The organism is Rhizorhapis suberifaciens (assembly GCF_014200045.1).
GTDB lineage: Bacteria > Pseudomonadota > Alphaproteobacteria > Sphingomonadales > Sphingomonadaceae > Rhizorhapis > Rhizorhapis suberifaciens.
The window spans coordinates 167,265-211,933 of sequence record NZ_JACHOV010000007.1 but is presented as its reverse complement, the minus strand read 5'-3'; the positions used below and the strand labels follow the sequence as shown (position 1 = coordinate 211,933).

Annotated in this window: 38 protein-coding genes, 2 tRNA genes and 3 pseudogenes (1 of these 43 only partly in view); 28 read left to right on the top strand and 15 right to left on the bottom strand. The window is 59.5% G+C overall.

The window, feature by feature from the left end; genetic code table 11:
• Nucleotides 1-310 precede the first annotated feature (310 nt).
• Nucleotides 311-802 carry an outer membrane protein assembly factor BamE gene (locus HNQ99_RS10740; RefSeq protein WP_246414898.1) on the bottom strand — a complete coding sequence of 164 codons (492 nt, stop codon included), beginning with the start codon at nucleotides 800-802 and terminating at the stop codon, nucleotides 311-313.
• Nucleotides 803-927: 125 nt separating this feature from the next.
• Between HNQ99_RS10740 and HNQ99_RS10735 the strand changes: the two genes are divergently transcribed.
• A complete protein-coding gene (locus HNQ99_RS10735; protein ID WP_184475640.1) occupies nucleotides 928-1,443 on the top strand; it encodes a ubiquinol-cytochrome C chaperone family protein in 516 nt (171 codons plus the stop codon).
• Entirely contained in the window at nucleotides 1,440-1,964 is a 525-nt protein-coding gene (locus tag HNQ99_RS10730; RefSeq protein ID WP_184475639.1) for a DUF177 domain-containing protein, read from the top strand. Before HNQ99_RS10735 ends, HNQ99_RS10730 begins: the two co-directional genes overlap by 4 nt.
• A 27-nt stretch (nucleotides 1,965-1,991) precedes the next feature.
• On the opposite strand, the pseudogene HNQ99_RS16660 reads toward HNQ99_RS10730, so the two are convergent.
• Nucleotides 1,992-2,138, bottom strand: a pseudogene (locus tag HNQ99_RS16660) (3'(2'),5'-bisphosphate nucleotidase CysQ); the annotation flags it as partial.
• Between the two features lie 6 nt (nucleotides 2,139-2,144).
• The gene (locus HNQ99_RS10725; protein ID WP_184475638.1) at nucleotides 2,145-3,035 is read right to left on the bottom strand and encodes an SMP-30/gluconolactonase/LRE family protein; all 891 of its coding nucleotides are present in this window, start codon (nucleotides 3,033-3,035) and stop codon (nucleotides 2,145-2,147) included.
• A gap of 91 nt (nucleotides 3,036-3,126) precedes the next feature.
• On the opposite strand from HNQ99_RS10725, the gene HNQ99_RS10720 reads away from it, so the two are divergent.
• Nucleotides 3,127-3,597, top strand: coding sequence for an acyl-CoA thioesterase (locus HNQ99_RS10720; protein ID WP_184475637.1), 471 nt, complete (start codon nucleotides 3,127-3,129; stop codon nucleotides 3,595-3,597).
• On the opposite strand, the gene HNQ99_RS10715 is transcribed toward HNQ99_RS10720, so the two are convergent.
• The 5 genes from HNQ99_RS10715 to pabB form a co-directional block, all read right to left on the bottom strand.
• Nucleotides 3,589-4,389, bottom strand: coding sequence for a DUF72 domain-containing protein (locus tag HNQ99_RS10715; protein ID WP_184475636.1), 801 nt, complete (start codon nucleotides 4,387-4,389; stop codon nucleotides 3,589-3,591). The genes HNQ99_RS10720 and HNQ99_RS10715 overlap by 9 nt on opposite strands.
• 1 nt (nucleotide 4,390) lies before the next feature.
• Nucleotides 4,391-4,738: a GFA family protein gene (locus HNQ99_RS10710; RefSeq protein WP_184475635.1), complete on the bottom strand. Its 348-nt coding sequence runs from the start codon at nucleotides 4,736-4,738 to the stop codon at nucleotides 4,391-4,393.
• Nucleotides 4,739-4,832: 94 nt separating this feature from the next.
• Nucleotides 4,833-6,035 carry a pyridoxal phosphate-dependent aminotransferase gene (locus HNQ99_RS10705; RefSeq protein WP_184475634.1) on the bottom strand — a complete coding sequence of 401 codons (1,203 nt, stop codon included), beginning with the start codon at nucleotides 6,033-6,035 and terminating at the stop codon, nucleotides 4,833-4,835.
• Nucleotides 6,036-6,096: 61 nt separating this feature from the next.
• Nucleotides 6,097-6,729, bottom strand: a complete 633-nt coding sequence (locus HNQ99_RS10700; protein ID WP_184475633.1) for an aminotransferase class IV — start codon at nucleotides 6,727-6,729, stop codon at nucleotides 6,097-6,099.
• A gap of 32 nt (nucleotides 6,730-6,761) precedes the next feature.
• Nucleotides 6,762-7,919 carry an aminodeoxychorismate synthase component I gene (pabB, locus tag HNQ99_RS10695; RefSeq protein WP_184475632.1) on the bottom strand — a complete coding sequence of 386 codons (1,158 nt, stop codon included), beginning with the start codon at nucleotides 7,917-7,919 and terminating at the stop codon, nucleotides 6,762-6,764.
• A gap of 294 nt (nucleotides 7,920-8,213) precedes the next feature.
• Between pabB and rpsM the strand changes: the two genes are divergently transcribed.
• From rpsM to HNQ99_RS10670, 5 genes are all read left to right on the top strand, one after another.
• Nucleotides 8,214-8,582 carry a 30S ribosomal protein S13 gene (gene rpsM, locus HNQ99_RS10690; protein WP_184475631.1) on the top strand — a complete coding sequence of 123 codons (369 nt, stop codon included), beginning with the start codon at nucleotides 8,214-8,216 and terminating at the stop codon, nucleotides 8,580-8,582.
• Nucleotides 8,583-8,689: 107 nt separating this feature from the next.
• On the top strand, nucleotides 8,690-9,079 hold the full coding sequence (gene rpsK, locus HNQ99_RS10685) for a 30S ribosomal protein S11 (protein WP_184475630.1): 390 nt from the start codon (nucleotides 8,690-8,692) through the stop codon (nucleotides 9,077-9,079).
• Between the two features lie 100 nt (nucleotides 9,080-9,179).
• Nucleotides 9,180-10,241, top strand: coding sequence for a DNA-directed RNA polymerase subunit alpha (locus HNQ99_RS10680; protein WP_184475629.1), 1,062 nt, complete (start codon nucleotides 9,180-9,182; stop codon nucleotides 10,239-10,241).
• A gap of 202 nt (nucleotides 10,242-10,443) precedes the next feature.
• A complete protein-coding gene (rplQ, locus tag HNQ99_RS10675) occupies nucleotides 10,444-10,869 on the top strand; it encodes a 50S ribosomal protein L17 (protein ID WP_184475628.1) in 426 nt (141 codons plus the stop codon).
• A 107-nt stretch (nucleotides 10,870-10,976) separates the two neighbouring features.
• Entirely contained in the window at nucleotides 10,977-13,151 is a 2,175-nt protein-coding gene (locus HNQ99_RS10670; protein ID WP_184475627.1) for a prolyl oligopeptidase family serine peptidase, read from the top strand.
• A gap of 3 nt (nucleotides 13,152-13,154) precedes the next feature.
• On the opposite strand, the gene HNQ99_RS10665 is transcribed toward HNQ99_RS10670, so the two are convergent.
• Nucleotides 13,155-14,150, bottom strand: coding sequence for a glycosyltransferase family 2 protein (locus HNQ99_RS10665; protein WP_184475626.1), 996 nt, complete (start codon nucleotides 14,148-14,150; stop codon nucleotides 13,155-13,157).
• Nucleotides 14,151-14,345: 195 nt separating this feature from the next.
• On the opposite strand from HNQ99_RS10665, the gene HNQ99_RS10660 reads away from it, so the two are divergent.
• The 10 genes from HNQ99_RS10660 to HNQ99_RS10615 all read left to right on the top strand — a co-directional run bounded on the left by HNQ99_RS10660 (nucleotide 14,346) and on the right by HNQ99_RS10615 (nucleotide 22,168).
• Nucleotides 14,346-15,461 carry an NAD(P)/FAD-dependent oxidoreductase gene (locus HNQ99_RS10660; RefSeq protein WP_184475625.1) on the top strand — a complete coding sequence of 372 codons (1,116 nt, stop codon included), beginning with the start codon at nucleotides 14,346-14,348 and terminating at the stop codon, nucleotides 15,459-15,461.
• A 4-nt stretch (nucleotides 15,462-15,465) separates the two neighbouring features.
• Nucleotides 15,466-16,956, top strand: a complete 1,491-nt coding sequence (locus HNQ99_RS10655) for a lipopolysaccharide biosynthesis protein (protein WP_184475624.1) — start codon at nucleotides 15,466-15,468, stop codon at nucleotides 16,954-16,956.
• Between the two features lie 21 nt (nucleotides 16,957-16,977).
• Nucleotides 16,978-17,053: transfer RNA gene (locus tag HNQ99_RS10650), tRNA-Trp, on the top strand.
• Between the two features lie 135 nt (nucleotides 17,054-17,188).
• Nucleotides 17,189-17,386 carry a preprotein translocase subunit SecE gene (gene secE / locus HNQ99_RS10645; protein ID WP_184475623.1) on the top strand — a complete coding sequence of 66 codons (198 nt, stop codon included), beginning with the start codon at nucleotides 17,189-17,191 and terminating at the stop codon, nucleotides 17,384-17,386.
• 30 nt (nucleotides 17,387-17,416) lie between these two features.
• A complete protein-coding gene (nusG, locus tag HNQ99_RS10640; RefSeq protein WP_184475622.1) occupies nucleotides 17,417-17,953 on the top strand; it encodes a transcription termination/antitermination protein NusG in 537 nt (178 codons plus the stop codon).
• A gap of 273 nt (nucleotides 17,954-18,226) precedes the next feature.
• On the top strand, nucleotides 18,227-18,658 hold the full coding sequence (rplK, locus tag HNQ99_RS10635; protein ID WP_184475621.1) for a 50S ribosomal protein L11: 432 nt from the start codon (nucleotides 18,227-18,229) through the stop codon (nucleotides 18,656-18,658).
• 4 nt (nucleotides 18,659-18,662) lie between these two features.
• Nucleotides 18,663-19,361, top strand: a complete 699-nt coding sequence (gene rplA / locus HNQ99_RS10630; RefSeq protein ID WP_184475620.1) for a 50S ribosomal protein L1 — start codon at nucleotides 18,663-18,665, stop codon at nucleotides 19,359-19,361.
• Nucleotides 19,362-19,780: 419 nt separating this feature from the next.
• A complete protein-coding gene (gene rplJ / locus HNQ99_RS10625) occupies nucleotides 19,781-20,296 on the top strand; it encodes a 50S ribosomal protein L10 (protein ID WP_184475619.1) in 516 nt (171 codons plus the stop codon).
• Nucleotides 20,297-20,355: 59 nt separating this feature from the next.
• Nucleotides 20,356-20,730 carry a 50S ribosomal protein L7/L12 gene (gene rplL, locus HNQ99_RS10620; RefSeq protein WP_184475618.1) on the top strand — a complete coding sequence of 125 codons (375 nt, stop codon included), beginning with the start codon at nucleotides 20,356-20,358 and terminating at the stop codon, nucleotides 20,728-20,730.
• Between the two features lie 358 nt (nucleotides 20,731-21,088).
• Nucleotides 21,089-22,168 carry a YeiH family protein gene (locus HNQ99_RS10615; protein WP_322790359.1) on the top strand — a complete coding sequence of 360 codons (1,080 nt, stop codon included), beginning with the start codon at nucleotides 21,089-21,091 and terminating at the stop codon, nucleotides 22,166-22,168.
• Between the two features lie 77 nt (nucleotides 22,169-22,245).
• On the opposite strand, the gene HNQ99_RS10610 is transcribed toward HNQ99_RS10615, so the two are convergent.
• The 4 genes and pseudogenes from HNQ99_RS10610 to HNQ99_RS10600 form a co-directional block, all read right to left on the bottom strand.
• Nucleotides 22,246-22,539 (bottom strand): type 2 periplasmic-binding domain-containing protein, encoded by a 294-nt coding sequence (locus HNQ99_RS10610; RefSeq protein ID WP_184475617.1) that lies wholly within the window; start codon nucleotides 22,537-22,539, stop codon nucleotides 22,246-22,248.
• Nucleotides 22,540-22,549: 10 nt separating this feature from the next.
• Nucleotides 22,550-22,648: pseudogene (locus HNQ99_RS17005) on the bottom strand (LysR family transcriptional regulator); the annotation flags it as partial.
• Between the two features lie 192 nt (nucleotides 22,649-22,840).
• Entirely contained in the window at nucleotides 22,841-23,209 is a 369-nt protein-coding gene (locus HNQ99_RS10605; RefSeq protein WP_184475616.1) for a hypothetical protein, read from the bottom strand.
• Between the two features lie 3 nt (nucleotides 23,210-23,212).
• Nucleotides 23,213-23,962, bottom strand: coding sequence for a queuosine precursor transporter (locus tag HNQ99_RS10600; protein ID WP_184475615.1), 750 nt, complete (start codon nucleotides 23,960-23,962; stop codon nucleotides 23,213-23,215).
• Between the two features lie 60 nt (nucleotides 23,963-24,022).
• Here HNQ99_RS10600 and HNQ99_RS10595 point away from each other — a divergent pair.
• Nucleotides 24,023-24,099 (top strand) — tRNA-Arg (locus HNQ99_RS10595).
• A gap of 202 nt (nucleotides 24,100-24,301) precedes the next feature.
• On the top strand, nucleotides 24,302-25,090 hold the full coding sequence (locus HNQ99_RS10590) for a glycosyltransferase family 25 protein (protein WP_184475614.1): 789 nt from the start codon (nucleotides 24,302-24,304) through the stop codon (nucleotides 25,088-25,090).
• Between the two features lie 12 nt (nucleotides 25,091-25,102).
• Here the strand turns inward: HNQ99_RS10590 and HNQ99_RS10585 are convergent, their stop codons facing one another.
• Complete coding sequence (locus HNQ99_RS10585; RefSeq protein ID WP_184475613.1) at nucleotides 25,103-26,269, bottom strand: M20 aminoacylase family protein; 1,167 nt, start codon at nucleotides 26,267-26,269, stop codon at nucleotides 25,103-25,105.
• Between the two features lie 86 nt (nucleotides 26,270-26,355).
• Nucleotides 26,356-27,830 (bottom strand): annotated as a pseudogene (locus HNQ99_RS10580) (NAD-dependent succinate-semialdehyde dehydrogenase).
• Between the two features lie 292 nt (nucleotides 27,831-28,122).
• On the opposite strand from HNQ99_RS10580, the gene HNQ99_RS10575 reads away from it, so the two are divergent.
• The 8 genes from HNQ99_RS10575 to HNQ99_RS10540 all read left to right on the top strand — a co-directional run.
• The gene (locus HNQ99_RS10575; protein WP_184475612.1) at nucleotides 28,123-31,179 is read left to right on the top strand and encodes a CHAT domain-containing protein; all 3,057 of its coding nucleotides are present in this window, start codon (nucleotides 28,123-28,125) and stop codon (nucleotides 31,177-31,179) included.
• 26 nt (nucleotides 31,180-31,205) lie between these two features.
• Complete coding sequence (locus tag HNQ99_RS10570; protein WP_184475611.1) at nucleotides 31,206-33,155, top strand: adenylate/guanylate cyclase domain-containing protein; 1,950 nt, start codon at nucleotides 31,206-31,208, stop codon at nucleotides 33,153-33,155.
• Complete coding sequence (locus HNQ99_RS10565; RefSeq protein WP_246414897.1) at nucleotides 33,142-33,918, top strand: hypothetical protein; 777 nt, start codon at nucleotides 33,142-33,144, stop codon at nucleotides 33,916-33,918. The genes HNQ99_RS10570 and HNQ99_RS10565 overlap by 14 nt, the downstream gene beginning before the upstream one ends.
• A gap of 207 nt (nucleotides 33,919-34,125) precedes the next feature.
• The gene (locus HNQ99_RS10560; protein ID WP_184475610.1) at nucleotides 34,126-35,859 is read left to right on the top strand and encodes a ShlB/FhaC/HecB family hemolysin secretion/activation protein; all 1,734 of its coding nucleotides are present in this window, start codon (nucleotides 34,126-34,128) and stop codon (nucleotides 35,857-35,859) included.
• Nucleotides 35,859-40,064: a beta strand repeat-containing protein gene (locus HNQ99_RS10555; RefSeq protein WP_184475609.1), complete on the top strand. Its 4,206-nt coding sequence runs from the start codon at nucleotides 35,859-35,861 to the stop codon at nucleotides 40,062-40,064. The genes HNQ99_RS10560 and HNQ99_RS10555 overlap by 1 nt, the downstream gene beginning before the upstream one ends.
• A 106-nt stretch (nucleotides 40,065-40,170) precedes the next feature.
• A complete protein-coding gene (locus HNQ99_RS10550; RefSeq protein ID WP_246414895.1) occupies nucleotides 40,171-41,577 on the top strand; it encodes a cytochrome c family protein in 1,407 nt (468 codons plus the stop codon).
• Between the two features lie 5 nt (nucleotides 41,578-41,582).
• Complete coding sequence (locus tag HNQ99_RS10545; RefSeq protein WP_184475657.1) at nucleotides 41,583-43,535, top strand: heme-binding protein; 1,953 nt, start codon at nucleotides 41,583-41,585, stop codon at nucleotides 43,533-43,535.
• A gap of 113 nt (nucleotides 43,536-43,648) precedes the next feature.
• Nucleotides 43,649-44,669 carry the 5' portion of a hypothetical protein gene (locus HNQ99_RS10540; RefSeq protein ID WP_246414905.1) on the top strand. 758 nt of this gene lie beyond the right edge of the window, so only the first 1,021 of its 1,779 coding nucleotides appear in the window; it begins with the start codon at nucleotides 43,649-43,651; its stop codon lies off the right edge, out of view.

Genomic DNA, 44,669 nt, shown 5'->3' with positions numbered 1-44,669 from the left:
ATAGCCACCCGATACGACCGAATCCCGCAAAACTATCTCGCTAGCCTATGCCTCGCCGCTCTCAGCTTCTGGTGCTGAATGTCGATTCAGCCTAGAGCAGCCGAACCGACGCAGTCGGAACGGAAGCTGCTCTATGATCGAACCGAGAAATTGAGCGGACGAATCCCTCTTTCGTCGAGGGAAATCGTTCCGCACGAGCCAAATTGTCCTGAAAATCAGCCTTTCACGGCAATAACGGCCGCAATGCCAGCCAGATCTGATCGGCGTTACCGTTCCTGTGCAAGTAAGGCCGCTGAAGGCCAACCTAGGATCAGGAACCGTTAGGTCCTGGCCCCGTCGCGTCACCCGCGCCTCCGCCAGCCGCACCCACTGCGCCGATATTGCCGAAAATTTCCTGGAACAGGCCCCGATGGCGACCGAGCGTTGGGGTCTTGTCGCCTTCAGGATCAATCTTCGCTACCAGGTCGAGGCCGGTTTTATCGACCCCAACGACATTGCCTGCTTGATCGAAGCGGACCCGCAAGACTGTCTGGTTTGTCGGTTTCGGCTTGGAAAAAGCCAATTGCCGCGAATCGCGGGCGACATAGAACCATTCGCTGCTGTCGAATTGCCCCGCGAAGGTAGGCCGTCCCAGCGTCCGTTCCACAGATGCCTTATTGTCGATGCCAGGCTGGATCGAATCGACCAGCAGGTTGTCGACGATATAACCCTGATGCGAGCGTACTCGCGTGCAGCCGGACATTACCGGCAATAGGGCAATCGCGCCTGCGACCATGGCAAATCGCGCGATGTTGAGGCGCATCAAATTCTCCCGAAACACGAACATGTCCGCCCTTAGCCATTGCATTGGCGGCGCGGCCAATCAATATGGAATATCGCACGGGCACACAAGCCCACCATTACCATCTATACGAACCGCGAGTTTTGATGTCGATCCTGAGCCGCCTCTTCGCCAAAGCCGATCCCCGCGAAGCCATGCGGCCTTTGTACAATGCCATCGTAATGAGAGGCCGGGAGCCGCATTGGTACGCGCAGGGCGGCGTACCTGACACGCTCGACGGGCGCTTCGACATGATAGCAGCCATTCTGTCCTTTCTCCTGCTTCGGTTGGAGGGAAAGGCGGACCACAAGCAGGAAAGCGTCTGGCTGACCGAAATCTTCGTGGAGGATATGGATGGCCAGCTCCGCGAGATCGGCATAGGCGACGTTATTGTGGGCAAGCACATCGGCAAGATGATGAGTGCGCTGGGCGGTCGCTTGACTGCCTATCGGTCTGCGGTCCGGGGAGGCGAAGGGCTTGAGGACGTTCTTGCCCGAAACCTGTACCGCGGTAATCCCCCTCGTGCTGAAGCGATGAGCCATGTGGTAGAGGGGCTGACGGCATTTTGGGAAGCCCTGGGGTTCGCCCCGGCCGAAGCCTTGCTGGAAGGAAGGCTGCCATGATAGCCGCGCCTGAATTTTCGCGGCTGGAATCCCTCGATAAAATCGGCCGCAGCGACAAGCCGGTCCGCATTGAAGCCACGGCGGAGGAACGCGCGGCGCTTGCCCGGCGCTTTGGCCTGGTTACGCTTGACCGCCTTGCCGCCAGCTATTTCCTGGCAAAGGAAGGCGCTGCCGTCATTGCAAATGGCCGGATCGAGGCCGAACTCGTTCAGTCCTGCGTCGCGACCGGCGTTCCCGTGCCCGAGCGGCTGGACGAGCCCTTCGTCATTCGCTTTGAGCGGGAAGCTGCCGAGCCCGATCCGGACGAGGAGATCGAGCTCAGTTCGAACGAGTGCGACATCATCTTCTTCAAAGGCGATCGCATCGACATGGGCGAAGCGGTAGCGGAAACGCTTTCGCTCAGCATGAACCCTTATCCGCGATCTTCCGACGCCGAAAAGGTGCTTCGTGAAGCGGGCGTTCTTAGCGAAGAAGAAGCCAGTCCGTTCGCCAAGCTGCGCGACCTGACCAAAAAGGGCTGAAGGTCGCTGCATGGCGGCCTTTGTGGTCGCCATCGCCCGCATCACCAGTTCCACATGCTCTGGCCGACAAACCAGCAAATCGGGCATATACGTATCAGGCTGGTTATAGATCAGCGGAGAACCGTCCACGCGTGAGCAGTGTAGGCCGTACGCCCTCGCCACCGCGACCGGAGCTGCGTTCTAAGGCCGTTCGCCAAGCCTGAAAGTTGTTTCGGCAATACCCGGCACGTCCACATCGAAACTGAAGATGCTGCCCGAAAGCGGGTCCATTTCCAGGGCCTCCTTCGAAAGGCCGGTACGGGCGGTGGTTACAAAGGCGGTACGGTAATCCGGTCCGCCAAAACAAATCATGGTTGGTCTGGGGGCCGGCAGCGCTATTTCTGTCAGCACCTCGCCATCAGGGGACAAACGGACCACCCGGCCGCCATCGAAAAGGGCCGTCCAATAGCATCCTTCGGCATCCACGGATGCGCCGTCAGGCCGCCCCTCGCCCAGGGGGAACTGATGGAAGATGCGACCATTGGCAATTGTCCCACCCTCTCCGTCGAAATCATAGAGGCGCACGGCATGGCTTGGAGTATCTGCGTGGAAAAAGCGTCTGCCGTCTGGGGAAAAGGCGGCGCCGTTGCATGTGAGCATACCGCCTTCCACCTGCAGGATCGACCCGTCGCCCTCCAGCCTGTACAAAGCAGCGTTCCGGGCTGATTTGGCAGTGTTGACGCTGCCGACCCAAAAACGCCCCTGGGGATCGGTGCGGCCATCGTTGAAGCGCAGTTCAGGCTGTCCCGCGAGGATTTGGTCCCCGAACTGCTCTGGCTTCAGATGGAACTCGCGAAGCAGCGCAAAGCCGTTCTTCATTGCCAGCATCAGGCCGCCGCCATCGACAAAGGCGAAGCAGCCTACCGGATCATCGAATGGGCGGCATTCATCGCGGCCGCTCACAGGATCCAGGCGGTGCAGCTCATTGCAGGCGATATCCACCCAGTAAAGCCGCTGCTCATCCGGGTGCCAGCGCGGTCCTTCCCCGAGTTCGGCCCGCGCTTGCAGCACACATCGCAGTTTCTGTGTCATAACTGCCTCAGTTCCGGATTATTAGCCTGTGTCATTTCCATTTTGCCTTTCGCTGGTTATGCCCACAATAGGGTGGAAAGAAAGGACTAGCATGGCAAAGCCGGAAAGCTGGCGTCTCGCGATCGAAAACTATCCCTTCCAGGTTGCCGTGGGGACGCGATATCAGGACCTGGACGTGATGGGGCATATCAACAATGTCGCCATGGCGGCGATGTTCGAAACCGGTCGCATCCATTTCCACCATACCATCGGACGCCATCCCAAGGACAAGGGGGTCCGCTGGCTGGTTGCTTCAGTAAACCTCGCCTATGTTCATGAAGCGCATTTCCCCGAAGAGATGCTGATCGCCAGCGGCATCGGCCATATCGGCACCACCAGTTGGCATGTCTATTCGGCAGCCTTTCAAGACGGCGAATGCGTGGCCGTGTGCGACACGGTGATGGTGGCCCATGGGACCGAAGGCCGACGGATCATCGATGATGAAGTTCGCGAAACCATGCAGGTGCATTTTGCCAAACCGGGGCGCGGGGCTGATCAGCTGAAATCAAAAAAATCATCCTAAACGCTGCAAAAAGTCTTGGGCCGCTGCGGGCGCGCGGACTTTGGCGCCGTTGATCATGAATATAAAGACATCGCGCGATTTGGGTCCGCTCTGCGCTGGCGAAATATATTGAAGGTCCGCCGGGCTTTCCCCTGCCGCCCAGGACCGGGCAATGCCGGCCCAGCGATCAAGCGCATCGGGTGAATAGCCGGTGGTTTCCTCCTCTCGCGCATCCTGCAAGCGGGCGTAGACGAAGTCCGCCGTCATGTCCGCGATCTGCGGATATTTGGGGCTGTCGGCAAAGACAATCGCGACGTCCGCCGCGCGGCACATTTCGACAAAATTCGGGTGGAGGAAAGTTTCGTGCCGGACCTCCACCGCATGGCGCAGGAACATGCCGTCCTGCTTGTTCGGCAGCAGCTTCAGGAAAGCCCCGAAATCTTCGGCGTCAAACGCCTTGGTCGGCATGAACTGCCACAATATCGGACCCAGCTTGTCGCCAAGTTCAGTAATGCCCTGTCCCAGGAACTTGGCGATTGCCTCTCCAGCTTCCGCAAGCACGCGGCGGTTGGTGCAGACCCGCGACGCCTTTACGGTGAAAATAAAATCTTCCGGCGCGGCCTTTGCCCAGTTGGCGAAGCTTTCCGGCTTTTGCAGCCGGTAATAGGTGCCGTTAATCTCGATAGCGGTTAGTTGCGAGGCGGCATATTCCAGTTCCTTCGCCTGCGGAAGGCTTTTGGGATAGAAGGTTCCGCGCCATGGCTCGAAGGTCCAGCCGCCAATGCCCGCGCGGATTGTGCCTGCCCGACCCATGTCAGAAGCTCCGACCGTCGATGTCGATTATGGTCAATGCCGACAGGTCCTGATCCTCGGCACAGCGCAAATTGACTGCGATCATTGCGGAACCATCCCGGTTCTTGCCCTCTGCATAGACCTGCACACCGCAGGTCGGGCAGAATCGGTGCTGGATCACATGCTTGTAGAATGTGTAGGTCGACACCTTGTCGGCACCGGACTCGATCTTGACCCGATCGGCAGGAAAAAAGGCGAGAAGGAAACCTTTTCTGGAACAATGCGAGCAGTTGCAGGAGTTCGCCTGTTTAGGCATTTCGGCCATCGACAGGCGCACGTCTCCACAATGGCAACTGGCTGTAACGGACATGATCATCTTCTCCCGAGACACCTTGGTCGCTCAGGAGAAACTATCATCGTGCAACTTTGGGGGCGAGATCAAAACAACCCCGCCCTCGCTATAGTCACTTCAAAGCGGCGCAGGCTTCCTGAATGCGGGTGCATGCCTTTTTCAGCACCTCTTCCGAAGTCGCATAACTGATCCTGAATGCAGGGCTTAGGCCGAAGGCTTCGCCATGGACAGCGGCGACGCGATAGTCGTCGAGGAAATAGTTGATGAGATCTTCGTCGGTCGCGATCTTCACGCCCTTGGGCGTCGTCTTGCCCATGACACCGCTTGCGTCCGGATATACGTAGAAAGCACCTTCCGGAACAGGGCAGGCAAGACCGGGCGCGTCGTTCAGCATGGCGACCACCATGTCCCGCCGCCGCTTGAAGGCGACATTACGCTCCTCCAGGAAGTCCTGCGGGCCATTAAGCGCAGCAACGGCCGCCGCTTGGCTGATCGAGCAGGGGTTGGAGGTCGATTGCGATTGAAGCGCGCTCATCGCCTTGATCAACCAGGTGGGACCGCCCGCATAACCGATGCGCCAGCCGGTCATTGCATAGGCCTTTGAGCAGCCGTTGACGGTCAGCGTGCGGTCATAGAGGTCCGGGCAGACCTGCGCGATAGTGGCGAACGGCGTGTCGGCGTACCAGACATGCTCATACATATCGTCGGTCAGAATGTAGACATGGCTGTGCCTGCGCAGCACTTCACCCAGCGCCTTCAACTCTTGTGCGCTATAGGCAGCGCCCGACGGGTTGGACGGCGAGTTCAAAAGCACCCACTTGGTCTTGGGCGTGATTGCCGCGTCCAGCTGCTGGGGCGTAATCTTGTAATTTTGTGCCGCGCCGGCCGCTACGAACACGGGGGTGCCGCCCGCGAAGTTGACGATGTCCGGATAGCTCACCCAATAAGGCGCGGGGATCACCACCTCATCGCCAACATCGATGGTCGCCACCAGGGCGTTGAATAGCGTGTGCTTACCGCCGCTGTTAACGCTGACCTGCGCGCTGGAATAGTCCAGGCCATTGTCGCGGCTGAACTTGGCGGAAATGGCTTCTTTCAGCTCGGCGGTGCCATCGACGGTCGTGTACTTGGTCTGCCCAGCGCGAATTGCGGCGATGGCGGCGTCTTTCACGAAATCCGGGGTGTCGAAGTCGGGTTCGCCGGCGGAAAGGCCAATGACGTCAATGCCGGCGCGTTTCAGCTCATTCACCCGGCCGGTCATGGCGAGGGTGGCGCTAGGCTGGATGCGGCCAAGGGCGGCGGACGTCTGTGGCATTGAAGCTTTCCCCATTTCGATTGGCATCCGCGAGTCTGCGGACGGCCGCTCAATAGACAGGTCAGGCGGCAGGTTCAACCAAAGTTGCGGCCACAAGACCGCGCGCTGCGTTCCCGATGAAAAAGCCGTTTTCCAGATCCGCCATCCGGATGTCCGATTCCACCGCTTCGTCCATATCGATAAGGCTTTGCCGCAGCACGCCGGGGAGAAGCCCGCGCGCAAGCGGTGGCGTCAACAGCTTGTCCCCCCGCTCGACAAAAAGGGAGGAAAAGCATCCTTCCGTCAAAAAACCTTCATGATCGATCAGCAGCACCTCGAAAGTGCCGCCCCGTTGCAGGGCGTCTGCGTAAAGCGCCCTGTCGGTCGTTTTGTGGCGCAGCCGGAAATCCTGCGCATCCGCCCTTCGCGCGACGGCCGCCACGCGCATGACCGCTTCGGGCCAAGGGCGCTGCTGCCGGATTTCGATGGCCATTGAGCCCAGGCGCGACAGCAGCAGCCTTATGCGGCTATCCGAGCGCAGTCGGAAGGTCGCCGCCTGAAGTTCGTTGCGGGCGGCATGGCGGTCGAAGGCGAAGCCCAGTTCGGCTGCGCTGCGCAGCATCCGCGTCAGGTGATATTCGAGCAGGCGGACACCCTCGACCGGATCAAACGCCATCGTCTCTATAAGATCGAACCTGCCTTCCGTAGACGCCACTGACGCTTCCTGGTCTTTCTCTTGCGCCGGGATCATCGGCGCAAAAACTTTCCTTTTTCCAGGCATTCGTTCCATTCCGCCTGCATGACGGAATCGGCCACGACCCCTGAGCCGAGGCCCAAGAGCCCCACGCCGCTTCCTTCATCGACCGAAATAGTACGAATGGCAACATTGAAGGCGGCGTTACCGTCGGGAGAAATGCTGCCGATCGACCCGGTATAGGCCCCGCGTGGTCGAGCCTCCACTTCGTGGATGATTTCCATGGCGCGGACCTTGGGTGCGCCGGTGATCGATCCGCAAGGGAAAATGGCGCGCAGCACATCGACAGCTCCCAGACCAGGGCGCAGAAGGGCGGTGACGGTGGAGGTCATCTGGTGAACAGTGGGGTAGCTTTCCACCTCAAACAATTCCGGCACGGCAACGCTGCCGGCCTGCGCTACGCGGGCCAGATCGTTGCGAAGCAAGTCGACGATCATCAAATTTTCCGCGCGCTGCTTGGGATCGGCCGACAGGGCGCGCCTTGTTTCCTGATCCGCCTGATTCGTGGCTTGGCGGGCGGCGGTTCCTTTCATGGGGCGCGCCGTCAACCGGCCGCCTTCCAGTGTGAAGAACAGTTCCGGCGAAAAAGAGAGCAGCCAGCGCTCTCCTGTAAAAACGATGCCGCCATGACCAGCCCCGGCGCGGTCCCGCAAAGCGGCGTAAAGCGCCAGAGGATCATCGGCCATGGCGACAGAGCAAAGGAAAGTCAGGTTCGCCTGATAGATATCGCCCGCCTCAATATAAGACTGAATGCTATTGAACGCGGTGGCATAGTCCGGCTGCTTCACGAGCGGCGCAGCCTTCTGGACATTGCTCGCGGGGAGCGGAAAAAGGGCGGAAACCTCTGCAGCTGGAACTTGCTCATGGTTTTCGAACAGGCCGAACCACAATAGCGGTTCTCCGTCCGGCAAAGGACGGGCAAGGCGGGCCAGCCGTGGCTCCAGCATGTGACCAACCTCATAAGCGAGATATCCGGCCGCATGCAGCCCGCTTGCTTGCGCTTGGGCCAGCCGGTCAAGTGCCGGATGGACCTCCTCTGGCTGATAGGCGGTTACCAACTCCACCGGCTCTTTATACAATCGCGCGCCGGTGGATCCTACAGGTCTGGCATCGTCCAATAGAATGAAAGGTGCTGGCCGAGGAGGAAACATGGAATTGCCTTACAGAGAGCATGCCCATAGGTCCAGTCGAAGCAATGACGTGATCGATCGCTTAAAACGAAGCTTTGCCGCGCCAGGGCGCGCTTGACACTCCGGTCCGACTCACCTAAAGGCCGCCAATCCCGACACATTAGTCGCGCGGCGGCGCATTTCAGCGCTTGCCGTCCTTTTTGCGTTTCGGGATATTCATTCGCCAAGGTGACGGCCCCAGGGCCAGCCGAGGCAAGCGAAGCTTTGAGATAGGCCGTCCTGCCAGACAGCCTGTGGAGCAGGAGACAAGATTACATGGCACGTATTGCGGGCGTCAACATCCCGACCAACAAGCGCGTAATTATTGCGCTTACCTATATCCATGGCATCGGCCGCACGAAGGCGTTGGAAATCGCCGACAAGCTGGGCATCGATCACAGCCGCCGGGTCCAGGACCTGAGCGATGCGGAAGTTTTGCAGATCCGCGAAACCATCGACGCCGATCATACGGTCGAAGGCGATCTTCGCCGGCAGACCGCCATGAACATCAAGCGCCTGATGGACCTGGCCTGCTATCGCGGCCTGCGTCATCGCAAGGGCTTGCCCGTTCGCGGTCAGCGCACGCACACCAATGCGCGCACCCGCAAGGGTAAGGCCAAGCCGATCGCAGGCAAGAAGAAGTAAGAAATAGTCCGGGACTATTTCTTTAATTCTTCTCCGCCGGAGGCCGCTCTCCTCAACGAGTGAGACCCTCCGCCGTCAAACAGGATTTTAAGGTAGGAAAATAGGATATGGCACGGGAACCTCAGCGGATTCGCAGGCGCGAGCGCAAGAATATCTCGGCAGGCGTTGCTCATGTAAACGCAAGCTTCAACAACACCATGGTCACCATCACCGATGCACAGGGCAATGCAATCAGCTGGTCCTCCGCAGGGATGATGGGTTTCAAGGGATCGCGCAAATCGACTCCTTACGCCGCGCAGGTGTGCGCGGAGGATGCGGGCCGCAAGGCCGCCGAACATGGCGTCCGTACTCTTGAAGTCGAAGTCAAGGGTCCCGGTTCAGGCCGTGAATCCGCTCTTCGCGCGCTTCAGGCCGTTGGGTTCACGATCACGTCGATCCGCGACGTGACGCCGATCCCGCACAACGGCGTGCGTCCGTCCAAGCGTCGCCGCGTTTAAGCTTCGGCATACCAGGGGCGGCGGACGCGCCATCCCTTTATCTGTACCGGCCGGGGTCACCGTTGTATAACGCGCCCCCGCCCAATCCCAGGGGAAATACATGACTGTCAACACCAAGAACTGGCAGGAATTGAAGAAGCCGAACAGCCTGGAGATCAAGGCCGGCGGCGATCCCAAGCGCAAGGCGACGTTCGTTGCCGAGCCGCTGGAGCGTGGCTTTGGCCTGACGCTCGGCAATGCGTTGCGCCGCGTACTGCTCTCCTCGCTTCAGGGCGCCGCTGTTACCTCGATCAAAATCGAGAATGTACTGCATGAATTCTCCTCGCTCGCTGGCGTTCGAGAGGACATTACCGACATCGTTCTCAACGTGAAGCAGGTGGCGCTGAAGATGGAAGGCGAAGGCCCCAAGCGCCTGCAGCTTTCCGCCACGGGCCCTGCTGAAGTCAAGGCGGGCGACATTGCCGTTTCCGGCGATATCGAGGTGATGAACCCTGATCTCATCATCTGCCATCTGGACGAAGGCGCGACGCTCAACATGGAACTGACTGCCGATACCGGCAAGGGCTATGTGCCCGCGGTCGCCAATCGTCCGGCAGATGCGCCCATCGGGTTGATCCCAGTCGACTCGCTCTTTTCCCCAATCAAGCAGGTCGCCTACAAGGTTGAGAATACGCGCGTTGGCCAGGAACTGGATTATGACCGCCTGTCGCTGACTCTCGAGACGGATGGCACGGTAACGCCTGAGGACGCAGTTGCCTATGCCGGCCGCATTCTTCAGGACCAGCTTCAGCTTTTCGTCCACTTCGAAGATGCGCTCGCCGCTGCCACGCCGACCGTTGGCGTTGCCGCCGCAGCCGCAGGCGAAGCGGAGAGCGACGCAAATCAGATCAACCGCTATCTGCTCAAGAAGGTGGACGAACTGGAACTGTCGGTTCGCTCTGCCAATTGCCTAAAGAACGACAACATCATCTATATCGGGGACTTGGTCCAAAAAACCGAAGCCGAGATGTTGCGCACCCCGAATTTCGGCCGCAAGTCCTTGAACGAAATTAAGGAAGTCCTTTCGTCCATGGGCCTGCGCCTGGGCATGGACATTCCCGGCTGGCCCCCTGAGAATATCGAGGAAATGGCCAAGAAGCTGGAGCAGGAACTGCTGGGCTGATCTTACCATCATCCCCGCGAAGGCGGGGATCCACTCCTGAGCGTTGGGGGTGGTGTTGGGAAATGGGTTCCCGCCTTTGCGGGAATGACGTCAAATTGGGCGGTCCGAACGTCACCGCCTGGTCCTGGGTACCAGAGGTCATCCATCAAAACGGATTTTGATGGGGCCGCTATACGGCCCTTGAACAAACGGAGTAAAAGACATGCGTCATAAGGTTGGCGGCCGCAAGCTGCAGCGTACTACTGGTCATCGTAACGCGCTGTTCCGCAACATGGCGGCATCGCTCATCAAGCATGAGCAAATCATGACCACCACGGCAAAGGCGAAGGAACTTCGTCCCTATGTCGAAAAGCTGATCACGCTTGCCAAAAAGGGTGGCCTGGCCAATCGCCGCCTGGCCCATGCACGCTTGCTGGACGATACGCAGCTCAAGAAGCTGTTCGACGTCCTGGCCGAGCGTTACAAGGATCGTAACGGCGGCTATACGCGCGTTATCAAGGCTGGCTTCCGCGCGTCGGACGCCGCCGCTGTGGCGGTGATCGAGTTGGTCGACCGCGATGTTTCAGCCAAGGGGCAGGATTCCGGTCCGGTCCAGGGCGCTGACGAAGAAGAAATGGAAGCGGCATAAGATCATTGGCGGCTCTGGAGAGCCGGCAATCCTCTTCCTCAACAACTTCACAAACAGGCCGCGACTTCCTAAGTTGCGGCCTGAAACTTATGTCCAAAATATGCAAAATGAAGAAATCCGCACTGGCCTTGCCTTTGGCGGCTATTGCATTGGTGCCTGTGACAGGAGCCGCTGACACGGTGATCGGGGCAGGATCGCGGTCACGCGCCCCAATGGCTTATCCCCAGACGATGCGCCAGGATCTTGTCGAGGAGCATTTCGGCGTCAAGGTGGCCGATCCTTATCGTTGGCTGGAAAAGGACGTGCGGCAGGATAGTGCCGTGCTCAACTGGGTAAATGCCCAGAATGAGGTCACCAACGCCTATCTGGAAACGGTTCCCGGCCGCGACATCCTGAAGAAGCGGATCAAGTCGCTCATGGATCATGACCGCTACGGAACTCCGCGAAAAGCCGGACGGCGATATTTCTACACCTATAATAGCGGGCTGCAGAACCAGTCGCCGCTTTATGTTCGCGAAGCTTTGACCGCCAAGCAAAGGCTGCTGATCGATCCCAACACATTTTCCACGGATGGGACGACCGCGCTCGCGGAATGGGAGCCGTCATTTGACGGTAGGTATCTGCTTTACGCAATCCAGGATGGCGGCTCGGATTGGCGTACCCTGCATGTCCTGGACGTCACGACGGGAAAAGTGCTTCCCGACGAGATTCGCTGGGTCAAATTTTCCGATCTGGCATGGGATCGTGAGGGGCGCGGATTCTTCTACTCCCGTTTTGCGGTGCCACGCGAAGGAGAGGCGTTCCAGTCGACCAATCTCAACCAGCAGGTCTTTTATCATCGACTGGGCACCCCGCAATCGGCGGACGAGCTTATATACGCGACACCGGGACGGCCCAAGCTGGGTCACAGCGCTCAGGTGAGCGATGACGGCCGATGGTTGCTCATCAGTTCGGCACAGGGAACGGATGAACGCTACGAACTGACGATCGCCGATCTCCACGATCAAACCCGAAAGCCCTGGCCGCTGGTCAAGGGCTTGAACCATGATTGGCGGCTGATCGGCAATTTGGGGCCCAAGCTATATTTTCTCACCAACAAGGGCGCCCCGCGTCTTCGCCTGGTAACGCTGGACGCGACCCATCCGTCGGCCCCGCCGGTTGAAGTCGTGGCGGAGCGCAAGGAGACGCTGGTGGGGGGCTCCATGGTGGGCGACAAGATCATTCTTGCCTATCTGAGCAACGCACGCACGGTCGCTGAAATGGTAAATCTCAGCGGACGACCGGCGGGCGACGTACCGATGCCGGGCATCGGCACCGCCGCTGGTTTTGGAGGAAAGGGGGGCGACCCTGAAACCTTCTTTGCCTTTTCCGGTTTCACGACGCCGACGACGATCTACCGATTCGACACCGCGACGGGCGAAACCAGCATCTTTGCGCAGCCGAAAGTCGATTTTGATCCCTCCGATTATGTGACGCAGCAGGTCTTCTACCCGTCGAAGGACGGAACGCGTATTCCGATGTTCCTGATCCGTCGTGCGGACGTGATGCAGAGCGGCAAGCCTGCTCCCACGCTGCTTTACGGTTATGGCGGGTTCAATATTTCGCTGACCCCCGGATTTTCCGCGCCGCGCCTGGCTTGGCTGGAGCAGGGTGGGGCGGTGGCCATCGCCAATCTGCGGGGCGGCGGCGAGTTCGGCTCTGCGTGGCATGATGCCGGACGGCTGCATAACAAGCAGAATGTCTTTGACGATTTCATCGCCGCCGGTGAATTCCTGATCGCGCAAAAGATCACGGGTAAGGACCAACTGGCGATAGAGGGGCGTTCCAATGGCGGCCTATTGGTCGGAGCGGTCCTTAATCAGCGTCCGGACCTGTTCGCCGCCGCCCTGCCCGCCGTGGGGGTCATGGACATGCTCCGTTTCGACCGGTTTACCGCCGGGCGCTATTGGGTGGATGATTATGGCTATCCTTCACGGAAAAAGGATTTCCGCACGCTGCTGCGCTATTCGCCTTATCACAATATACGGCAGGGCACTCCTTATCCCGCGATCATGGTGGTGACGGCCGACACGGACGACCGTGTCGTGCCCGGACACAGCTTTAAATATGTCTCGGCGCTTCAGCACGCCTCTATCGGTGAAAAACCTCACCTTATCCGCATTGAGACCCGTGCTGGCCATGGGTCGGGGAAGCCAACGGACAAGCTTATCGAGGAGTATTCCGACATGTACGCGTTCATCGCGAAATGGACGGGTCTGAAAATCTCGCTTCCCCTGCAGTAAGCCTCACTCCGCGGTCTGTGACGCGGCATTTGTCGGAAGGGTGGTTTCGCGATCGGACCATGCGACAGTCCGTACACCCTCATCGTCGAAAACAGCATCGGCAGCTTCCAACAGGGGCTTGAAGCGCAGCCCATCGATCGTCCCGCGCATGACGATTAGCGCCTTGCTCGCTTCGCCCTGCAGGAACAGCGAAAGGGCTTGGCGCATCTTGTGGGTCATGTGCCGAACCCAGGTCCGACGGGGCGCATATTTGCGAATCGTGTAAACCGAATTGCGGATGTAATGATAATGCCAGCGGACCCGGACCGGATTATTTTCAGTCCGTATGTCTGGATTGCCATCCATCTGGCGCACGTGCAGGCATCGGCTGTCGCCGACGATATAGCCTGGTTGTGCGGCCGTCACACGCAAGGTGAATTCCGAATCTTCCCCCCAGATGAACATGGAGGCATAAGGCAGGCCAAAACGCGCCAAGGTCCGGCGGGGCAGCAGGATGGAAACGAAGGTCGCCCTGCGCACCGGCACCATCTTGTGTTCCAGCAATTCTGGCCAGGCCTGATAGGAAAGAGCGTTCCGCCTGTTCGCGACATCGGGCACATTGGTTACACAGCCGCGTGGTGTGCGGGCTGTCGAAATTACGAAGGGGGCGGTAATTTCGCGCTGCACCAGAATATTGTCGGCGGCGATCAGCCTATCCAGCGCGTCGGGCTCGGGGATCACGTCATCATCCATCACCCATATCGAATCAGCGCCGGTCCGATAGGCAATGCGCATGCCCATGTTGAAGCCGCCCGCCGCGCCTATGTTCCGTGGGAGGGAATAAACCTCTACGCGGTTCGCCCATTTCTCGGCGAGCATCGCAAAGGTGCCGTCTGTACTGGCATTGTCAATAACAACGATGCGGTCGCATTGATGCGTCTGCGCAACGATGGCCTCAAGGCAAGAATCCAGGAGGTCCATTCTGTTATAAGTTAACACCACGGCGCAGATGGTCGACATGATCACCCCTTCATTTTTCAGACCCGTGGTTGTACGGTAACCGCGCTGGAGTTCTTAGGTTCCCTGTCCGTTTCTTTTGGGCAGGTGACCTATCCATCGGGATACTTCTCTAAATCCAACGATATGATAGTTCTCTGGCCATGCCTATTGGAAATTCCGGGCTAGGAGTTCAGGTCATGAAAGGCGCTCGGCTGCGTGACGAGAATTGATGCCGTCGTTGTCGGTGCGGGCGTGGTCGGATTGGCCGTCGGACGCAGATTTGCGCGCCTGGGCCTGGAAACCGTAATTGTCGATGGAGAGGCTGATTTCGGCACTTGGACAAGCGCTCGCAACAGCGAAGTCATCCATGCGGGCATTTATTATCCCAAGGGATCATTGAAGGCGGAGCTGTGCGTTAAGGGAAAAAAGCTGCTTTACGATTATTGTTTCGCCCGCGACATTCCCTGCCGGCAATCAGGTAAGCTGATCTTCGCGGCGTCGGCGGAGCAGGCTGGATCGCTCGACGCGATTTTAGCGGCCGCAAAGGGCGCGGGGGTGACGGATCTTGTGCGCCTCAATGGCCGGGAAGTGCGGTCGCTTGAGCCTCTGCTCGGTTGTCATGAGGCGCTTCTTTCTCCCTCCACCGGTATCCTGGACTCCCATGCCTATATGCAATCACTTCTTGGCGAGGCGGAAGATGCCGGTGCGCAATTCGCCCGCCAGACGCGGATCACCCGATTGACGCGGCAGCAGGATGGCTGGGGCGTTCATATGGACGGGGAGGCGGAACCCGCCGTCATTGCCTCGCTTGTGGTAAATGCCGCAGGTCTCACCGCGCATCTCCTTGCGCTACGTACCGAGGATCTGGCGGAAGGATATGTGCCGCAAGTCCGCTATGCGCGCGGCGTTTACTTCACTTATGCCGGGCGGGCGCCTTTTCGGCGCCTTATCTATCCTGTGCCAGTGCCAGGCGGATTGGGCACGCATCTGACGCTGGATATGGCCGGCATGGCTCGCTTCGGCCCCGATGTCGAATGGATTGATGGCATTGATTACAGCGTGGATCCCGCACGATATGAAACTTTCCTGGCGGCTGCGCGGCTTATCTGGCCCGAACTCGATCCGCAGCGCCTGACCCCCGGTTATGCGGGAATTCGTCCAAAGCTCAGCGGTCCGGGGGAACCCGCAGCGGACTTCCTCGTTTCGGGTCCGCAAGAGCATGGGCTTCCAGGATTGGTGAATTTATTCGGGATCGAATCGCCGGGATTGACCGCCTCGCTTGCGCTTGCCGATTTGGTGGCGCAAAGGCTGGGGCTGGGCGCGGAGATTTGAAACAGTGATCGAGTCCCAACCCGCACTTACCAATTTGCGCCGAAAGGCAACCGTCGGGGCGGTTTTTACGGGAGGTGCGCAGGCCTTTCGCACTGGTCTCCAGATGCTTTCTGTGGTTGTGCTTTCGCGGCTGCTATCGCCTGAGGTCTTCGGTCTGATGGCGATGATTTCACCGCTGATGTTTTTCGTGATGCTATTCGGCCAATTGGGTCTCAACAACGCGATCATCACCGCGCGGACGATCTCTCCCGCTCAGTTGAGCACCATCTTCTGGATCAATAACGGAGTGGCGGCCGCGCTCGCGCTCATATTTGCGGCGAGCGCGCCTCTGATCGCCTGGTTCTACGGACAGCCGGACCTGATTGCTCCAGTGCTGGTGCTTGCCTGCTCCATCCTTATTTCGGCCGCAGCCTCACAACATCAGGCGCTGATTACCCGGTCCATGCAGTTTGGACGCCTGGCCCTGATCGACGTCATATCCGGAGCCGCCGGCTTCCTCCTGGCCCTGGTGATCGCCATCATTTACCCCAGTATTTGGGCGCTGGTCGCTTCCACGGTAATGACCGCACTTACGGCCGCCGCTGGATCCTGGCTTGCGTCGGGGTGGAGACCGAGCCGCCAGTTCAACTGGGCCCAAGCCTTGCCAATGATCAAATTTGGCAGGGGAATGATGGGCTTCAATGTCTTCAATTTCCTGTCCCGTAATCTCGACAATATCCTTATCGGCAAGTTCGCTGGCGCGGTGCAGCTCGGTTATTATGATCGCGCCTACAAGCTGCTGCTGTTTCCATTAAGCCAGATCAACCAGCCGGTCGGCCGCGTGGTGATTCCCATACTTTCGCGGCTGGTTGACGAACCCGAACGCTATCGCGCCGTCTATCTGCGCACGGTGCAGCAGCTGGCGCTGTTCACGTTGCCCGGCGTCGTTTTCATGATCATCTATGCGGAATCGGCCATTCCCGAGATACTGGGCGAACATTGGCGAGCCAGTGTGCCCATCTTCGTCTGGCTGGGCTTTGCTGCCCTGCATCAACCGATCTCCGCCACGACCGGCTGGCTATTTATAAGCCAGTCCCGGACCGGGGAGTTCGCCCAATGGGGGCTGGTGGTAGCAGTGACCTCTATCGCCGCCTTCATTGTCGGGCTGGCTTGGGGAGCGCTGGGTGTGGCGGCCGCCTATGCGCTGAGCGACATGTTCATCCGCATGCCGATCGTATGGTATTGGGTAGGACGAAAGGGGCCGGTTCGGACCATCGATCTTGTAAACGCTGCTTGGCCCCATGTGTTAGCCAATATGGCAATGGCGCTTGTGCTGATCGGGCTCATACCCTTTCATTTATCGGGCTTCCTGTTGCTGGATCTTGCCATGAAATTCGCAGCGGGTTTCGCGGTTTGCTGGACGACTCTCGCTGTTTTTCCTAAGGGACGCGCGGTGTTGATGGATTTGGCGGGAACCGTCGGCAATATGCTTGCACGTCCGGCGCGTGCGAGCTAATAGCGGCTCCCTTGACGCTGCAGGAGTGTAGCTCAGCTGGTAGAGCGTCGGTCTCCAAAACCGAATGCCGGGGGTTCGAGTCCCTCCACTCCTGCCAAAACTTGCAACCGGGCCGGTATAAGGCTATGGGCCGCAAGGAATTTTGAATGAGGTCAGAGCCGCTCCGGTTGCAAGACCGGCTGCGGCTTTTGGTTTCGGTGTTTTTAATTGAAGATTGAACAGGTTAGAGACAGTGGCCAAGACATCTCCCGGCGATTTCGTCCGGCAAGTGCGCGCTGAAGCGAACAAGATCGTCTGGCCGACGAGTCGCGAAACGGTTGTGACCACCATCATGGTGGTGATCATGACCAGCATGCTTGGCCTGTTCTTCTTCGGAATTGATTCGCTTTTCGGGTGGATCGTTCAATTGCTGCTCGGCCTTTCCCGCTAAGGCTTATTGATTGGAGTTCGAACGGTAGACATGTCGCGCTGGTACATCATCCACGCCTATTCCGGGTTCGAGAACAAGGTCCGTGACGCGATCATGGCCGAAGCCGCGCGCATGGGATTGGAGCAGCTCGTCGAATCCGTCGAGGTGCCCACCGAAACCGTGACGGAGGTCCGTCGCGGCAAGAAGGTGCAATCGGAACGCAAATTCTTTCCCGGCTATGTGCTGGCGAAGCTGAAGCTGAACGATGACGTTTATCACTTGATCAAGAACACGCCGAAGGTGACGGGTTTTCTGGGCGCTTCCGGCAAACCTCAGCCGATCAGCGAGGCGGAGGCCGCGCGCATCCTCAACACCAAGGAGGAAGCTGCCGCCGCGCCCAAGCACAAGATCAACGTCAATTACGAGATTGGCGATCAGGTCAAGGTTCTGGACGGTCCCTTCGCCAGCTTCAATGGCGTGGTGGAAGAGCTGGACTTCGAAAAGAACCGCGTAAAGGTGTCGGTATCCATCTTTGGCCGCGCAACGCCAGTGGAGCTGGATTTCGAACAGGTCGAACTGGCGAAGTGAAATTTGGTCCTTTTCCCGATGGGGAGAGGACAGCGAGAGTTGGCTGGCGAAGTAGGGCCTAGCCGCAGCGGGAGGGAGGCTCCCACCTATAAGGTGGGCAGGGCTCCTCAGCAACTCCGGCTAAGCGGCATAGCCGCTAAGTCTTCATATCCTCTCTCACTGGAGAGGATAGGGGAAGTGCGGGAGGCAGTCTTCGGGCTGCCGTTTGGACCGCTAAACTTGAAACAGGGCAAAGCGCTGTCGCGCAGAGCCCCGACTATAGAGTGAGTAAAAATGGCTAAGAAAATTACGGGCTATATCAAGCTCCAGGTGCCTGCGGGCGCCGCCAACCCGTCTCCGCCCATCGGCCCTGCGCTGGGTCAGCGCGGCGTCAATATCATGGAATTCTGCAAGGCCTTCAACGCTGCTACCGGCGATCTTGAAAAGTCCATGCCGATCCCCACGATCATCACCGTTTATGCCGATCGCAGCTTCTCCTTTGAGACGAAGACGCCGCCAGCGACCTTCCTCATCAAGAAGGCGGCGAAGCTGAAGTCGGGTTCGAAGGAGCCGGGCAAGGTGTCTGCCGGACAGATCAAGCGTTCGCAGCTTGCCGAAATCGCCGAAGTGAAGATGAAGGATCTCAACGCCAACGATATCGAGGCCGCGACCCGCATCATCGAAGGTTCAGCTCGGGCCATGGGCCTTCAGGTTGTGGAGGGCTAAAGACATGGCAAAGCTGACCAAGAAGCAGAAGGCTCTCGCTGAAGCCGTCGATCGCAACAAGCTGCACGGCGTCGAAGAAGCCATCGCGCTGGTAAAGAAGCACGCGACCGCCAAGTTCGACGAGACGCTTGAAGTCGCGATGAACCTGGGTGTCGATCCCCGCCATGCCGATCAAATGGTTCGTGGCGTCGTGACGCTGCCCGCCGGCACCGGCAAGACCGTCCGTGTCGCCGTCTTCGCACGCAATGAAAAGGCCGCCGAGGCAACTGCCGCCGGTGCGGACGTTGTTGGCGCGGAAGACCTGCTGGAAACGATCCAGGGCGGCAATATCGATTTCGACCGCGTGATCGCGACCCCGGACATGATGGGTCTGGTGGGGCGCCTGGGCAAGGTGCTGGGTCCCAAGGGTCTGATGCCGAATCCGAAGCTTGGCACCGTCACGCCGAACGTGACCGAAGCGGTCAAGGCGGCCAAGGGCGGCCAGATCGAATTCCGCGTCGAAAAGGCCGGCATCATCCATGCAGGGCTTGGCAAGGTCAGCTTCTCCGAAGCGGACCTCAAGAAGAACTTCGAAGCCTTCGTTGATGCCATCGTCAAGGCGAAGCCTTCAGGCTCCAAAGGCAAATATGTCCGCAAGGTCGCGCTTTCGAGTTCGATGGGCCCGGGCTTGAAGATCGACGTCGCCGAACTTTCGGCGGCTTAAAGACCAGCCAACAGTTCGTCCCGAGCGAAGTCGAGGGACGATGACTTGGCGCTAGAGTGTCTCGGCTTTGCTCGATGAACGGAGTTGAGATTTTTAGGATCCTCGGGGGCTTCGGTTCCCGTGGAATGAAAAAATGAAAGTGCCCCCGGCACTTCCATTTTTTCAATCCGTCCGAGACAGCAGGTGAGGGGAATTTGCCTCTCTTAATCTCCTGCCAAGACGGGGAAAGTTTTCGCCGGTGCACCGTTAAGGCGGCGTTCCGGGTCTGCCGGAATTCCTTGGTTGGTCCCATGGACGAGCCATTCCAGGATTGAAGGTCAGGCGACATTCCCCTCGGACAGGCGGCAGGGCCGGTTTAGGTCACCCTGTTGCTTAACCGCGCGGGCGGATGGTCCGTCTGCGCTAGAGTGGAGAATGGCATGGATCGTGCTCAAAAAGCCGAGCTGGTATCTGCGCTGCACGACTCATTGGGGGACTTCGGAGTTGTCGTGGTGACACGCAACCTGGGTCTGACCGTGGCTCAGTCTACTGATCTGCGGACGAAAATGCGTGATGCGGGCGCCAGCTACAAGGTTACGAAGAACCGTCTCGCCAAAATCGCCGTCAAGGGCACCGCTTACGAACAGATCGGCAGCTTGCTGACTGGTCCGACAGCATTCGCCACATCGCCGGATCCGGTAGCGGCCGCAAAGGTCGCCGTCGAATTCGCAAAGACCAATGACAAGCTTGAAATTGTCGGCGGTGCGATGGGTGAAACCTTGCTTGACGTTGAAGGCGTGAAGGCGCTGGCATCGCTGCCGTCGCTCAATGAACTGCGCGCTAAGATTGTGGGCCTTATTCAGGCGCCCGCAACCAAGGTCGTTCAGGTCGTCCAGGCGCCGGCAGGACAGCTTGCGCGGGTCTTCAATGCTTACGCAACCAAAGACGCAGCCTGATTTTTCGATTTTGTTGAAACTTTCGGGGCCGAAAGCCCCAAGAAATGGAGATTATTACCATGGCAGACATTAACGCGCTCGTAGACCAGCTTTCCGAACTGACCGTTCTGGAAGCGGCTGAACTGTCCAAGGCTCTTGAAGAAAAGTGGGGCGTTTCCGCCGCTGCCGCCGTTGCAGTTGCTGGCCCTGCCGCCGGCGCCGCTGCTCCGGCTGCTGAAGAGCAGACCGAATTCGACGTCATCCTGGTCAACGACGGTGGCAAGAAGATCAACGTCATCAAGGAAGTCCGTGCGATCACCGCTCTGGGCCTCACCGAAGCCAAGGCGCTGGTCGAAGGCGCTCCGAAGGCCGTCAAGGAAGGCGTGAACAAGGAAGAAGCCGAGAAGCTGAAGAAGCAGCTCGAAGAAGCCGGCGCGACCGTCGAGCTGAAGTAATTTGTCGGCCCCTCGGGGCCAGCATTACTCCCGGCTTATTGTCGGGTGCAGAACAGGAAGGGCGGTCCTTTATGGGCCGCCCTTTTTGCTTTCGGGGGCAGGATCGCGCCTAGTATCGCTCAAGTTGGAGATGACGAATAATTGTTTGTCTGCGCCGCCTGATTGGCAGCAATAGACGAACTTCGTTTTCCATCGGGCTCGCAATCACTCTACACACCTGGGGCGGGACTGCACCTTCATCACGGCCAGAGGCAATGACCGCCTGCAATATGGAAGATGAATCTATCTCGGTTGACCGGACCGGCAAAGTCCCGGAGAGTTGGGCTTAATTTTTGCCGAGATGGAACGAGCGACGATCTTGCCTGCGACCCCGCTGCCCCTGCCGCCTGATGATAGCGCCATTCGCGGCTTGCCGATGACCGCCGATCTATATTGCGAATTGTTCCAGCCGGAAAAGGCATCGCGCCTCGACTACCTGCCTGGCCTGATGGTTGTCGGTTTAGCGGTGCTGGCCGCCGCTTATGTATCGGACCATTATGGCGTACCGCTGACGCTGATGAGCCTGTTGGTGGGGCTGTCGCTTAATTTCCTGAACGCTGACCGGCGACTGCATCCCGGATTGATGCTGGCGTCGCATCGGTTATTGCGCATCGGCATCGTGCTTGTGGGGATGCGGGTGACGGTCGGACAGATTGTCGACCTGGGACCCGTAGCATTGCTATGCATCGCCGCAATCACGGCTTTGACGATCTTATCCGGGGTGGTCCTGTCCCGGCTGCAGGGATTTTCCACAGCCTTTGGCGTCTTGGCGGGTGGCGCGGTGGCAATATGCGGTGCGTCCGCCGCGATGGCGCTGGCGACAATGCTGGGCGAGCGGCGGATCAATCAGGCGCAGCTTACCACTGTCCTGGTTGGCATTGCCGCGATGAGCGCAGCGGCCATGTTTTTCTATCCCATGCTGGCGTGGGAGTTTGGGCTGAGTGACCGGCAGGCGGGTTTTTTCCTGGGGGCGGCAATTCATGACGTGGCTCAGGCGCTGGGCGCGGGATATGCGGTGTCGAACATAGCTGGTGACACCGCCGCCATTGTAAAGCTGACACGCGTTGCCCTGTTGGTGCCGGTGTTGCTGATTGTGTCGCTGGTTATTGGGCGGCGCGAAGGAATGGACCGCGCCAAGGCGGGTATCCCCTGGTTTATCTTCGGCTTTTTGGCGTTGGTCATATTCAATTCGACCGTCGCTGTTCCCTCAATGATTGGCGATGCGGCAACCGCCATTTCGGCCGTGCTGATCGCCGCTGCCGTGACCGCGACCGGTATCCGTTCGCCAATGCAGATATTGCTGAAGAGCGGGTTGCGCCCAATGATCGTCATATTGGGGCCGACCGTGATCGCGGCGGCGCTTGCCTGGTCGGTGACGGAACTGATCTTGCAAATGTGATGGAAGAGAATCGCGATATCCTCCGCCGGGGACGCGGAAGCATTTCGGGCGCTCCTGCTCATCGCGCGGCCCGCTCATCACAATTGGGAAAGTGCAGTCTTTAGCAGTCCCGCAAGCTCCGTGACGGCGCGATGGGGATTTTCACAAATTTCGATGTTATAGCCAATTTCGGGCAGGGCGGGACTCCCCATGTCCAGCGGCACGAAGTCCGACCCCAGGAAGACCGGCGTACGGCAAGTCAGCGCCAACCCGCTTTCTGCAGCGGCGCGCAACACCGAGAGGCTGGGTGTTTCCAGTGCGATCGAATATGACCGGCCCGCCGCTTCGAGCGACGCCATGCGCGCATCGCGAAACCGGCAGGGCTTGGTCATTACCGCTATATTGCGTCAGATAGACATGCTCGCTGGCCTTCACCATCGATCCTGTATCCACGATCATCACAAAGCTGCGCAGCAAATCAGTCGGTAAATTGATCCGCATCGTCATTTTTTGCTCCATCGATGCGTATATATGCTGGCGAAAAGGACAGGACGCAAAGATATTTCGGAGCGGGATGCCCGCAAAGTAAGGCTGATTAGCGCGAGATTTCACCACGGAGCCCATCGGCTCGTGCTGAGGATCCGCGGCCATTCCGACATCGGCGTTGCGGTACGACGACCCTTCCAATTTTCCCTATTCCGCCGGCTGCTCCAGCGCACGGCGTTCCATTTCCGCTTGCTGCCTGCGGTGCCGGAAGCGGTAGTAGAGCAGCAGCAGGGTCGGCAGGAACAGCGTGTTGACAATATCGTGGATTGACTCGCCAACATTATTCTCGGTGCTGCCAAATTTCTGGTTGAGGTCGACGATCTCGTTGATCCCCTCCAGCAGGGCCACCATCATCCAGGGCCGCCAATCATGCAGCGGCCGCTTGGTAGCCCAGGCAAAGAAGAACAGCAGCGCCACGCCCACATGGATATGGACCGCATCTGGAGACAGATGAATGCTCTTTTCAAACGCGTGCTTGATGGGCCCCCAAATAGTTGCAACTTCGGTTAGGATCATGCGTCAAACCTTCGTCCTGAAGGGTGTGAAATCTGTGCCTCTGTCGAACACATCGACACCCTCCTGGCGTTTAAGCGCGCCCACCACTGCATAGGTGACAGGCGTCAGCGCCGCTTCCCAGCCCGTCTTCAAAATGAACTGACTGAGCATGACCAGCAAGATCTGGTCGGTCGGCCAGCCCGGCGCACCATAAAAGGCGAGCGGATAGAAGATCAGACTGTCAAAGCCCTGACCTACAATCGTTGAACCAATGGTGCGGGTCCATAGATATTTGCCATTAGTCCATAATTTCATCCGGGCCATCACGAAACTGTTCATAAATTCGCCTACGCAGAAGGCGGTGAGGGAGGCGAACACTATGCGCGGCACCTGTCCGAACACGGACTCATAGGCCGCTTGTCCGTCCCAATCGGCGGCGGGGGGCAGGGCCACAACCACGTAGCTCATGACGGCCATGAACAGCGTGGCGGCAAATCCGGCCCAGATGCACCGCCGCGCCCGCGCATAACCATATACCTCGGTCAGGACGTCCCCGATGATATAGCTGACCGGAAAGAAAAGGATGCCCGCCCCGAACGGCCACAGCCCGATCAATGGCAAATCCACCACTGCCCGCTTGCCCGCGCCGAGCACGTTGGACAGCAGCAAGACGGTGACGAACGCCGCCATGACAAAGTCGAAGTAGCGGAAATGCCGGCCTTTCAGCGCGGAAGCGTCAAGGGTGGCGAGCGAGGAGGAGGGATTTTCAGTCATTCACTGTGAATATCCCGGTTTTCACGCTTTGCAATCCGCGCTATGCCCCGCCCAGCAACGGGCCCCGTAGCTCAACTGGATAGAGCACCTGCCTTCTAAGCAGGATGTTGCGTGTTCGAGTCACGCCGGGGTCACCATTGATTGCTTTTCAATAATTTATCTAATTCTTCTACAATTCAGAATTGGAACGCCGCTGCGACCGATTAGTCAAAGATATGCCGCCTACACAGTGAAGGAGACACTGATAAAGTTGCCGCGCATATTGCTATGACCTTTGGTTTGGTTCACAATACAAATTCCGCTTGGGGGTTGCGTAGGAGGTAACCACCATAGTTAGTTATGGCGGACAGAGATTATTTAGTTCAACTCCTTGTTATTTCGAACCCTGGTGCCCTTGAGCGCCGAAAGGCCTTCATTGCTAGAGCCCGAAAAATCAATGTGCCCTGGCGGTTCTTCGATGCGCGAACCGGTCTTCCAGAAGGTCTCCGCTATGATGCGGACGCTGTAGAGAGGAACAAGGGCCGACAACTCACAAAAGGCGAGATTGGCTGCTATTCAAGCCATTATGCGATTTGGCAGGATATGGTGCGCCAAAACACGCCCCAATGCATCATCCTTGAAGACGACACCCTCGTGGACTGGGCTTTTCTTTCAGAGCTCGCTTCGCTGGACTTTGCTGCGATGAAAATTCCATACATGCGGCTTTACAGCAAGAAGCCGGGGTTCTTCAGAGTTGTAGAGTGGCGTTTTCTGAATCGTTCCCGAAGCCTTATTGAGTATATGGGATATGTCTATGGCACACAGGCTTACGTTATAACGCAGGAAGGCGCGCGCGCGTTTCTCAGCGCCTGTGCAATTATCCAAAGGCCATTGGACGATCAAATGGACCGCAGCTGGGAACATGGCATCCGCAATTTGGCGCTGTTTCCAGCCCCGATTATCGAAGAGCATGTCCCGTCCATCATTGGTGACACAAGGTTTCAAACAGAGAAGAGCGCTTTATATTACCATCCGCGCCAGCGATTGCGTCGGTGGCTCGAGCGGCAGACTATAAGAGTGAGAAGGCTAGGATTTTTGTTGAAGGTGGCGATCGGCGTCATACCCGTAGCGCTATATTGGGAAATGTAGTTTGGACGCGGATCAGACGGAAAGTAGCTGCTCCGCCAGTGTCACATGCCAGTTCAGTCCGGTGGCAAGCACGTCATCGTTGAAATCATAGCGCGGATGGTGAAGGGGCACGCTGCTTTTGCCCCGCCCTTGCCCCAACCAGGAATAGGCACCCTTTCTTGCTTGAAGCATGAAGGAAAAATCCTCTGCCGTGAAGGCGGGATCGGGAGCGACATGGGCATGGCCGCAGACGCACGCTGCCGCCGCCAAGGCCTTCGCCGCCGCTTCGGGATCATTGATCGTGGCCGGGTAAGAGCGGTCGTAAGTCACCTTTGCCCTGGTCCCGCTGGCAAGCGCGACGCCCTCTGCAATCTGCCGCAGGGCCGCTTCGACGATGTCCTGCACGGCAGGATCGAAGCTGCGGACCGTGCCGCTGACGGCGACGCTGGGTGGCAGGACGTTATGAGCATGCCCCCCATGGATTTGTGTGATCGACAGCACGGCCGGTCGCGTCGGAGGGATGCGTCGGGCGACAATGGTATTGAGCTGCCCCACAAGGTCGCTTGCGGCCAGGATGGCGTCGGGCGTGTGGTGTGGCATGGCGGCGTGTCCGCCCTTGCCCTGCAGCACGATTTCAAACCTGTCCGCCGCCGCCATGATCGGGCCGGGGCGAGTTGCCGCCGTTCCCGCTGGCAGATCGGGCCAATTGTGAAGGGCATAGACTTCATCGGCCGGAAATCGGTCGAAGAGCCCGGCCTCGATCATCGCCCGGGCACCCGCCTGTCCTTCTTCAGCGGGCTGGAAGATAAAGTAAACCGTGCCGTCGAACCGCTTCGTCCGTGCTAGGTGCCGGGCAGCACCCAGCAACATCGCCACATGCCCGTCATGACCGCAGCCATGAAAGACACCTGGCTTGCAGCTTGCATAGGGAAGTCCGGTCTCCTCATGGATCGGCAACGCATCCATGTCGGCGCGCAGGCCGATGGAGCGATCGGAGCTTCCGGACTTCAGCACGCCGACAAGGCCGGTTCCACCAATGCCGGTAAAAACCTCTATCCCTTCGATGCCTTGCAATGCTTCTGCGATCCGTGAGGCGGTGCGGAACTCCTCGAAGCCGAGCTCGGGATGAGCATGCAGGTCACGACGGAACGCCACCAGGGGATCGATCAGGTCGTCGAGGACGTGTTCGGTTATAGCCATGGGAAAAGCTTAGCTTTTCTGCTGCTCGCCGAACAGCCCTGTTAAGGCATCGGCGCGTAGTCCCGTGCTCGTCCCGTGTAGCGCCGTTATGACTCCGCGCTTTTCAGGCCGGCTATGTGGAAGGTCTTGATCTCCAGATATTCCTCGATCCCGGCTTGTCCGCCTTCCCGGCCCAGGCCCGACAGCTTCACGCCGCCAAAAGGCGCCATTTCCATGGAAACCGAACCGGTGTTCAGCGCCACCATCCCGGCCTCCAGCCGTTCAGCGACGCGGAAGGCGCGGTGGAGGTTGTCCGTATAGAAATAGGAGGCAAGGCCAAAGGAGGTGGCGTTGGCCATTTCGATGGCCTCATCTTCATGGCTGAAACGGAACAGAGGCGCGACCGGGCCGAACGTTTCTTCGCTGGCCAACCGCATGTCCTGCTTTGCGCCGGTCAGCACCATGGGGGTAGCATAGCGGGCGGGATCGAGATCGGTGGCCACACTGGCGTAAATCTTCGCGCCATGGGAGAGCGCATCTTCGACATGCTCATGCACTTTCTGTGTAGCCGACTTATTGATGAGCGGCCCTATGGTCGTGCCGGGCGCGTTGCCCGGGCCGACTTTCAGCGCTTCGACCTTCCGCGCCAGCCTTGCCGCGAAGTCATCATATACGCTGTCCTGCACCAGGATGCGATTGGCGCAGACGCAGGTTTGGCCGGCATTGCGAAACTTGCTCATCATCGCGCTTTCGACCGCGATGTTAAGATCGGCGTCGTCGAAGACGATGAGGGGCGCATGCCTCCCAGTTCCAGGCTCAGCCGTTTGACGGTGTCGGCGCACTGCTTCATCAACAGCGATCCAATCCGCGTCGATCCTGTGAAAGAGAGCTTGCGGACCATGGGGTTGGAGGACATCTCCGCCCCGATTGCCTGCGCCGAACCAGTGACGACATTGACAACACCGGCAGGAAAGCCCGCCTTCGCCGCCAACCGGGCCAAGGCAAGCGCCGTGAAGGGAGTCGACTCCGACGGCTTCACCACTATCGGGCAGCCGGACGCCAAGGCAGGCGCGCATTTGCGCGTGATCATCGCTGCCGGAAAGTTCCAGGGCGTAATCGCTGCCGCAACGCCGACTGGCTCTTTCATGATCAGGATACGGCGGTCGGACGTGGGGGCAGGAACGGAAGAGCCGACCACTCTTCGGCCTTCTTCCGCGAACCATTTGATGAAGCTCGCCGCATAGCGAATCTCGCCCTCCGCCTCGGCAATGGGCTTGCCCTGCTCCGCAGTCATGATTCGGCCAAGGTCGCCGATATTCGCCATGATGAGGTCATACCAGCACTCAAGGAGGACCGCCCGCTCCCCGGCTGGTAGCGTCCGCCATGGGCCAAAGGCTGCATTGGCGGCATCAATTGCGCTGCGGGTGTCGGAACCATCGCAGTTGGGAATATGGCCGATCACCTCGCCTGTGGCCGGGTCCTCGACGGCAATGGTCGCCCCCGATGCAGCGGGCCGCCATTCGCCATTTATATAGGCCCGGTCGGCAAAAAGACTGGGGTCGGATAATTTGGGAACGGCCATCGAACTCACCTTATATTGACGAAACTCAGCCTAAGGATAGTTGCCAAAATCCATAGTCAGAGTTCCTGCTTACCATGCGGCCAACGCTGGAGATGCCGTTTTTTTCCGCCTTGATATAAGTGGTTCTGCGCCGATTGCCGTTACGGTTTGGGTCCCTAAGCTCTTGCTCGGCAAGGCGCGAGACTGTAGCACCGACCGGGGCCTCAAACGAAAATAGCAAGCGCCGTACCGGCGGGCTCCGGCAAAGCATATGGGGGACATTGTGCGACTGCGCCTGGTTCATGCGGCCTTTATGGCTTCCGCTTCATTCGCCAGCCCGCTCTGGGCGCAGGACATAAGGCCAAGCTTGGCCGACAGCTTCCGCCTCGGTAGCGGCGGCGGCGTGCTTTGCCAGGCGCAAAGCCAATCGTCGGATCCTGCGGTCCAGGGAATGTTCGACCGAACGTGGATGCTGGTCTGCCGCGATGCGGCGCAGCCTGTGGGTCAGCTTTACGCATTGCGCAATGGTGGCGGAGACCTTCAGGCGCGGCTGATCGCCAGCCGTAAGCAGGATGTCAGTTGCGACCCGCCAGCTAGGACGCAGATTGCAGGCCTGGGCGATGTAACCTCCCGCCAGTGTCGGCTGCCTGGAGCGAAGCTTGGCTATGTCGTTCACGAATATCGCGCCGGCAAGGTCACCTATGCCGTGCAAGGATTTGAAAGCTATGACAGCGCTTTGCTATTGGCGTTGCGGACTATCGTTGCCGATAAGCCCGTTGATGGTCAGATAGCGATTGCCACCAGCGGTTCGGATGATCCCGCCGCTTTCGCCCGGTTGCAGGCGGGCACCCTGGATGCGCAAACATCGCTGGCCGAAGGCTACCGGCGCAATAACAGCGGCAATTACGCCGAGGCGGCGGAGTTTTTCGACACCTTGCAGGATCGGCTCGGGGACAATGATCTGGCGAGCGTGCCTTTTGCAGAGCGTGAAGCGCGCGGCCACGAATATTTGATCAACCAAGCGCTTCAGCTTTCGAACCTTAGCGAGTTCGACCAAGCCGATGCTCTGTTTGCACAAGCGTCCAAAATCGCGACCCGCGACAGGGTGCAACAACGCCTCCGCCGCAATTTTCTGGCGATGCACATGTTGAACCAGCGCCGATATGGCGACGCCGCAGCCATATTGGATCGCCCGCTGACGGCGGCCCCCAAAGCGAATCCGACCCCTGACGCTGCCGTCGAACTGACGCCGCAGCTTGCCGCCGAGATCAACAGCGGCGTCGCTTCAAAAACGTTGAGCCTGTCGCAGGACGTTCGTCTGACAGCGGACGAACGCGCGGCCATTATCGACGCGCAGGCCGGGCAGCTCCGGGGTACGTTGCTTCGGCTTCAGGGGAAGCCAAAAGAAGCCCGGTCGATGCTCGAACGGGCGCTGGGAGGCGCGATTGCGGTGCGCGGGGGGCGGGTTAGCTCCATCTCGCGTCTTCGTGCGCAACTGCTGGCCGAAATTGCCCTGACATATGAGGCGGAGGGTGACGCCGGCGCAGCGGACGACAGGCTTCGCCAAGCCCTGAAGCTGCTGGCGACGCAATATCCAGAGACCGCCGCCATGAACGGCGCGCGCGCAAGGCTTGCGTCTTTTCTGGTGCGGCAGAATCGAAATCGCGAAGCGCTGACGCTGTATCACGACATCGTCGCAAGCACCGCCGCTAATGGGTCCAGCGTAACGGGCATCGCCAACCAGCTTCAGCCCTATTTCAATGTGCTTGCTGCTGAAATCCCCTCCCGGCCAGAGCTGGTTGCTGACATGTTCCTGGCAAGCCAGCTTCTGGTGCGGCCGGGCGCTGCGGACACACTGGAAGTCCTTTCCCGTGAGCTTCAGGCCGGAGACAATGAAGCGGCCAGGCTTTTCCGGCAGTCCGTCTCCCTTTCCCGCGATATAGAGCGGGCAAGGATCGAATTGTCCCAGCTGGCGCTTGGGGGACAGGATGCAAGCGCCGTCCCCCTCATCGAAAGCGCTCGACAGAAGATCGCCGATCTTAGCCGGCAGCAGGTGGAAACTCAGGCCGCACTTGCTGCCTATCCGCAGTATCGCGCCGTTTCGCGGGAAACGGTGACGCTCGATGCCCTCCGCGCCACGCTGAAGTCCGGCGAGGCTTATATGAAGCTCGCTCGTGTCGGCGGTTCGCTGTTTGCCCTCTATGTGGATGGAACAGGTGCGACGGGATATCGCCTGCCGATCTCCAGCGCCGAACTGGAACGCAAGGTCGATGTTTTGCGCGAGACGATTTCCGCGGTCGTAGCGGGCGCGCAGACCACTTACCCCTTCGACGTGGAACTAGCCCGTTCGCTATATCTTGATCTGTTCGCTCCCGTGGACACGCGGCTTTCCTCGGTTAGGCATCTCATCTTCGAACCGGACGGCGCGATGCTGCGCCTGCCGCCCAATCTGCTGATATCGGATCAGGCAGGCGTCGATGCCTATCTCAAGCGCATTGAGGATCCCAATGCGGATGAATTCGACTTCCGGGATATCCAGTGGCTGGGCCGCAATCGAGCGATCAGCACGACGGTATCGGTGCGAGGCTTCCGGGACGCTCGCCTGGCCGGTGCGTCGCGCGGGACACGCAATTATCTGGGGTTGGGTCAAAATGCTCCGGTCCCGCACGCTACTCCAGCGGTAATGACGCGTCCGGTTTCCGGAACACCCGAAGCCCAATGCCAATGGCCGCTCGACGAATGGAACCGCCCGATCGCGGCCACCGAACTTCGGCAAGCCGCCAACCTATTGGGACCAGCCGGCACCGAGATAATGACGGACGTGGCTTTCACCGATAGTGCAATCATGGCGCGCACTGACCTTCGCGACTATCGCGTGCTGCACTTCGCGACCCACGGATTGGTCACTCCTCCTCATAGCGGATGCCCCGCGCGTCCGGCCTTGCTCACCTCCTTTGGCGGCGGCAATTCCGATGGCTTGCTGAACTTCAGCGAAATTTTTGATCTGAAGCTCGACGCCGACCTGGTCATATTGTCGGCATGCGACACGGCGGGGCAGGCAAGCAGGGAAGCAACTCGGGCGGCCGGTATCGGCACCGGCGGCGGCACTGCGCTCGACGGACTGGTGCGCGCATTCATCGGCGCTGGCGGCAGGGCCATCGTGGCGAGTCACTGGCCGGCTCCTGACGATTATAACGCGACAGAGCGCTTGATTGGCGGGCTGTTCGGACACGGGACCGGCGAAAGCATTGGTATTGCGCTGCAAAAGGCGCAATTGCCCCTGATGGACAGTGCCGAAACCTCACACCCCTTTTATTGGTCAGGTTTCGCGATCATTGGCGATGGCGCTCGGCCTTTGCTGGCTCAGTGAAATCCTTCCTTCGTCAGCCTGATCGAATGTTACGCAACATTGGCATAGGCCGTGTTGCGGGAACATTGCTGTTCGTGCTGCTTGGAGTGCTGGTGGCCCGATATAGCTGGTATCTTCCCTTCATCGGGCAGGCTGAACGGGCCTTTTATGATTTGCGCATGACCGCGACGGCGGCCCATGTCGAACAGGACGATCGCATAGTCATGATCGTCTATACGGACGATACGCTCATTGATACGAAGAAGCGTTCGCCGCTGGATCGCGCAACATTGGCGCGGGCGCTTGCCAATATCGACGCCTTGGAAGCGAAGGCAATCGGTATCGATATCCTCATAGATCAGCCGCAGGATGAGGATCAGCAGTTGCTGGCTGTATTCGCGGGATTGAAGACGCCGACCTTTCTCGCTTATGCCGACATCAATACCAATGCCGACAATATCGAATATCGCCAGCAGCAATTTTTAGACCAGTTCATGGCCCGCCTGAAAGGCACAAAGGTAAGCCCCGCGAGCATCCGGTTGGAGGTGGACGGCGACGGTGTCGCCAGAAGCTGGCCCGCACAGCCTTCAAATCTGCCGCCGCTGCTGGCCACGGCCATGGCAGGAAATAGCGCGTTTCAGGGCTACATGGGCAGTATCCGCTATCGCCTGCCGCTGTCGGAAGACCGGCCGGTCATAGCGTCCTTCCCCATCGATCTCTTCGCCAACCCCGACACCGCCGCCGCCTTTGCCGACCAGGTGAAGGGCCGCCATGTATTGATCGGCGGAGATATTGTCGATCTCGATCAGTTCGAAACACCGATGACGGCGATCACCGGGGATCGCATGATCGGGCTGGAGGTCCACGCCAACATACTCGCCCAATATCTGGATGGCGATCGTCCCGAACAGATGCCCGGAGTGGCTCTGTGGATGGCAGCCTTGCTGGCGGCAGCCGCGAGCATTCTTACCAGCCTGCTGGAGGGCAAGAACTGGAAAATTGCTCTGTTCATTCTTCTGCAGCTGGCATTTTTCGTCGCCTTGCCATTTTATCTACAGGCACATGGCACGGATACGCAGTTCCTGCCGGCGAGCGGCTGGGCGCTTGGCTGGTTCATCACCTATGCGGTGGTGGGTTCGGCGGCGCGCGCCGTGGGTTCCGAACAGCGCAAATTCGCTCAGTCGGCCTTGGGCAAATATCTGCCCCGGGACATTGCTCAGGAGATATTGAACGATCCGGAGCGCCTCGCCCTTCATGGCGAAAAACGGGATATTTTCGTCGTTTTCACGGACCTGGAAGGGTTCACCAAGCTGTCCCATGCCATCGAGCCGGAAATGGTGGCGAGCCTGCTGAACCGTTATCTCGACATGCTGAGCGATGTGGTGCTGGAATATGGCGGAACGATCGACAAATTCGTGGGCGATGCCGTCGTCGCCTTCTGGGGCGCTCCCATTTCCCGTCCTGACGATGGCGAACGCGCCGCCCGCGCCGCCTACGCCATGTGGCAAGCAGGCGAAGCCTTCCGCGCCGACATCCCCGACGGAGTGCCGCCAATAGGCCGGACTCGCGTGGGCCTGCATTTCGGGGAGGCAATCGTTGGAAATTTCGGGGGTGAGGGTCGTATCCAGTATACAGCGCTGGGTGACAGCATGAACACGGCGGCAAGGCTGGAGGCTGCAAACAAGCAACTTGGCTCCAGCGTCATCGCCAGCCGCGAGGCGGTGGAGCGATCCAGTCTCGGCTGGTGGCGGCCCATGGGACGGGTGGTGCTTCGCGGACGGGCAACGCCGGTCGACATCTTCGAACCAAGACCGGACCTCGACATTAGTGACCTCGATCACATCCGGGCGATGATGAATCAGTTATCAACCAACAGGAGCGGCGCCGTCACAGAACTTTCGGCTTATGCCGAACGCCATGTGGATGACGCCGCCCTGGCCAATCTGCTATACCGTCTTGAGCACGGTGAGGCTGGAGGGGAATATGTTCTCGACTAAGATGTTCCGAATCAACTCATTGAAACCATTTGTCTTCGGCGTGGCCCTGCTTGCCTTTCCCAGCGGTGCGGTACTGGCTGAGACTATCGTGGTGAAGGCCGCCGGACCTTCGGCGGGCAGCTATCCGCCGGGCAGGAAGATCGCGGATAACAGCATGATCGCGCTAAAGGCGGGAGATGTGCTGACGGTGCTCGACGGACGCGGTACGCGCACCTTGAAGGGCCCTGGCAACTTCAACACCAGCGCTGCTTCCAGCACCGCCGGCGACACCCGCAACAGCCTGGCCGGCCTTCTTGGAACGCAGCGGATTCGGCGTGCCCGTACCGGCGCGGTGAGAGGCGGCGCTGACGCAGGAAAAATGCCGCGCAGTCCCAATCTTTGGTATGTGGATATCAGCCAAAGTTCAAAGGTCTGCGTGCCTGATCCCGCCAATGTCCAGCTTTGGCGGCCGGATTTGACGCAGGCTCTGTTGGTGACGGCGCGAGACGATAAAAACGGACTCAGCGCCACCATCGCTTTCGAAAAAGGACAGTTTCGTGCCGCCTGGCCCGCCGCATTGCCGGTGACGGATGGGGGCAGCTATCATTTAAGCTGGGGCGGTCCCGACAAGCCGGTCAAGATCAGCTTTGCGGTACTGGGGCCGCAAAGCGAGGGGCTTGAAAGCATGGCATCGATGCTGATCAGCCGCGGCTGCGAGGCGCAACTGAACCTTTTGGTCGATACCGTCGCGCTACCCGATGCGCAGCCCATTCCTGAGGGGTAGGGGTCACATGAAAAAGCGACGGAATTCAGGCTGTTTGCTTGCATGAAAACCGCTTCGCTGATAGCAGGGCCGAAGCAAAAAAGCCGTGCTAAAGCGGTACTTCCATGACCAGATAATGATGGCGTGATCAATCATCCGGCTCCTTCTGGGGTAGGTTTGGGGCATAGAGCCGGCCGCAAAAATGCGGCGGACGAAAGGGGAATTTTTATGGGCTTTGCCCGTTCACTGGCCTGTGTTCTGCTGGGCCCCGCGTTATTGCCGACAACTCTCATGGCGCAGACAAGCGGCGCTCCCACGCGCGAAGAAATCGAGCGTGGACGTCCGCCCCTGGCCGCTCCGCTGCCTCCGGCGCGGGTAACGGTGGAAGGTGACATCGAACGCGCCCCATGCCCGCTGGCCGATCCTCAATATGCCAAGATGACGGTCACTCTATCGGCAGTCCAGTTCGAAGGGCTTCAGGGCCTTTCCCCGGAGATGCTGCGCCCGGCCTGGGAAGGACAGACGGGGCGGGAGATCCCGATAGCGGCGCTGTGCGACATCCGGGACAGCGCCGCGACCATCCTTCGGGAGGGGGGGTATCTGGCGGCTATCCAGGTTCCGCCCCAACGTATCGAGAAAGGGGGCGTCGTACGCTTTGACGTGCTGCTCGCGAAACTTGTTGGCGTGCAAGTGCGTGGCGATGCCGGCCGTGGCGAAAAGCTGATCGCAGCGCATCTGGAGGCGATCAAGGACCGCCCGCTCTTCAACATCCATGAGGCGGAGCGTCACTTACTGCTTGCCGGGGACCTTCCCGGCTATGATGTCCGTCTTACTCTTCGGCCCGCCAATACTGCTCCTGGTGAGGTGGTCGGCGAAGTTCTGGTCACAAGGCAGCGGTTTCAGGTTGATGCGAATGTCCAGAATTACGGCTCCAACGACACTGGCCGCTGGGGCGGATTGGCGCGGGTGCAGGTCAATGACCTCACTGGCCTGGGCGACATGACGACGTTCAGTATCTTCAACACCGCCGATGTGTCCGAACAGACCGTGCTGCAGGCGGGGCACAGCTTTTTTGTTGGTCATGACGGTCTTCGCCTGACCGGCGATCTCACCTACGCCTGGACCAATCCGGATATCGGCCTGGATATTAAATCGCAGACCCTGATCGCAGGCTTGGCGGGCAGTTATCCACTGATCCGGCGTCAGTCGCAGAACCTTCTCGGTACGCTGGGCTTTGAATTCGTCGACCAGAAAGTCGATTTCGGCCCAATTCGGCTGAGCAAGGACAAGCTTCGCGTTCTCTATGCCCGGCTGGATTATGACATCATCGACAGCGCCAGTTTGGGCAGCACTATCGGCTATAGCGGGGCCGAGCCACGGTGGCGTGCCGGTGGTTCGGTCGAGGCGCGGCACGGATTGTCGATTTTCGATGCCAGCAAGCCGGGAAGCCTGACCGCCAAACCAGAGGCTGATCCCACCGCGCTCGTATTGAGAGCGACGGCCTATGGCGAATATCGCCCCACGCCAAAGCTGACTTTCAGCCTGTCTCCCCGTTTCCAATACAGCCCCGATCCGCTGCTCAGCTATGAGGAGATGTCCGCGGGCAATTACAGTTTCGGCCGCGGCTATGATCCAGGCACGATCATTGGCGACAGCGGCATCGGCCTGCAGGCGGAGGTCCGCTATGGCAGCATCATGCCCAAGGGCGTCAATGCCCTTGCTTTCCAGCCCTTCGCCTTTTTCGACGCTGGCTGGATCTGGAACGAGGACAGTGCCTTTGCCGGACTTGATCCGCAAAAGCTCTACTCTGCCGGGGGAGGCATCCGTGGCGCCTGGGGCAATCACGCGCGGGTGGACCTGACATTGGCCGTTCCGATGGAACGGACAGGATTTTTGAACAGGCGGGGTGACCCCCGGCTGTTGCTGTCCGTGACGACCAAGCTTGTTCCGTGGAGGCAATAATGATGCGGTCCGCTCTTTTCCAGTCCCGCAACCGCAAGGCTGCTGCGCTGCTCAATGGCTGCGCTCTCGCCCTCGCGCTTTCAACGCTGGCCAAGGCGCCGCAGGCGCAGGGTCAGGCTTTCCAGGGCACTCCTACGATTGTCAGCGGTTCCGTCAGCATCAGTCAGGGAAGCACCGTCGACACCATCACCCTTGGCAGCAGCCAGGCGGTGATCGATTGGCAGCCTTCCGACACGGCGGGTACAGGGACGGTCAACTTCCTGCCCAATGGCTCTACAGCGATTTTTCAGGACCCTTCCGGATCGACCAATTTTACCGTTCTCAATCGTATCCTGCCGGTGGATGGCGGCGGTAATCCTACGCTTCGCCCGGTCGCATTCAACGGCACGGTTCAATCGCAGCTGGGCAATGGTCCAGGCGGCGCCGTCTGGTTCTATTCTCCCGGCGGCATCATTGCCGGACCAACGGCGGTATTTGACGTGGGATCGCTTGTCCTTACAACCAATGCGATCGACACATCGGGGCCTGGCTTGTTTGGCGCTGGCGGCGAGATCCGCTTCGCGGGCACTTCCGGAAGTACTTCTCGCGTCACGATTCAGCCGGGCGCTCAGATCAACGCGTTGGCGGCGGGGAGTTATGTGGCGCTCGTGGCTCCATTGGTCGAACAGAGAGGCACGGTGAATGTCAATGGCTCTGTCGCCTATGTCGGGGCAGAAGCCGCGAACATCACTATAAATAACGGTCTGTTCGACATTTCGATAGGGACTGGTACGACCAACGCCAATGGTGTCATCCACACCGGCACGACGAACCTCACCCCAGACGCCGGTCCGCAGCGGGCTTTCCTCGCGGCGGTTCCGAAGAACAGCGCCCTTACAATGCTGCTTACGGGAAATTTCGGTTATTCACCGGCAGCGTCTGCGGCGACGCAGGACAGCGCGGTAATCTTGTCGGCTGGACATGATATTCTCGGCGGCCAGTCGTTGGGCATCCGGAATAGCACCACCAGCGCCAATGCCAATATTTCGATCGGCAACAGCAGCTTTGTTTCGAATGTCGATGGCCGGGCGTCAGGCTCCACGACCGTCAATCCGACTAGCTCTGGCACCATTAGCTTCGGTGGAAATGCGAACTTCAAGGCGGTTACATCCATTACCGCCGGGGTCGATAGCGGCGAAACCATCGATGTTACCGGCGATCTGTCGCTGGATGCTGGATTTGCTGGAGTGGGCGGGATTTCCACCCTCTTTGCCAATGGCACCGGCCAAGTCACCGTTGGCGGCGCGCTGACGCTTGGCAGCAGCGCGACTGGGCTGGATAATTTTGCAACCGGCGGGACCGGAGGCAACGCGACGGGCGGCACTTCGGAAATCCGCACCGATGGCGGCGATATATCGGCTGCCAATATACAATTATTCTCTACCGCCACGGCCGGTGTAGGGGAGGGGAGTTCAGGGGATGCCACCGGCGGCACTGTCCGCATCGCAATGACGGGCGGCACCGTCAGCGCTGGCGACCTGCAAATGGACGTCTCAGCGGGTACGCAATTTTCTTCATTGCCGATTCCCATCAATGGCGGCAGCAATGCTGGCGGCACGGCCCAGATCAGCGTGAATGGCGGTACGCTTAACCTCGACACCATGTCCATTTTCGCGCGCGCCAGCGGCGGGAATGCAGAGCCGGGCGGTATCGCGGGCGCTGCCAACGGTGGCGACGTCAACATTTCCACAAGCAATCTCGGTCAGTTCATCCTCACCGGATGCGCGAACGGCAATTGCGAGATCACCGCCCAGGCTGAGGGAGGGCGAGGGCCGGTGGGCGGCAACGGCACCGGCGGCGATATCGTAATAACCGCGCAGGATGGTATTTTCGCGTCGGACGGACCGATTTTCATTTCCGCCAACGGTTATGGCGGCAGCGAACTGACTGGCGGAACGGCTGGAAATGGCACGGGCGGATCGGTGCTGCTGGAATTACTGACCGGAGGCTCGAACAGCGCCGCAATGACGTTTGGCGACCTTAGCATCAGCGCCGATGGCATAGGCATGCCGGGCGAATATTTTGGCGAGGGCGTCGGCGGAACCGGTCGGGGCGGTTCGGTACGTATCGATGTGCTGAGTGGCTTGCTCAGCGCTCAGTCGATCTCGATGACAGCGGACGGCCTTGGCGGAGAAGCGGGAGAAAGCCCCGGTCCTGCGGCCTTTATCGCGGGCAGTGGATTTGGCGGCCAGGCAATATTCAACCTGAATGGCGGTTTCGCCGACATTGTCGGTTTGTTGGAGATTTCGGCCATCGGAACCGGTGGTTTCGCACGCGCTCCCAGCTCCGCCGGTAACCTCATGAGCCCCGGCGGAGTCGGCACAGGTGGCACATCGCAATTGATTCTGGCGGATGGAACCCTGAGCGCGGGCGACATCAGTGTCGATGCGTCTGGCCGGGGCGGCAACACCGACGCGGTGACCGACGACAACGCGACGTCGGGAGGCGCTGGGTTCGGCGGAACCGCGCAAGTTGATCTCAACGCCGGAGCCAGCCTGACCACAACCTCCCTGGAAATCTTGGCCAATGGTCAGGGCGGCATCGGCGGCGATAGTTTCGGCTTCGGCAATAGCGGCTCTGGTGGTGATGGCCTTGGAGGTTTGGCGTCATTCGACGCACAAGATGCGAGCTATACTGTTGGGGCGCTGACCCTGGAATCTGAAGGTATTGGCGGCGCGGCTGGTACGGGCGGCAGCGGCCTCTCCGGAACGGTTGGGAACGGCACGGGCGGCTTCGTGCGTGTCACCAACGCCGATACCGCTGCCGCAACCGGCGCACGCGCGCTTGGCAGTTTGACCCTCGATGTCAGCGGCTCAGGAATGACCATTCGTTCCGGACGTATGGAAATCAGTGACACCGCAAGCTTCGCCGGGGGCAGTCTTGCGACCGGAAACCTGACGGCAATGGGCCTTGGTTCCGCCGCCAACGCCAGCTCCGGTTTCTACTATACCAGCCGGGGTAACGTTACGCTTGATGCCGTCTCTGCCCCTGTCATCGACATCGACGCCCTGGGTACCGCAACCGTAAACGGGCTCCTTTCCGGCAATGGCATCTCCATAGCTTCATCCGACATCGTCATCGGTTCGGGCGCGCAAATTGGATCCAGGATCGGGACGGTTTCGCTCGAACTCGCGAATAATGACGACAGTCGCCCGACCTATATGGGGGGCTTGGACAATAGCAGCGGCTACAGCCTGTCGGCCGCCGAAATGCTGCGGCTCTTTTCCAACGCGATCAGCATCACCGGACCGCGGCTGGCGGCGTCCAGCACCGCCGATCTGATAGTCGATGGCTTCACATTGGGAGCGGGAAGCGGCGGTAATTTGGGCCCCAGCGGCATCCTGTCCATTTCGACGCCGGGCAAGCTGCGGGTCGTTGGTGCGGTTAGGCTTACCGATTTCAACGCCGGCAATCTGTTTGACCTGACCGCAGGTGACACTCTGGAGGTTATCGCCGGTCTAGGCTCGATCGATATGCGAAACGTTAATGGCGGGCTTACCGGCCTCCTGCGGCTTGCTTCAGACGATGTGATTGTCGCAACCGCCGCCGCAATCACCGATGTCGGGAATGCGGCCACCATGGGTATGATCAATAACAGGCTCGCCTTGAACGATGGCGTGGTGCTTGATGAAGGAGCTTTAAGGGCCGGCACCATCAGCTTCGACATCGCCAATGGGCTTTATATTCAAAATCTTGGTGCTTCAGACGCCATAGCGGATCGGCGTGGCTTTACAGCGAACAACATCATCATAAGCGCCGAAACCGACCGAACGCGCATCGCCATAAATGGCCGCCTGGTCGGAAGCAGCGGCAGTTTTGTGAGCGGTGCCGACGTTATACCGGCGACCAGCGTCAGCGGAGGTTTCGATCCGCGTTCGACGATCAATGGCTGTTTCATCGCTAATCCGTCGTTATGTGGCGCGGTGACGGGCATTGATGACGGTTTGACACCTCCCCCGCATGATGAGATCAGAGAGCCGCTTGATCCGGCTGACACCGGCACCCCATCCGACCTTTTCCCGACGATTGTCGTTGAGTTGAAGGACTTCCAGCCTTTCGGCTATCCGCCTCTGATCGACGAGCCTGTAACGGGTGCGGGCAATGACGATCTGTGGATGCCGAGCTGCGATGGAGCCGCGGAAACCAGCGGTTGTGCACAGCATTAAGGAACTGACGGGGCTCGCAAAAAACTTGAAACCGATGACCCGACCCGGCAATAGGCCGGATGAACGGGCCGAAGAGAATAAGTGTCCGGTCAGGGGGAATTACGCAATGCCATCGGGGAGCGACGCTGAAAACCATCGCGGGATCTGGGCGATGGCCTGTGTCCTCTTGGTATTGGCGGCGGCCATTGTCTTCACAGGCGCGGCGCCCTCGGTAGCCCCGGTCGTTGCCGCGACGTCGAATGAAGGCAATATTCACCTTGGTGTCGCCTCCTGTGCGGGAACGACTTGCCATGGCCGAATGGAGGCCGATGGCAAGATCGTGCGTCAGGATGAACTGATGCGATGGCAGGAGCCTTCCACGCCGGGGGGCGCACACAGCCGGGCCTTCGCTGTCCTCTCCAGCGGCCGCAGCCGCGAAATCGCGCGCAATCTGGGCATTGGCGACGCCAGTTCCTCGCCCATGTGCCTTGGCTGCCACGCCGACCCTGCACCGGCCGGAAAGCGCGGCGCACGTTTTCAGCTGTCCGACGGGGTTGGATGCGAAGGCTGCCATGGCGGCGCATCTGGATGGATATCGAGCCATTATGCGGTTGGCGCTACCCACGCCGCAAATGTTGAGCGAGGCATGACCCCTCTTGAAAACCCAAGAGCCCGGGCATCTGCCTGCCTCGATTGTCATTTCGGCAGCTCCAAAGGAGGCCAGTTCGTAACCCACAGGATCATGGCGGCCGGGCATCCCCGTATCAGCTTTGAGCTCGATCTTTTCTCAACGCTGCAGCAGCACCATGACGAGGATGCCGATTATATCCGTCGGAAGGGGCGATCGGACAATCTCCGCATGTGGGCGGTAGGGCAGACGATCGCGCTCCAGCGCTCGCTTTCGCTTTATACCGACCATGAGCTTGGTAATGACGGCGTATTCCCGGAATTCTACTTCTTCGACTGCCATAGCTGCCACCGGCCGATCTATGACGGCGACAAGGCGACACGGACGTTTGTTGACAATCCCGGACGGCCGATACCAGGCGGCATGCCGCCCTATAATGACGAGAATATGATCATGCTTTCGGCCGCGGCGAAAGTGGCGGCTCCGGCGCTGGCCTCGCGCTTTGACACCGATAGCCGTGCTTTTCATGCAGCTTTGGCCAAGGATCGCGCTTCGGCGGTGGGCGCGGCGAGCCAGTTGCGACAGACCGCTGCGGCGCTGACAGAGGCATTCAGCTCAGCGACGTTCGGCAGAGACAAGACCTTCGCCATCATCGAGGCGCTGGCGGGCAACGCCATTTCTCCCCGCTTTACCGACTATGAAGGGTCCGTGCAGGCGGTAATGGCGGTCGACACTCTGCTCAACGCGCTGGTCAAATCGGGTCAAGTCACCCTGGGCGCGGCGGCAGGCATCCGGGCCAATGTAAATCGCGCCTATACGGCCGTGAAAGATCCCAATGCTTATCGTCCAGGCGAGTTCCGGGCGGCCTTGGCCAGCGCGGCGGCAAGCATAAGGGCGCTTAGATGAAAAAAATGAGCAACTTTGCAGGACAGAAAGCGGTCAGGGGTTGGCTGACCTCCTTCCTCGCCGGCGCGGCCTTGGTCCTTTCCTCTTGTGGTGGAGAGGGGTCGGAAGGCGGCGGCGGTTCGCCTGCGCCCACCCCCACGACGTCTCAACTCTATACCGTACCGGCGCAGGAAGCGCTTTCCATTGCCGATGTTGAACAGGTCCTTGCCAACTCCGCCGCTGAGGCCCTGGCGCGCAATCTGCCCGCCGTCATTGCAGTGACTGACCGGGTAGGAAATGTGCTCGCCGTGTTCCGCATGCCGGGCGCGGCCGCGACAGCGACGGCCAGCGCTGCCCCCAATGGCGTAAACATGGACGTGCAGAACGTCTCTTTCCCCGCAGAGGCCGGGGCAATCGCCAAGGCAATAACCGGCGCTTATTTGTCCAGCGGCGGCAATGCCTTTTCCACGCGTACCGCCAGCATGATCCTGCAGGAACATTTCCCGCCAGCCCCAGGGACGGTTGGGCTTGAAAGCGGCCCCTTGTTCGGTGTGCAGTTCAGTCAACTTCCCTGCTCTGATCTTGCCACCCGCTATATCAGCAGTGGCGCGGGCGCTTTGATTGGGCCCAAGCGCTCGCCGCTCGGCCTTGCGGGTGATCCGGGCGGGTTTCCGCTTTACAAGAATGGCGTGTTGGTGGGCGGCATTGGCGTGATGGCCGATGGCGATTATGGCATCGACCGTAATGTGACCGATGTTGACAGTGACGCCGAAGAGTTCATCGCGCTTGCAGGAACATTGGGCTTTGAAGCGCCGGAGACCATCCGAGCCAATCATATTACCGTCGACGGTACATCGCTGCGCTATTCCGATGCGAGCTATTCGGGCCTGACGAGCAATGGTAATGCCAGTTATGCGGCAACATCCGGGTCCCTGGTGGCGGTCACCGGTTATTTCGGCAGCCCTGCGCCGGCCATAGCCGCTGGCACTCCTTATGGTAGTGAAGCCTCGGGCGTACGCGCCTCGACGTCCGCCGAATTCGGCGACCGCGACGCCTTTGTTCTGACCGACGGTATGGGAAGCAATCGCTATCCCATTCGCGCAGGAACGGATGCAGTGGCCCAGCCGCTCTCGGCAGCAGAGGTGCGGGCGGTGCTTGAAGAGGCGTTCGGAGTCATGGGTCGGGCGCGGGCCCAAATCCGTCAGCCGCTAGACAGCCGAGCTCAGGTCAGCATTTCCATTGTCGACACTAATGGAGCCGTGTTGGGTATCATCCGTTCACCCGACGCTCCCATTTTTGGCATTGACGTGTCGCTACAAAAAGCGCGCACGGCGGCCTTTTTTTCCGGGCCCAATGCGGCAAGCGACCTACTGGCCAATCCCAGCAGCGATGTGCAGGGCTTCGTACAGGCGACGCGGACTTTCCTTGACGATCAGACCGCGCTGACCGGGACCTACGCCTTTTCGGACCGGGCGGGTGGCAACCTTTCCCGCCCCTATTTCCCGGATGGAGAAGTAGGCCAACCGCACGGGCCGCTTTCCCGTCCCATCGCACAGTTCAATCCATTTTCGACCGGCCTGCAGTCGGCGCTCATTATTGGCAATTTGGGCGCGCACCTCGATTATGTCGCAGGCGCGAGCGCGACCGACACGCCGCAAGCCTGTACGGCGACGCCAGGGCAGAACCGGTTGGCCAATGGCATTCAGATCTTTCCGGGTTCAGTCCCGATTTATCGCGGCAACCAGCTCGTGGGCGCGATCGGCGTGTCGGGCGACGGCATCGACCAGGACGACATGATCAGTTTTCTTGGCACCCATGAAGGTGGAATTCGAGTGGGCGACATCGGCAATGCGCCAATGGGAATCCGGGCGGATCAGATCGTGGTCGATGTGGGCGCGGGCGTTCGACTGCGTTACATCAATTGTCCCTTCGCGCCTTTTATCGGCACCTCCCAGCAGAATGTGTGTGAGGGGCTGTGACCATATTGATACTATCCGCTCTGGCTTTAGCGGCGGCTCAAGGGAGCACTGACCCCGTCACCGTTCCCGTCGAGCGGAGTAGAGACACATTCGCGCCGGACCAACGGCAGGAAATGTCGGCTGAAACAGTTTTGGTTGATGGCGAGCAACCACCCCAAAGCAAGGCCGACGACGCCTTGATCGAAGGGCGCATGCGTCCAGGTCGGCAACGTTCCCTGCCCGAGCGGGTAACGCAGGAAAATGAAGGGGCGGTGCGTCCGCCGCCTCCCGAAGCCTTTCCAACAGACCAATTTCCCATCCCCGACCGCTGGCGTCTCATAGAATCGCTGGGGCTGGTGAAGGAGCGCTGGTTCGATCCCTATAACCAGAACACGCTAAAGGGCGACCGCCCGATCGACCGCGCGAAGGTCCCCTGGCTGTCAATCAAAGGCGATGACTGGTTTCTGGTCGTGAACGCTGTGTCCGACACAGTGATTGAGCCGCGTACTTTTCCCATTCCTGTAGGCGTTCAGACGACAGAGCGCCCCGGGAGCCTGGACGTATTTGGCAAAGATGCGAGCTATGTGCTCTCGCAAACTTTCATCGGCGGTGTCGCGCTGATCAAGGGGGCGACCGCCTTCAAGCCCCCGGAGATCGAGTACCGGCTGACGCTCGCATACAATATCAATCATGTGAACGTGCCGGAACGGCGGGTGCTTTCGGTCAAGCCATCCAGACCCAGCCACCGGACCGACCACTTTCTGGGCGTGCAGGAAGCGTTTATCGACTATCACCTGCGCAACACGTCCGACCGCTATGATTTTGAGTCCATCCGTGTGGGGATTCAGCCGTTTCAAAGCGACTTTCGTGGCTTCCTGTTCAACGATCAGCAGCTTGGCATCCGCTTTTTCGGCAATCGCGACAATAACCGTTTTCAGTTCAATCTGGCGGCTTTCTGGCGGCTGGAGAAAGACACCAACAGCGGACTCAACAGCATTGTTCAGCGCCCCCGCGACGATTTGGTCTTCATCGCCAATCTATACCGGCAGGACCTTCCTTTTCCCGGCCTCACCAGCCAGCTGACGGCAGTCTATAACCGCAATCGCGAGGGTGGCGAGATCGAGGTCGATGATAACGGCTTTCCGGTTCGTCCCG

Bases quoted from the DNA above. Each gene is read 5' to 3' on its own strand.
- HNQ99_RS10740 (WP_246414898.1), bottom strand. From the start codon at position 802: ATGCGCCTCAACATCGCGCGATTTGCCATGGTCGCAGGCGCGATTGCC.
- HNQ99_RS10735 (WP_184475640.1), top strand. From the start codon at position 928: ATGTCGATCCTGAGCCGCCTCTTCGCCAAAGCCGATCCCCGCGAAGCC.
- HNQ99_RS10730 (WP_184475639.1), top strand. From the start codon at position 1,440: ATGATAGCCGCGCCTGAATTTTCGCGGCTGGAATCCCTCGATAAAATC.
- HNQ99_RS10725 (WP_184475638.1), bottom strand. From the start codon at position 3,035: ATGACACAGAAACTGCGATGTGTGCTGCAAGCGCGGGCCGAACTCGGG.
- HNQ99_RS10720 (WP_184475637.1), top strand. From the start codon at position 3,127: ATGGCAAAGCCGGAAAGCTGGCGTCTCGCGATCGAAAACTATCCCTTC.
- HNQ99_RS10715 (WP_184475636.1), bottom strand. From the start codon at position 4,389: ATGGGTCGGGCAGGCACAATCCGCGCGGGCATTGGCGGCTGGACCTTC.
- HNQ99_RS10710 (WP_184475635.1), bottom strand. From the start codon at position 4,738: ATGTCCGTTACAGCCAGTTGCCATTGTGGAGACGTGCGCCTGTCGATG.
- HNQ99_RS10705 (WP_184475634.1), bottom strand. From the start codon at position 6,035: ATGCCACAGACGTCCGCCGCCCTTGGCCGCATCCAGCCTAGCGCCACC.
- pabB (WP_184475632.1), bottom strand. From the start codon at position 7,919: ATGTTTCCTCCTCGGCCAGCACCTTTCATTCTATTGGACGATGCCAGA.
- rpsM (WP_184475631.1), top strand. From the start codon at position 8,214: ATGGCACGTATTGCGGGCGTCAACATCCCGACCAACAAGCGCGTAATT.
- rpsK (WP_184475630.1), top strand. From the start codon at position 8,690: ATGGCACGGGAACCTCAGCGGATTCGCAGGCGCGAGCGCAAGAATATC.
- HNQ99_RS10680 (WP_184475629.1), top strand. From the start codon at position 9,180: ATGACTGTCAACACCAAGAACTGGCAGGAATTGAAGAAGCCGAACAGC.
- rplQ (WP_184475628.1), top strand. From the start codon at position 10,444: ATGCGTCATAAGGTTGGCGGCCGCAAGCTGCAGCGTACTACTGGTCAT.
- HNQ99_RS10670 (WP_184475627.1), top strand. From the start codon at position 10,977: ATGAAGAAATCCGCACTGGCCTTGCCTTTGGCGGCTATTGCATTGGTG.
- HNQ99_RS10665 (WP_184475626.1), bottom strand. From the start codon at position 14,150: ATGTCGACCATCTGCGCCGTGGTGTTAACTTATAACAGAATGGACCTC.
- nusG (WP_184475622.1), top strand. From the start codon at position 17,417: ATGTCGCGCTGGTACATCATCCACGCCTATTCCGGGTTCGAGAACAAG.
- rplK (WP_184475621.1), top strand. From the start codon at position 18,227: ATGGCTAAGAAAATTACGGGCTATATCAAGCTCCAGGTGCCTGCGGGC.
- rplA (WP_184475620.1), top strand. From the start codon at position 18,663: ATGGCAAAGCTGACCAAGAAGCAGAAGGCTCTCGCTGAAGCCGTCGAT.
- rplJ (WP_184475619.1), top strand. From the start codon at position 19,781: ATGGATCGTGCTCAAAAAGCCGAGCTGGTATCTGCGCTGCACGACTCA.
- rplL (WP_184475618.1), top strand. From the start codon at position 20,356: ATGGCAGACATTAACGCGCTCGTAGACCAGCTTTCCGAACTGACCGTT.
- HNQ99_RS10610 (WP_184475617.1), bottom strand. From the start codon at position 22,539: ATGACCAAGCCCTGCCGGTTTCGCGATGCGCGCATGGCGTCGCTCGAA.
- HNQ99_RS10605 (WP_184475616.1), bottom strand. From the start codon at position 23,209: ATGATCCTAACCGAAGTTGCAACTATTTGGGGGCCCATCAAGCACGCG.
- HNQ99_RS10600 (WP_184475615.1), bottom strand. From the start codon at position 23,962: ATGACTGAAAATCCCTCCTCCTCGCTCGCCACCCTTGACGCTTCCGCG.
- HNQ99_RS10590 (WP_184475614.1), top strand. From the start codon at position 24,302: ATGGCGGACAGAGATTATTTAGTTCAACTCCTTGTTATTTCGAACCCT.
- HNQ99_RS10585 (WP_184475613.1), bottom strand. From the start codon at position 26,269: ATGGCTATAACCGAACACGTCCTCGACGACCTGATCGATCCCCTGGTG.
- HNQ99_RS10575 (WP_184475612.1), top strand. From the start codon at position 28,123: ATGGCTTCCGCTTCATTCGCCAGCCCGCTCTGGGCGCAGGACATAAGG.
- HNQ99_RS10570 (WP_184475611.1), top strand. From the start codon at position 31,206: ATGTTACGCAACATTGGCATAGGCCGTGTTGCGGGAACATTGCTGTTC.
- HNQ99_RS10565 (WP_246414897.1), top strand. From the start codon at position 33,142: ATGTTCTCGACTAAGATGTTCCGAATCAACTCATTGAAACCATTTGTC.
- HNQ99_RS10560 (WP_184475610.1), top strand. From the start codon at position 34,126: ATGGGCTTTGCCCGTTCACTGGCCTGTGTTCTGCTGGGCCCCGCGTTA.
- HNQ99_RS10555 (WP_184475609.1), top strand. From the start codon at position 35,859: ATGATGCGGTCCGCTCTTTTCCAGTCCCGCAACCGCAAGGCTGCTGCG.
- HNQ99_RS10550 (WP_246414895.1), top strand. From the start codon at position 40,171: ATGCCATCGGGGAGCGACGCTGAAAACCATCGCGGGATCTGGGCGATG.
- HNQ99_RS10545 (WP_184475657.1), top strand. From the start codon at position 41,583: ATGAGCAACTTTGCAGGACAGAAAGCGGTCAGGGGTTGGCTGACCTCC.